Origin of the sequence: Kitasatospora kazusensis, from assembly GCF_039529945.1 — a bacterium.
Classification (GTDB): Bacteria; Actinomycetota; Actinomycetes; order Streptomycetales; family Streptomycetaceae; genus Kitasatospora; species Kitasatospora kazusensis.
Genome location: NZ_BAAANT010000020.1, coordinates 1 through 57671, shown reverse-complemented (window position 1 = coordinate 57671; position 57671 = coordinate 1). Strand labels below are relative to the sequence as shown.

Below are 57671 nucleotides of genomic sequence, written 5' to 3'. Positions count from 1 at the left end.
GGCCGGCGAGCACCTGATCTGCAACCTCGGCAACGGCAGCGGCTTCTCGGTCCGCGAGGTGATCGAGTCCGTCCGCCGGGTGACCGGCCGTGAGATCCCGGTCGTCACCACCGACCGCCGCCCCGGCGACCCCGCCACCCTGGTCGCCTCCGCCCAGCGCGCCCACGACGCGCTCGGCTGGCGCCCCAGCCGTCCCGAGCTCGACGACATCGTCGCCGACGCATGGAAGTTCACCCTCGCCCTCAGGGAGAAGCAAGTTGGCTGATTTCCAGTCCGTGTTCGGCGCCGCCCCGGCCGGGGTCTGGGCGGCGCCCGGCCGGGTGAACCTGATCGGCGAGCACACCGACTACAACGACGGTTTCGTGCTCCCGGTGGCCCTCCCGCACGCCGCCCGGGCCACCGCCCGACGGCGGGACGACGGCGTGCTGCGGCTCTTCAGCGAGCAGGGCGACGGCGGGGTCACCGAACTCCGGGTCGCCGACCTGGCCCCCGGCACGGTCGAGGGCTGGGCCGCGTACCCGGCCGCCGTGGTCTGGGCCCTGCGCGAGGCCGGTCACCAGGTCGGCGGCGCGGACCTGCACTTCGACAGCGACGTCCCCAGCGGAGCCGGGCTGTCCTCCTCCGCCGCGCTGGAGTGTGTGGTCGCCACCGCCTACCGCGACCTGTACGAGCTCCCGCTCACCGCGGCCGACCTGGCCCTGACCGCCCAGCGGGCCGAGAACGCCTTCGTCGGCGTGCCCTGCGGCGTGATGGACCAGATGGCGTCCATGTGCTGCGTCGACGGCTCCGCGCTCTTCCTGGACACCCGGGACCTCACGCAGCGCCAGGTCCCGCTCGACCTGGCCGGGCAGGGCCTGCGGCTGCTGGTCATCGACACCCGGGTTAAGCACGACCTCGGCGACGGCGCCTACGCCGAGCTGCGGGCCGGCTGCGAGCGCGCCGCGGCGCTGCTCGGGCTCCCGGCGCTGCGGGACCTTCCGCCGGTGGGGCTCGACTCCGCGCTCGACCGGCTCCCGGCGGAACTGCGGCCGCTGGTCCGGCACGTGGTCACCGAGGACGTCCGGGTCGAGCGGGCGGTCGCCCTGCTGGACGCGGGCGACCTGGCCGGCCTCGGCCCGATCCTGACCGCCGGACACGCCTCCCTCCGGGACGACTTCCGGGTCTCCTGCCCCGAGACCGACCTCGCGGTGGCCGTCGCCGTGGCGGCCGGCGCCCTCGGCGCGAGGATGACCGGCGGCGGCTTCGGCGGCTCCGTCCTCGCCCTGGTCCCCGCCCCGGCCCTCGACCACGTCGCGGCGGCCGTCACCACCGCGTTCACCGCCGAGGGCTGGGCCGCACCCCGCACCTTCGCGGCCGTTCCGGCGGCGGGAGCGCGGAGGCTCGGCTGAGGGCTTACGGGTCGGCACCTTGCGGCTCAGGGCAACCACAGCAGGGGCGCGGGACTGTACGGCTCAGGGCAACCACAGCAGGGGCGCGGGGAACTGCGCGATCAACCGTGCACGGACGTTGTGCCCTGGTCGCGCAGTTCCCCGCGCCCCTGTAGGAACCCCCTGCTTGAACGGTGAGCCCCCCGGAGGGGTTGGCGGGACTTGGCCAAACTCCCGCCGTGGCAACGGAATCCCCGTACGGTGGAGGGGAGTCTGAGCAGGGGAGGGGCGATGGGCCGGATTCGCGTCCTGGTGGTCGACGACCACCGCATCTTCGCCGAGGCGCTCGCCGCCGCCCTCGCAGCGGAGCCGGACATCGAGGTCGGTGCCGTCGGCAGTGCCGCCGCGACCGAGCGGGCGCTGGAGCGGGCGCTGGCCGAGGGCCGGGCCTTCGACGTGGTGCTGATCGATGCCGACCTCGCGCCCGGCGGGATGCCACCCCGCAGGCCGCCGCCGCGGCCGCCGCTGCACGTGCCCAGGCAGCCCGCCGGGCCGTCGGGAGCCCCGGTCGACGGTGTCGCGCTGCTGGCCCGGGTCTGCCGGACCCACCCGCAGTTGCGGGCCGTCGTGCTCGCCGCCGAGGACGACCCGCGCCGCGCCGTCCGGGCGCTCCAGGCGGGGGCGTGCGGCTGGGTGGCCAAGGACAGTTCGCTGTCCCGGCTGCTGACGGTGATCCGGGGGGTGCTGTCCGACGAGACCCATCTGCCGCCGGCCCTGCTCACCGGCGTGGTACGGGAGTTGACGGCGGCCCGGCGCGACCGGACGGAGAGCGAGCGGCTGGTCGAGACGCTCACCCCGCGCGAGGAGGAGGTGCTGCGCTGCATGGTCGCGGGCCTCGGGCGGCAGGCCGTCGCCGAGCGGCTCTACCTCTCGCCGCACACCGTCCGGACTCATATGCAGAACGTGCTGGGCAAGTTGGGCGTGCACTCCACCCTGGCCGCCGTCGCGGTGGCCCGCCGGGCGGGCGTGAACCCCTCGGAGGGGCACCCTCCGGCCGCCACCAGCCCCGTGCGGACTCCCTGACCTGCTGAGCCCCCGGGCGGGGCGCCGACGAGCCCCGGGCAGCGGTCAGCTGGCCTTGTCGAAGGGGGCGACCAGCTGGCGCAGCAGCCCGGCGAGCTCGTTCTGCTGGCCCGAGCTGAGTTCGGCGAGCAGGGCGCGTTCGTGCGTGAGCAGCCCGGCGAGTGCCTGGTCGGCGCGGTCCATGCCGTCGCCGGTGAGGCGGACGAGCACGCCGCGCCGGTCGTCCGGGTCGGGCAGCCGCTTGACCAGGCCCTTGCCGGTCAGCCGGTCGATCCGGTTGGTCATCGTCCCGGAGGTCACCAAGGTCTGGGTGAGCAGCTGGCCGGGGGAGAGCTGGTACGGGGCGCCGGCCCGGCGCAGGGCCGTCAGCACGTCGAACTCCCAGGGCTCCAGACCGTGCTCGGCGAAGGCGGTTCGGCGGGCACGGTCGAGGTGCCGGGCGAGCCTGCTGACCCGGCTGAGCACCTCAAGTGGTTCCACGTCGAGGTCGGGGCGCTCTCGGCGCCATGCTGCGACCAGGCGGTCGACCTCGTCCTCCATGTGGATCAGTGTATCGGGGGATGTGTCGATATGAAGCCTCTTGACGTCAAGAAAACCCAGGGTGAACGATCCACCCCGGGGGAGAGCCCTACTGCTGGCGGTCGCCGACCAGCTTGGGGTGGCGCTCCATGCCCTCCAGGCCGTGCCAGGCCAGGTTCACCAGGTGGGCCGCCACCTCGGCCTTGCCCGGCTTGCGCACCTCCAGCCACCACTGCCCGGTCAGCGCCACCATGCCCACCAGCATCTGCGAGTACATCGGGGCCAGCCGGGCGTCGAACCCCCGGGCCTTGAACTCCAGGCCGAGGATGTCCTCGACCTGGGTCGCGATGTCGCTGATCAGCGAGGCGAAGGTGCCGGTGGCCTGGGCCACCGGCGAATCGCGGACCAGGATCTTGAAACCGTCGGTGGAGGTGTCGATGTAGTCCATCAGCGCGAACGCGGCCTGCTCCAGCAGCTCCCGCGAGTGCCCGCCGGTCAGCGCCCCCGTCACCATGTCCAGCAGCAGCTGCATCTCGCGGTCCACCACCACCGCGTACAGCCCCTCCTTGCCCCCGAAGTGCTCGTACACCACCGGCTTGGAGACGCCCGCCCGCTCGGCGATCTCCTCGACCGAGGTGCCGTCGTAGCCGCGCTCGGCGAAGACCGACCGGCCGATCTCCAGCAGCTGCTCGCGGCGCTGCTTGCCGGTCATCCGGACCCGGCCGCCCTTCGTGGTGCGGGCCGGGGCAGCGGAGCGGGTACGGGGAGCGGGGCCGGCGGCGGCCCCCGCCCGCGAGGTCTGATGGCCGTCTGTGCTGTCTCCGCTGCTCCCGTTCACCCCTACATCATGCTGCAGGGAGGGGCCCGTACCCCAGCCGGATTCCACCGGCGGCGGCTTCGCCGCCCGTGGACCGGACCTGCCGCGTCCGCCGGTGGCGCTGGCGCGCTCGCTCATGCGGTGCGGCGGGCGGCGATCCGCTCCGCGTCCGGCCAGCGGGCGTCGGTCGCCCAGCCGGCCAGTTCGAACCAGCGGATCAGCCGTGCCGAGGAGTCGATCTGACCGCGCAGCACGCCGTGCCGGGCGGAGGTCGGGTCGGCGTGGTGCAGGTTGTGCCAGGACTCGCCGCAGGAGAGCACCGCGAGCCACCAGACGTTGCCGGAGCGGTCGCGGGACTTGAACGGGCGCTCGCCGATCGCGTGGCAGATCGAGTTGATCGACCAGGTCACGTGGTGCAGCAGCGCCACCCGGACCAGCGAGCCCCAGAAGAACGCGGTCAGCGCGCCCTGCCAGGACAGCGTGACCAGGCCGCCGACCAGCGGCGGGATCAGCATGGAGATCAGCGTCCAGAGCCAGAACAGCCGGGAGATCCGCCGCATCACCGGGTCCTTGACCAGGTCGGGGGCGTACTTCGCCTGGGAGGTCTGCTCCTCGTCGAAGAGCCACCCCATGTGCGCCCACCACAGGCCCTTGAGCAGCGCAGGCAGGGTCTCGCCGTAGCGCCACGGGGAGTGCGGGTCGCCCTCCTTGTCGCTGAACTGGTGGTGCTTGCGGTGGTCGGCGACCCAGCGGACCAGCGGGCCCTCGATCGCCAGGCTGCCCGCGACGGCCAGCGCGATCTCCAGCGGGCGGTTGGCCTTGAAGGAGCCGTGGGTGAAGAAGCGGTGGAAGCCGATGGTGATCCCGTGGCAGGCGACGAAGTACATCACCACCGCGATCGTCAGATCGAGCCAGCCGAGCCCCCAGCCCCAGGCCACCGGCACGGCGGCCGCCAGTGCCAGGAACGGCACGGCGATGAAGAGCCCCAGCGTGATCCGCTCGGCGGCCCCCTGTTTCTCCCCGCCACGGGTCGCGGAGACTGCCGAGGGGGGGAGTTCGGCGGCCTCGGGGCGCGCTTCGCTTGCCTGAATGGTCATGGAGGCGTTCCTTGAGGGGGAGAGGCAGTGCCTGCGGCGGTGGTACCTGCACGAGCAGTACCTACGTGTGCGTAACTTACGGCATCGTAAGTACTGCCGCACCGCAAGGGAAGACGCCGGGCCGTCCCGGGCTCGCCCAGGAGGGCGGGAATGGTGGTGGAGCTCGGGCGCCGCAACCCGTAGGCTGTGACCGGGCCGCTCGGGGTGTGCGCGTCGCGGCCGGTTTGATGGTCGATCCGCCGTGGTGTAATGGCAGCACTGGGCCCTTTGGAGGCCTCTGTCTGGGTTCGAATCCTAGCGGCGGAGCTCATGCGCGCGCGGCCGCGCGCGAGGGGTGCGGACACGCCGGCCCCGTTAGGCTTCCTCCCAGCTCGGCGGGCTGTGCGGAGGGCCACCGGCCTGGAGTTCGGCCGGGCGACTCCCTTACCGCGAACCGACCGAGGAGCCTCCCCAGTGAGTGCCAAGAACCCCGCCGCCGTGATCGTGCTCGCCGCTGGCGGCGGGACTCGGATGAAGTCGAAGAGCCTGCCCAAGGTGCTGCACGAGATCTGCGGCCGCTCGCTGGTGGGTCACGCGGTCGCCGCCGCCCAGGAGTTGGCTCCGGAGCAGCTGGTCGTGGTGATCGGGCACCTGCGCGAGCTGGTGCGGGAGCACCTGGCCGGGCAGTACCCCGGCGTGCGGACGGTGGACCAGCTGGAGCAGAACGGCACCGGGCACGCCGTCCGGACGGCGCTGACGGCGCTGGCGGCCGACGGCGTCGAGCTGGACGGCACGGTGGTGGTCACCACCGGTGACGCGCCGCTGCTGACCGGCGGGACGCTGGCCGCCCTGGTCGCGGCGCACGAGGAGCAGGGCAACGGCGTCACGGTGCTCACCGCCGTCGTCCCGGAGCCCTTCGGCTACGGCCGCATCCTGCGCGACGAGAGTGACGGCGCCGTCGCGGCGATCGTCGAGGAGAAGGACGCGAGCGAGGCCCAGCGGGCCGTCGCCGAGATCAACTCGGGGGTGTTCGCCTTCGACGCCAAGCTGCTCGCCGAGGCGCTGAGCCGCCTGAACACCGACAACGTGCAGGGCGAGGAGTACCTCACCGACACGCTGGCCATCCTGCGGACGGCCGGCCACCGGGTCGGCGCCGTGGTCGCGGCGGACTTCCGCGACATCGTCGGGATCAACGACCGCGTCCAGCTGGCCGAGGCCCGGCGGATGCTGAACGCCCGGCTGGTCACGCGCGCGATGCGCGAGGGCGTGACGGTCGTGGACCCGGCGACCACCTGGCTGGACGTCCAGGTCACGTACGAGCCGGACGCCGTGCTGCTGCCGGGTACCCAGCTGCACGGCGCCACCCATCTGGGCGAGGGCTGCGAGGTGGGCCCGAACTCCACCCTGACCGACACCCTGGTCGGCGCCGGCGCGCACGTGAGCAACACCACGGCGATCGGTGCGCAGATCGGCGAGCTGGCCTCGGTCGGCCCGTACGCGTACCTGCGCCCCGGGACGAAGCTGGGCCGCAAGGCGAAGGCCGGCACCTACGTGGAGATCAAGAACTCCGAGCTCGGCGAGGGCGCCAAGGTGCCGCACCTCTCGTACATCGGGGACGCCACGATCGGCGAGGGCACCAACATCGGTGCGGCGTCCGTCACGGTGAACTACGACGGCGTGAACAAGCACCGGACCACCATCGGGGCCCACTGCCGCACGGGATCCGACAACATGTTCATCGCCCCGGTGACGGTCGGGGACGGCGCCTACACGGCGGCCGGCTCGGTCATCATCAGCGACGTCCCGGCCGGGGCGCTGGGTGTCGCCCGGGCGCAGCAGCGCAACGTCGGGGGCTGGGTGCAGCGCAAGCGGCCGGGCTCGGAGTCGGCCCGGGTCGCCGCCGAGGCGAACCGTGCGGCGGCCGAGGCCGCTGGGGCCGACGGGGCCTGAACGGCGCAACGGGGATCTTGAGGGGTGGTCCCGGGGCGGACGGTTCCGGGCCGGGCGCGTAACCTGGTGTACATACGTGCGCCACTGGGCTGCAGTCCGTGTCTGGGCGTACCTCCAAATCCCCCGTTGAACACCGGCCTGGGCGCTGCCCGGGTGCGGCGCGGCGGGTTCATGTGCGTCAGCAATACGAGGAGACGGTGCAGTGAGCGGGATCACGACGTCGGGTGAGAAGAAACTCAAGCTCTTCTCCGGCCGTGCCCACCCCGAGCTGGCGAAGGAGGTTGCCGCTGCGCTCGGCACCGAACTCGTCCCGACCAAGGCGTACGACTTCGCGAACGGTGAGATCTACGTCCGCTTCCTGGACTCCGCGCGCGGTGCGGACTGCTTCGTGATGCAGAGCCACACGGCTCCCATCAACCAGTGGATCATGGAACAGCTGATCATGATCGATGCGCTGAAGCGTGCCTCGGCGCGCAGCATCACCGCGATCCTGCCGTTCTACGGGTACGCCCGCCAGGACAAGAAGCACCTGGGCCGCGAGCCGATCTCGGCCCGGCTGGTCGCCGACCTGCTGGCCCAGGCCGGTGCCGACCGGATCATGGCCGTGGACCTGCACACCGCGCAGATCCAGGGCTTCTTCGCCGGCCCGGTGGACCACCTGTTCGCGCTGCCGATGCTCTGCGACTACGTCGGCGAGCGGGTCGACCGCTCGAAGCTGACCATCGTCTCGCCGGACGCCGGCCGGGTGAAGGTGGCCGACCAGTGGTGCGACCGCCTCGACGCCCCGCTGGCGATCATCCACAAGCGCCGTGACACCAGCCAGGCCAACACCATCCTCTCCGCCGAGGTGGTCGGCGACGTCAAGGGCCGGGTCTGCGTCCTGGTCGACGACATGATCGACACCGCCGGCACCATCTGCGCCGCCGCCGACGCGCTGTTCGACAACGGCGCCGCGGACGTCATCGTGGCCGCCACCCACGGTGTGCTGTCCGGCCCGGCCGCGGACCGGCTGAAGAACTCGCGGGTCAGCGAGTTCGTCTTCACCAACACCCTGCCGACCCCCGCCGAGCTCCAGCTCGACAAGGTCACCACGCTCTCCATCGCCCCGTCGATCGCCGCCGCGATCCGCGAGGTGTTCGAGGAGGGCTCGGTCACCAGCCTCTTCGAGGGCGTGCACTGATCTTGCTCTAAGTCGGAACAGGGGCGTGGGGGACTGCGCGATGTCGAAGGCTGCGGGTCGTTGCCTTCCGGTTTCGCGCAGTTCCACGCGCCCCTGTTGTGCTTGCTCGATTGCCTGAGTGCTGGGCCGATTTCTCTGTTGACGCGGGGTGCGGTTAGACTCCTGAGACTGCTCGGCGAGGGATGCCGTGTGCCCGTAGGGGTGCCCGCTCCGTGATCGACGCGCTGCCGCTGCCGTAGTCCGGCTGTCAGCAGATTCGTCCGCCGCCGAGCGACCCCCCAAACGTACTTTGAGGGTGTGGTCCCGGCGGCTCTCGCTTGTTGCCTGCACCCCCGCGCCAGATTCTTACGAGGAGTGCAGTCGTGTCCGAGATCCGCCTTGCCGCTGAGACCCGCACCGAGTTCGGCAAGGGTGCCGCCCGTCGCGCCCGCGTCGCCGGCCTCGTCCCCGCCGTCGTCTACGGCCACGGTCACACCCCGGTGCACCTGAACCTCCCGGGCCACGCCCTGATGATGGCCCTCAAGACCCCGAACGCCCTGCTGGTCGTGCCGATCGAGGGCAAGGACGAGTACGTCCTCCCGAAGGCTGTCCAGCGTGCGGCCATCAAGCGCAACATCGAGCACGTCGACCTGCTGCTGGTGAAGCGCGGCGAGAAGGTCACCGTCGAGATCCCCGTCCTCACCGAGGGCGAGGTCGCCCCGGGCGGCAACCTGGTCGAGCACGTGCTGAACGCCCTCCCGGTCGAGGCCGAGGCCACCCACCTGCCCGAGTCGGTCACCGTCTCGATCCAGGGCCTGGAGGCCGGCGCCTCGATCCTCGCCAAGGACATCACCCTCCCGGCCGGCACCACCCTGGCCGTCGACGGCGACACCGTCGTCCTGCAGGTCATCGGCGCCCAGGCCTCGCAGGCCGACGCCGACGCCGAGGCTGCCGCCGAGGCCTCTGCCTGAGCTTCGCTCACAGCTTGACCACTGCCCCGACCCTTCCGCGTTCCGGAGGGGCCGGGGCAGCGGTGTGTCCGGGATGATGTGGTGATCGTGAGTGTCGTGAGGAGCGCATGATGAGCGGCGAAGAGTACACAGGGCCATGGCTGGTCGTCGGCCTGGGCAATCCGGGTGAGGGGTACGCCCGGAACCGGCACAACATCGGCTTCATGGTGGTCGACCTGCTGGCGCAGCGGATCGGCGCGAAGTTCAAGGCGCACAAGAGCCGCGCCCAGGTCGCCGAGGGCCGGCTGGCCGGGCAACGGGTGGTGCTGGCCAAACCGATGACTTTCATGAACCTCTCCGGCGGCCCGACCACCGGCCTGCGGGACTTCTACAAGACGCCGGCCGCGTCGATCGTCGCCGTCCACGACGAGCTGGACATCGACTACGCGACGCTGCGGCTCAAGCTCGGCGGCGGCGACAACGGGCACAACGGCCTGAAGTCGCTCACCAAGTCGCTGGGCCCGGACTACCACCGGGTGCGCTGCGGCGTGGGCCGTCCGCTGGGCCGGATGGAGGTCGCCGACTTCGTGCTCAAGGACTTCTCCTCGGTGGAGCGCAAGGAGCTCGACTGGTTCGTCGACCGGGCCGCCGACGCCGTCGAGGCACTGCTGTCCGAGGGGTTGGAACGCGCACAGAGTACTTACAACTCCTGAGCCGGATCTCCAACTTCTGACCACCCGTCAGCCCGCAGCGGCCCCGTGCGCAACAGTCGTACAACGCTTGGATGCTGACGCCTCGAACCGTATGGGAACGACCCGCCCGATCCGATACCGTCTTGCCCGTACGCGCAGGGTTGAGGGGTTGGATCTGGGGGTAGTAGCGGTGATTCGGTCACACCGTGTCCGGGCGGGACGTTTCGTCGGTGGAGCAGCGCTGCTGGCCTCCGCCGCCGTCACCGCGCTGGGCGCACCGGCGGCCCGGGCCGCCGAACCGACGGGCACCCCGGTGCGGGCGCCCGAGCCGGCCGCCGCACAGCTGGCACCACCGGTCACCGGCCAGGTCGGCGGCTCCGCCGGGCTCTACGCCGTCGGCGGCGGCCTGGTGGTGGTCGCGGGTGGTGCGGCGACCTGGCTGCGGCGCAAGCGCGCGGGGCGCGTCACCATTCACTGAGCGGTCACCAAGAGGGGCGCGGGGAGCTGCGCGATGCGGGAGGCCGCGGGCCGTTGCCTTCCGGTTTCGCGCAGTCTCCCCGCGCCCCTGCTGTGGCTGCTGTCAGCCGGTGTTGCGCAGGCCCGCCGCGATGCCGTTGACGGTGAGCAGCAGGGCACGGGCCCGCAGCGGGTCCTCCGGACGGCCCGCGGCGACCTGCTCGCGCTGGTGGCGGAGCAGGGCGACCTGGAGGTAGGAGATCGGGTCCAGGTAGGCGTCGCGGACCACGAAGGTCTGCTTCAGGACCGGGTTGGACTCCAGCAGCGAGCTCTCACCGGTGAGGCGGAGCACCTCCTTCACCGTGCGGTCGTGCTCGGCGGTGATCTGGTCGAACACGTGGTGCAGCTCGGCGGGCACCAGCTGCTCGACGTAGTGCCGGGCGATCCGCAGGTCCGTCTTGGCCAGCGTCATGGCGACGTTGGACAGGAAGTTCTGGAAGAAGTGCCAGTCGCCGTGCATCTCGTCCAGCACGTCGCCGAGGCCCGCCTCGCGGGCCGCCGCCAGGCCGGAGCCGACGCCGTACCAGCCGGGCACGATCTGGCGGGACTGCGTCCAGCCGAACACCCACGGGATGGCCCGCAGGCCGTCCAGGCCCGCGCCGGAGTCCGGGCGGCGGGACGGGCGGGAGCCCAGGTGCAGTGAGGCCAGCTGGTCGACCGGGGTGGCCGCGAAGAAGTACTTCGGCAGGTCCTCCTGCTCGACCAGCCTGCGGTACGCGGTGTGGGCGGCCTCGGAGACCTGGTCCATCGCCGCGTCCCAGCGGGCCAGCTCCTCGGGGGCCTGGCGCGGAGAGGTGTGCAGGGCGGAGGCGGCCAGCGTCGCCGAGACGGTGAGCTCCAGGTTCTCCCGGGCCAGCGAGGGGATCAGGTACTTGTCCGAGATCACCTCGCCCTGCTCGGTGACCTTGATCTCGCCCTCCAGGGTGCCCCACGGCTGGGCGAGGATCGCCTCGTGCGAGGGGCCGCCGCCGCGGCCGACGGTGCCGCCGCGCCCGTGGAACAGGCGCAGCCGGATGCCGTACCGGTGGGCGACGTCGCGCAGCCGGCGCTGGGCGCGGTGGATCTCCCACTGGGAGGTGGTGATGCCGCCGAACTTGGACGAGTCGGAGTAGCCCAGCATCACCTCCTGGACGTCGCCGCGGAGCGAGACCAGCAGCCGGTAGGACGGGTCCGAGAGCATCTCGTCGAGGATGCGGTCGGCCTGCTGGAGTTCGTCCGTGGTCTCCAGCAGCGGCACGATGCCGATCTTGGCGATGCCCGAGTGCAGGTCGATCAGGCCGGCCTCGCGGGCCAGCACGGTCGCGGCGAAGACGTCGTCGGCGCCCTGGCACATCGAGATGATGTAGCTCTCGACGATCTCGTCGCCGAAGCGCTCGAAGCCCTCCCGGATGGTGTTGAAGACGCCCAGCGTCTTCGTTCCGGCGGCGTCCAGCGGGGCCGGGGTGGGCGCGAGCGGGCGGCGCGAGCGGAGCTCCTTGGCGAGCAGCTTCTGCCGGTACTCGCGCGGCATGTCGGCGTAGCGCCAGGCCTCCTCGCCGAGCCGGTCGAAGAGCTGGCCGAGCGCGTGGTGGTGGGCCTCGGCGTGCTCGCGGACGTCCATGGTGGCGAGCTGGAGGCCGAACGCCTCGACGGTGCGGATCGCCCGGGCCAGCCGGCCGTCGGCGATCAGCTCGCCGCGGTGGCTGCGCAGCGAGTCCTGGATCAGCTTGAGGTCGGCGATCAGCTCGCGGGTGCCGAGGTAGTCGCGGCCGGGCACGTGCGGGGTGCCCGTGGCCAGCCGCTCGCGGGTGTTCTCCAGCTTCAGCCGCACGCAGGTGGCCTTGAGCCGGTACGGCTCCTCGGCGTTCATCCGCCGGTAGCGCGGGCTCAGCTCGGGCAGCAGCGCGAGGTCGGCGTCCAGCGACTCCAGCAGCTCGGCGGAGGCGCCGGCGAGGCGGACGGAGGTGGAGAGCGAGTTGCGCAGGTCGTCGACGGCGGCCAGCGCGTCCTTGATGCCGTACTCGTGCTGCAGGTTGAGGACGTCCCAGGTGACCTGCGGGGTGACGTTCGGGTTGCCGTCCCGGTCGCCGCCGATCCAGCTGCCGAAGGTCAGCGGCCGGACGCCGTCGGGGAGGGCGAGGCCGACCCGGGCGAGCTCCTCGTGCAGCTCCTCCAGGACCTCCGGGACGGCCTCCCGGTAGAGCTCGTCCAGGTAGTAGACGGCGTTGCGGGCCTCGTCGGTGGGCTCGGGGCGGGCGATCCGCAGCTCGTCGGTCTGCCAGAGCAGGTCGATCACCTCGGCGAGCCGGCGGTCCGCCTGGCGCTTGGCCGAGGAGTGCCTGACCGGGTCGGAGGTGGAGAGGCCGGAGGCTACGTGCTCGCGGTGGATCCGCTCCAGCAGCTCGCCGATCCGGCGGAGCTTGTTGAGCACGCTGCGGCGGGCCGCCTCGGTGGGGTGCGCGGTGAAGACCGGGCGGACGGCCAGGTTGGCCAGCGTGTTGGCGAGGTGCTTCGGGTCCGCCTCGGCGAGCTGGTCGGCGGTCTGCGCGAGCAGCGAGCCCTCGCGGGCCCGGCGGGTGGCGAACTCGCGTCCGCGGTGCACCTGTTCGGTGACGTTCGCCAGGTGGAAGTAGGTCGAGAAGGCGCGGACCAGCTTGGCGGCGGTGGCCAGGTCGATGCTGGAGAGCAGCTCGGCCGTCGCCTCGCCGTCGGTGCGGCTGAGCAGGCGGACCTGCTCGACCAGGCCCAGCAGTTCGGGGCCCTCCTGCCGTACCAGGGTCTCGCCGAGCAGATCGCCGAGGCGGCGGATGTCCGCGCGCAGGGCGGCGTTGTCGGCGGCGGGGTCGGGTGCGATCGGGCTGGGACTGTCCGCCGGGGTGGGGACCGGAGCGGTCACGGCTGGGCTCCCTGAGGTGGTGGGTTCGGCAACTCTCATCACCGAGCGTGTGGCGATGCGTGCGGACCGCGCTGTCCGACGCGAACAGCATAGGTGGCACCGGGTGCCGTACCCGTGAGGTGGCCGGATGGCGGACAGCCGCCGTGCATCTTTGCGGTAAGTCGGTGGGGGACGGGAAGTCCTCCGGCCTAGGCTGTGCGCCATGAGCGAGTCGCCTGAGGGGGGCGGGCCGACCCATTCGGTGTGGTGGTGGGAGCGGCGCCGCAGTGCGTTGCTGGACGTGAGCCTGGCCGGACTGGCCGGACTCGAATGCGCCGCGGGCGCGTACGCGATGGTCGGGGACCGGCTGCACTGGGCGTTCCCCGCCCAGGTGGCCGCCGCCGTACTGGGGGCGCTGGCGGGGGCCACGCTGCTGGTGCGGCGGCGCTGGCCGGCCGTGCCGGTGGTGGTGGCGCTGGTCTTCGTGCCGGGGCTGTTCGGGGTGGTGCTGCTGGTCGTCTCGCTGTACAGCCTGGCGGTGACCTGGAAGTGGCCGTCGCGGCGGCGCCGGGTGGTGTGGCTCTCCCTGGTCGCGTTCGTCGAGTCGCTGGGGATGGTGCTGTTCTCGTTCTTCAGCCCGACGAGCACCCAGGCGCCACCGGGCGAGACACCGCCGCCGACCTGGGTGCTGGTGATGATGGCGGTGCTGGTCGCCGTCGGCCTCACCGCGCCGCCGGTGGTCAGCGGCCTGTACATGGGCGCCCGGCGGCGCCTGATCGAGTCGCTCCAGGACCGCGCGCACGGCCTGGAGGCCGAGCTGGGCCTGCTCGCCGAGCAGGCCCAGGAGCGGGCCCGGCGGGCCCGGCTGGAGGAGCGCACCCGGATCGCCCGGGAGATGCACGACGTGGTGGCACACCGGGTGAGCCTGATGGTGGTGCACGCCGGTGCGGTGGAACGAATCCTCGACCGCGATCCGGAGAAGGCCCGGCAGAGCGCCAAGCTGATGGGCGAGGTGGGCCGGCAGGCGCTGAACGAGCTGCGCGAGATCCTCGGGGTGCTGCGGATGTCCGAGGAGGCGGTCGAGCCGACCGCCGGCCTCGGCGAACTGCCCGGGCTGGTGGAGCAGTCGGAGGCGGCCGGGATGCGGGTGCAGCTGACCGTCACCGGTCCCAGCCGGCCGTTCGCCGCGGAGGCGGAGCAGACCGCGTACCGGGTGGTGCAGGAGGGGCTGACCAACGCGCACAAGCACGCGGGCGGCGCCCGGGTCCGGGTGGTCCTGGCGTACGTGCCGAACGGCGTCCGGGTCGCGGTGGCCAACGACCGCCCGGGCCCGGGCACGGTGGTGGCACTGCCCAGCGGCGGGAACGGACTGCTCGGGATGCGGGAGCGCGTCCTCGCGCTGGGCGGGACGTTCTCGGCCGGGCCGGACCAGCGCGGGGGGTTCCGGGTGGAGGCGGTGCTGCCGTCGCGCCTTGCGCTTCGAGGTGACCCGCTGCGGTAGATCCTGCCGGGGCGGGGGAGCTGTTCGCGGAGGGCTCTGCGTGGTGGGTGGTTCTTCGCGCAGTTCCTCGCGCCCCTGGAAGGTGGCCCGGTGTGGGGGAGCCTGCCGGGGGTGGGGGTTGTTCGCGCGGTTCCTCGCGCCCCTGGAAGGAACTCGCGCCCCTGGAGGGAGGGGGGTCTAGGGGGCGGTCTGGAGGCGGTCGGGGGTGAGGCCGAGGACGAGGGTGGCGACGGCCTGGTCGATGGTGTGGCCGAGGAACCACTCGCCGGTGTGGTCCAGGCTGTAGACCCGGCCCTCCTCGTCGACGGCGAGCAGGGCCTGGCCGTACAGCTCCTCGCCGAGCGGGGCGATCCGGGTGCCGAGTGCGCGTCCGAGGTCGGCGAGCGTCCGGGGCTGGTGCAGCCCGCAGCGCGGGTCGAGCAGGAAGGGCGTCCTGGCGATCCGGCGGCCGGCGCCGGTGAGCCCGAAGGAGAGCCCGCCGAACTCGGCCCAGGCCTCGACGGCGGCGGGGAAGACCGTGTGCTGGACGCTCAGGGCGTCGCCGTGGGCGACCAGCTCGTCGGCCCACTCCTCGGCCTGGCGGATCTGCCAGCGGCCCGGGTGCCAGCCGGCCTGCTTGAGGGCGGCGGCGACGTCGGCGGGGAAGCGGGGCTGGGCGCGTGCGGCGGGCGCGGACGACGCGGCGGACACGGTGGACGGGTTCAGGACGTGCTCCGGTGGGTGGGGTGCAGGGCGGCGTGCTCAGTGCCGGGCGGTGGGCCCGACGGCGACGCTCGCGACGTTCAGGTGGTCGAGCAGCGGCGAGCAGGAGCGGCACGGCGGCGCGTGGGTGCCGTGCGCGGGGTCGCCCTCCTCGCGGATCCGGACGGTGGTCAGCCGGGCGCCCTTGAGCGCCTTGCGGGCCTCCTGCAGGCTCAGCGGTTTGCGGGTGGCGCGCTTGGAGCGCCCGGTGTCCACCGAGGTGAGGAACTGCGAGAGCAGCACCGCCTCGGGACACCGGCCGAGGAACCGCTCCCGGTGCTCGACCGGCAGGGCCGTCAGGAAGCCGTCGATCAGCGGGTGCAGCACCGGCTGCCCGTCCGGCTTGTCCCCCGCCAGGGTGCGCACCTCGCCGCCCTTGAGCGAGAGGGCCGCCGCGACGGCGGGCAGCAGGCTGTCCCGGTGGTGGCGCAGCACCGGCACCGCCGGGGCGGCGGGCGGCGGCTCCGGGTGGTCCATGGCTGCTCCTTCGGCGCGGGTGGGACGGGCCGGTGCTGCGGCGGCTCCGGGGACGTACTGACGGTAGGTGAAACCTGAGGTAGGGACAGGGTAGGTGCCAAGCCTGCCAAACGCCGCTGACACGCGCCGCGCCGGGGTGGCGGGGTTCCGCTGCGGGCGGTCGGGTTCTGTGGCCGAGTTGTGCGGCAGGTTTGCGGATTCGGGTCACGGGCAGTGGTGGCGGCCGGTAGCGTTCCAGCAGCAGGGCCAAGGGCGTTCGAACCGCGGGGGAGCGGGGCGGACGCGGCCCGGGGGTGTGGTGGGGCTGCGGGGGCGAGGGAGGCTCCGGCGCCGGCAAGGGGGGTCTTGCGACGACACATGTGCTGACGCATGTGCCGAAGAGCACGGCCCGGCCCGGGCGGCGGCGTGTCCTCCGGCGTTTCCGGGTGCCCTCGCGCGCGACCCCCGCACCGAACCGACCACCGCTCAGGAGAGGGCTACCGCCCGATGAACGCTGTCGCCATTGAGGGCTCCCGCTGCCTGGTCACGGGTGGGGCCGGCACCATCGGTTCCACCGTGGTGGACCAGCTGATCGAGGGCGGGGCCCGCGAGGTCGTCGTCCTGGACAACTTCGTCCGAGGCCGGATGGAGAACCTGGCCGACGCACAGGCCGCCGCCGCACCCGGGCAGCTCCGGATCGTCGACGGCGACATCCGGGACCGCGCCCTGCTGCGCGAGCTGCTCGACCCGGGTACGGACCTGCTGTTCCACCTCGCCGCGATCCGGATCACCCAGTGCGCCACCGAGCCCAGGCTGGCCCTGGAGATCATGGTGGACGGCACCTTCGACGTCGTCGAGGCGGCGGCCGAGAAGGGCGTGAAGAAGGTCATCGCCTCCTCCACCGCCTCGGTCTACGGGCTGGCCGACACCTTCCCGACCCCCGAGACCCAGCACCCCTACAACAACGACACCCTCTACGGCGCCGCCAAGGTCTTCAACGAGGGCCTGCTGCGCAGCTTCCACGCGATGTCCGGCCTGGACTACGTCGCGCTGCGCTACTTCAACGTGTACGGGCCCCGGATGGACGTGCACGGCCGGTACACCGAGGTGTTCATCCGCTGGATGGAGCGGATCGCCGCCGGACAGCCGCCGCTGATCTTCGGTGACGGCGAGCAGACCATGGACTTCGTCTACACCGAGGACATCGCCCGCGCCAACCTGCTGGCCGCCGCCGCACCCGTCACCGACCGGGTCTACAACATCGCCAGCTCCAGCGAGGTCTCGCTGCGCGGGCTCGCCGACGCGCTGCTCCACGCGATGGACCGCTCCGACCTCGACGTCGAGCACGGCCCGGCCCGGGGCACCGCCGGCGGGGTCGTCCGGCGCCTGGCCGACATCTCGGCCGCCCAACGCGACCTCGGCTGGAAGCCCGAACTCGGGCTCGACGACGGCCTGCGCAAGCTGGTCGCCTGGTGGCGCGAGCAGTAGCCCTGGCCGGCAGCGGTTGTGGGGATCACGTACGCACCTGGTCAACCACAGCAGGGGCGCGGGGAGCTGCGCGCGCAACCGTGCACCGTCGTAGAACCCTGGTCGCGCAGTTCCCCGCGCCCCTGGGTGGTGCGTGGCTGATCGGCGAGCGGACGTGCACGTACGTCGTGCCGATCTCGCGCAGTTCTCCCCCAGCCTTCGGCCGGGAGGTACCCCCACGCGCCCCTTTTGTGGTGACCCGATCACGTTTGGAGAGCTCTGTGTCCACGATTCCGGTAATGATCCCCTGGCTCGGCGAGGAGGAGGCGCAGGCCGCCGCCGAAGCCGTCCGGTCCGGCTGGGTCGCCCAGGGCCCCCGGGTCGCCGAGTTCGAGCGGGCCTTCGCCGAGCACCTCGGCGTGCCGCACGCCGTCGCCGTCTCCTCCTGCACCACCGCGCTGCACCTGGCCCTGATCGGGGCCGGGGTCGGCCCGGGCGACGAGGTCGTGGTGCCTTCGCTGTCCTTCGTGGCCACCGCCAACGCGGTGACGTACGTCGGCGCGACGCCGGTCTTCGCCGACGTCGACCCGGCCAGCGGCAACCTCACCGCCGGGACGGTCGGGCCGCTGCTCACCGACCGTACGAAGGCCGTGATCGCCGTCGACCAGGGCGGGGTGCCCGTCGACCTCGACGCGATCCGCGCGCTGGTCGAACCGCGCGGAGCCACCGTGGTCGAGGACGCCGCCTGCGCGGCCGGCGCCACGTACCGGGGCCGCCCGGCGGGCGCCACGGCGGCGCTCGCCGCGTACTCCTTCCACCCGCGCAAGCTGCTCACCACCGGCGAGGGCGGCATGCTGACCTGCCAGGACGGAGAACTCGCCGCCCGGCTGCGGCGGCTGCGCGAGCACGGGATGAGCGTCTCGGCCGCCGACCGGCACGCGGGCGGCGGGGCGCCCCTGCCGGAGACGTACGACGAGATCGGCTTCAACTACCGGATGACCGACATCCAGGCCGCGATCGGCCTGGTCCAGCTCGGCAAGCTGCCCGCGATGGTCCGCCGCCGCCGGGAGCTCGCCGCCCGCTACCGCGAGGCGCTCGGCCCGCTGGGCGAGCGGCTGGTCACGGACCCGGCGCACGGCACCGGCAACTTCCAGTCCTGCTGGCTGCTGCTCCCGGACGACGCGCCGGACCGGGCCGAGGTGCTGGCCCGGCTCGCCACCGCCGGCATCTCCGCCCGGCGCGGCATCATGGCCTCCCACCTGGAGCTCCCGTACAAGGGCACCGCCCGGGTGCCGCTGCCCGCGACCGAGCTGATCACCCACCGCTCGGTCATCCTGCCGCTCTACCACTCGCTGACCGACGAGCAGCAGGACCGGGTGATCGCGGCCCTCTCCGAGGCCGTCTCCCGGTAAGCCCGCCATGCACGGCCCGACCTACCAGCTGAGGGGCGTACCCGTATGACTTCCATTCCGCTCGTCGACCTGCAAGCCGCCCACGCCGAGGTGGCCGGGGAGGTCCGCGAGGGCTTCGACCGGGTGCTCGCCACCGGGGCGTACATCAAGGGCCCGGACGTCGGCGCCTTCGAGGCCGAGTACGCGGAGTTCTCCGGTGTGCGGCACGCCGTCGGTACCGCGAACGGCACGGACGCCCTGGAGATGGCGCTGCGCGCGCTCGAACTCCCGGACGGCGCGGGCGTGGTGCTGCCCGCCAACACCTTCGTGGCCACCGCGGAGGCGGTGGTCCGGGCCGGGCTGCGGCCCGTGCTGGTGGACGTCGACCCGGAGTACCTCCTGATCGACCCGGCGCTCGCCGCCGAGGCGCTGCCGGCCGCCGCCGCCCTGGTGCCCGTCCACCTGAACGGCCAGCTCGCCCCGATGGACGCCTTGCTGGAGATCGCCGGCGACCTCCCGGTGGTCGAGGACGGCGCGCAGTCCCAGGGCGCGCTGCGGCACGGGCGGGTCTCCGGCTCCTGGGGCCGGATCTCCGCCACCAGCTTCTACCCCGGCAAGAACCTCGGCGCGTACGGCGACGCGGGCGCGGTCGTCACCGACGACGAGCAGCTGGCCAAGGCCGTCCGGCTGATCGGCGACCACGGCTCCGGGCGCAAGTACATCCACGAGCGGTTCGGCTTCAACTCCCGGATGGACACCCTGCAGGCCGTGGTACTGCGCGCGAAGCTGCGCCGCCTGCCCGCCTGGAACACGGCCCGCCGGGCCGCTGCCGCCCGGTACGACGAGCTGCTCAAGGGCCTCGACGGTCTCACCCTGCCCGGCACCCTGCCCGGCAACGAGCACGTCTGGCACCTTTACGCGGTGCGGGTCGAGCGCGGCCGGGACGAGGTGCTCGCCGAGCTGCAGGCCGCCGGGATCGGCGCCGGCGTGCACTACCCGGTGCCCGTCCACCTGCAGCCGGCCTTCCGCGGGCTCGGGTACGACGAGGGCAGTTTCCCGGTCACCGAGCGGGCGGCGGGGCAGATCCTGACGCTGCCGCTCTTCCCACAGATCACGGAGGGTCAGCAGAGCCGGGTGGCGGAGACGCTGGCCAAGGCGCTGGCCAGGATCTGAGGCCCGCGGAACTCCCGGACCGGGTCGGCCGGGCCCGGCGTGTACCCCCTAGGCTGATGTCCAGCAGTCGCTGACGGACAGAATTGCAGCAGCCAGTGGGGGCACCCAGATGACGACAGGTCGGCCCGGCACCACCGCGGCGCCCAACGGGGCGTACGCGGGCCAGGTGGTGCGGTTTCCGGACCCGGTACGCGCCGAGAAGCACCCGGGCGGGGTGCTGATGGACCCGTACGGCTACCCGGACTTCAGCCCGTACGCGGCCGCCGTCGCCGAGGTCGCCGACCCGCCCGAGGGGCTGGGGGTGGACGAGCTGCGGCTGACCGACTACGTGTCGGCCAACGCCGCGCTCTTCACCCAGGGGCACGAGCTCTGGGCCGACCTGGAGACCGCCGTGGCCACCCCGTCCGGCTGGACGTGGCACCACGTCGCCGGGCGGGCGGCCCCCGGCTGGCGCCGGATGGAGCTGGTGCCCGTCGAGGTCAAGGCGCTGCTGCGGCACCACGGCGGGCTGGCCAGTTCGCAGGCCGACCACACCCGCCGGGGCACCCGGCCGCTCCAGGAGCACCGGCCCGTGCACTTCTCGCTGGCCAAGGACGGCGGCGAGCCGCTGAGCGTCACCGAGGACCTGGTGCAGCGGGCGGAGCAGCGGCTCGGCCACGAACTGCCGCCCGGCTACCGCAGCTTCCTCAAGCTGGCCGGCGGCCGCCTGCCGGTCGGCGTCGCGCTGGACACCGGCCTCGGGCTGCTGCTCGACCAGCCGTTCCTGACGCTGAGCGAGGAGTACGGCGTCCACGACCTGGTCTACGCGAACAAGTGCTTCCGCGACCACCTCACCAAGGACTACCTGGGCATCGCGTACGTCCAGGGCGGTCTGCTGGCGCTCAAGGTGCGGGGCGAGCGCACCGGCTCGGTCTGGTTCTGCCTCTACGACGACGCCCGGGACGACGCCGGGGCCGAGCACCCCGAGACGCCCGAGGAGCGGGTCGAGCGCCTGCTGCTGCCGTGCGGCGAGGACTTCGACGAGTTCCTGCTCCGGCTGGCGGGCAGCCCGCCGGAGCTTGAGGCCGTGGCGGGAATGATGGTGGACGGCGGGTTCGCCCGGGCCGTACCGGTGAGCTGATGCGCGGTCGTTCGCAGAGCCGTTCGCAGAGCTGTTCGCAGGCTCGTTCGCAGAGCCGTTCGTGCCGTCGTTCGTGCGGTCGTTGGGAAGATGGGGTGTACCGAGCGTGGTGACGTACGCGCAGGCACAGGAGCTTGCCGAGGACTGGATCAACGCGGGGGTGCCGCGCTCGCGGCAGCGCGGCGTACGGGTGCGGGAGTTCGACCTGGGCTTCGTCTGCTGGGCGGTGGAGCAGGGCGAGGGCCAGCCGGCCGAGGGCGGTGCCGTCGGCGGCCCCCGGCTGGTGATCGCCCGGGACAGCGGGGCCAGCACGCTCTGGCCGCCGCTGCCCGTCAACGACGTGGTCCGCCACTACGAGGAGACCTACGGCGGGCCGGTGGCGGCCGACCCGGCCGGCGCGGCGAAGGCCGTCCCGGGCGCCGTCGAGGCGACCTCGTTCCACCTCAGCCCGCCGAAGTGGGTCCAGGAGGCGGGCGAGGCCGCGCTGGTGGCGGAGGCCGCGCGGCTCGGCGAAGCCGAGGAGGCCGAGCCCGAGCCCGAGGCTGCTGGGGTGCCTGCTGCTGTGCCCGTGCCCGTGCCGATGCCTGCCCCGGTGCCCGCGCCCGCGCCTCCGGCCGAGCCGGACTACGCGCCGCCGGTGCGGCTCACCGCGCCGCCCGTCTCCGAGCGGCCGGCCGGCCAGTCGCCGACCATGCTCGCCCCGCCGCCGGGCTCCACCCCGCCGCCGTTCCCGCCTCCGCCCGTCCAGGCCCAGGTGCCCGCGCCCGCTCCGGTGCCGGCTCCCGCACCGGTTCCGGTCCCGGCGTCCGTGCCCGCCGCGGTGCCCGCGCCCCCGGTCGAGCACGCCCCCACCATGCTCTCCACCGACGGCCCGCCCGGGCTGGCGGGGCTGGCCGGTGCGCCGGGGCAGGTGCCGGGCCAGCCGGGACGCGGTCCGAGCGCGCCGCCGCCACCGCCGCCGGCGGAGCTGCGGCACACCCCGGGCGGTCACCCCGGCGCCGGTGCGGCCCCCCGGGCCGACCTGGGCGCACCGCCGCCCCCGCCGCCCGCCGCGCTGCTCGGCGGGACGCCGCCGGGCGGGGTCGCGTACGAGCCGACCCAGCTCGCGCCCGCCGTCCAGCTGCCGCAGGGCGGTCCCGGCCAGCCGCCGGCCGCTCCCGGCGGGTTCCCGCCCAACCCCTTCCCGCCCAACCCCTTCCCGCCGGGCGCCGTCCCGGTGCCGGGCGTGCCGCCGGTCGGGTACGGCTACCCGGGCGTCGCCTCGGCGGGGGCACCCGCGCCCGCCGTACCGGCCGGGCCGCCGCCGATGGCGCCGCTGCCGCCGGTCGCCCCGCTGCCGCCCGCCGTGCCGTCGATCGGTCCGGGCACCGTCGCGGTGGTCAGCTACCGGGGGCCCGACGGCTCGGAGCAGAAGCTGATCCACCGCAGCGAGCCCGGCACCCCGCACCCGGAGTGGAAGGCCCTGCAGGACCTGCGCCGGCTGAACGTCCCGCCGGACCAGGTGCTGGAGCTGCACACCGACCTGGAGTGCTGCGAGCTGCCCGGCGGCTACTGCGCCCGGATGGTCCGGGCCGCCTGGCCGAACGTCCGCGTCAGCCACACCGCGCCGTACGGGCGGGACCAGCAGGCCCGGCAGGCCGGTATGGCGCTGCTGCTCGACCACCTCGACCAGTTGCACCAGCTGGCCGCCGGCCCGCAGCGCCCGCGCCCGGTCCGGGTGCCGCTGCCCGCGCCCGGCACGGTCCCGATGCTGCCGCCGGTCGCACCGCAGCAGCTGGCGGCCGAACTGGGCCAGGTCTTCGGGCCCGGGGTGTTCCGCTTCGAGCAGCGCGCGGTCTCCCGGCAGGGCGTCCCCGAGGCGGTGGCGCAGACCCTGGTGTGGGCCGGACTGCCGCGCGACTTCGCGCCGTTCTTCTGGGCCCAGGCCCAGGAGGGCCGCCCGATCCCGACCCTGGCCGAACTGGCGGCCGAGCGCGGCCTGCCGGCCGGGCCGGACTTCGGCGGGTACCTGGTGCTCGGCAACGACTACGGCCGCCAGCTGTGCGTGCAGTACGGCACGGCGGCGGTGGTCGCGGTGGAGATGGAGAACGGCGGCGAGCCCCCGCGCTTCGTCAACAGCGGCGTACCGGAGTTCGTCCGCAGCATGGCCGTCCTCGGCCGGATGTGGCCGCTGCGCTACGGGCTCACCCCGGACCAGGCCGGACGCTGGACCACCGACTTCCAGGCCCAGCTGGCCGCCGTCGACCCGGCGGCGTTCCAGACGCCCGAGACCTGGTGGGCGGTGCTGCTGGAGCAGTTCTGGGACGGCGTGATGTGACGAGGGCGTGAGGCGCCGCCGGGGTGACGCCTCGTCGTCCCGGTGTGACGTCCCGGTGTGACGTCCTGATGTGCCGCCCTCGATGTGACGCGTGACGCTTCGCGGGGACACCGCGCTGTGACGCGTCGCATCGAAACCTCCGGGCCCGTTCCCGGCGTCGTACGACTGAGGTCTGCGGCGCGGGGGCGGGCCTTTCGGCTGTTCCTGGCCGGTGGACCGGCGCGCCTCGACCGCCGGTCACCTCGTCTTTTCGAGGTATCTGCGCAAAATGGGACAAGATAATGACCAGCTCTACATGCCCGCGACCTCGTGGACGCCCCAGACGACGACCCAGTCGATCCCGAAGCCAAGGAGAAGGTTCATGAGTGACGCCGCCGCTGTGTACGGCTTCACGGCAGCCCGCCGGGGCTACGCGCCCGAGCAGGTCGACCAGGCGCTCGCCGCCCTGACCGCCCAGCGGGACCATGCCTGGGAGCGGCTCAGCGTGCTCGGCTCGGGCCTGCGGGAGATGGAGAACCGGCTCGCCGACGTCCGGCAGGCCGCCGAGGACGCCCCCGAGCCCGAGTACGAGGTCCTCAGCGAGCAGGCCGCCCACCTGATGAAGATCGCCGAGGCCGAGGCGCTGGCCGTCCGGGAGAAGGCCGAACGCGCGGCCGAGGACGCCCGCGACCAGGCGTACGACACCGGCCAGGCCCTCACCGAGCGGACCGCGGAGTACGCCGCGGCCACCCGGGACGACGCCGACCAGGCCGCCCGCCGGACGGAGGAGCGCACCCGCGCCGAGGCCGAGAAGCTCCGGGCGGAGGCCGACGCCGACTCCCGCACCATCCGGGACACCGCGACGGCGGACGCCGCGAAGACCCGGGTCGCCGCCGCCGAGGCCGAGGAGCAGGCCGAGGCCAAGCTCGCGGAACTGCGCCGGCAGGCCGACGAGGCCTTCGCCGCCGAGGAGGCGAAGGCCGACGACGAGGACACCAAAATCGCGGCCATGGCCGAGCGCAGGCTCAAGGAGGCCGAGCAGCACCGCGAGACGGTACTCGGCCAGATCAAGCAGTCGGACGCCGAGGCCCAGGCCCGCGCCGACCAGCTGGTCGACCAGGCCCGCCGGGAGGCCGAGAAGGTCCGCGCGGCGAGCGAGGCCGAGCAGCGCGAGTTCGCCGTCCGGCAGGAGCTGGTGCAGCAGCACCTGGACCACATCAAGCAGACCCTGGCCGCGCTGACCGGCGCGGCGGTCGGCGCGATCGAGCCCGCGGAGGCGGTCGCGCCGGTCGGCTCTGCTGGCCCCGCTCCCGCCCCTGCTCCCGCGCTCCGGGCTGCGCCCGCCGTAACCGCTGAGCCCGCTGCACCCGCCGTGGCGGTCGAGGCTGCGCCGGGCGAGGCTGCGGAGGCGGCGCCGGGCGAGGCCGGGCCCGTTGCGTCGGCGGCGCCCGCCGAGGCGCTGACCACCGTGCTGCCGGCCCTCCCGCCGATGCCGGCGGCTCCGCCGCCCGCTCCGGCGGCGGTGCTTCCGCCGGAGGCCGAGACCCGGATCATCCCGAAGATCGTGATCGTCGACGACGGTTCCGGGTACGACACGCTCCCGAACCCGGTGGTCCGCCGCCGCAAGTAGGGTCCGCCCGGCCCCCCGCGGGTCCGCCCGAGCGCAGGGCCAGGTCTCAGTCCGGCGGGCTCGCGAGGAGTTTCGCGAACCGCTGGTGCTGGTCCTTGAGGGCCTGCTGGTGGGCCGTCAGCGCGGTGGTGTTCTGGGTGATCTGCTGCTGCTGGTAGCCCGCCAGGACGGCGAAGTAGACGCCGGCCAGGCCGCTCCGGCCGGTGCAGTCGGCGTCGGCCCGGGCGGTGGCCAGTTCCGTCGCGGAGGGGGCGCCGGCGCTGTCCCGGTAGTGCTGGGCCAGGGCCTCCGGGCTGGTCGCGGCGTACCCGGCCTTCAGCATGCAGGCGGCCCAGGCCCAGGTGGCGGTGGTGACCCGGTTGTCCTGGTCGGCGTCCTGGAGGGATTCGGCGGACAGGCGGTTGACCAGGTCGCTGCCGGGCTGGTCGACGGGTTTGAGCTGGTCGGCGACCTGCCGGTCGCAGTCCACCCGGGCGGTCACGTACGGCTCGGAGTCCTCGGGCGCGACCGGTGGGGTGCCGGCCGCCGTCGGCGATGTCGGCTGGTGGAAGCCCTGGGCGGCGGCCGTCCCGGCACCGAGGTAGCCCCAGGCACCGGCCGCGAGCGTGCCCGGCCCCTCGGCCCGGGCCGCGGTGGGGTAGTCGGCGGTGGTGAAGCCGGTGAAGCCCGCCTTGTGCATGCACGAGACCACCAGCGAGGCCTGCACCGTCACCTCCTGCCGGAGGTCCTGGTCGTCCGTCTGGTACGCGGTGAGCGGCATCCCGGCCAGCCCGGCGGCGCCGGACTCGGGCGGCGGCGGGGTGCCGGCCACCACGGGCGGGGTCGGTCTGGCGGACGACTGCCCCACGGGTGCCCCGGGCCCGCCGGAGGCGCAGCCCGCCGCGAAGGCCGACAGCGTGACGGCGAGCAGCAGGCCAGCCGGTCGGCGGCGACGGCCGGGGACATCCACGCTGGCGTTCCAATCCGCGCGGCGTGGGTGGGGTGGTGGTGTTGCCGCACCTGCTCGGACCCTAGTCCGGCGCTTGCACCGCAGCCACCGGTTCGTCGGCACGTCCGGGTGAGCTGCGTCACGGATCCCGGTGCCCGTGGGCCGCTCCGGGCCCGGTCGAATTGGCCAGGACTCGTGGCGCCCGTTGGAGAACGCCCCCCACGACTCCCGGCGACTGGGCGCGGGCGCCCCCACCCAGGGCCGCCCGGCCTCGCGCAGTTCCCGACCCCCATCGGGATGCGCCGGCACCGCTGCAGCCATCCCCCACGGTTGGGTGCGGCGGGCACGAACACCATCCTGCGCGACGACCATGGACGGACAGTGACAGGAGTGTGTCCACTTCATGTGATCTGTGCTTCGGGCGCCGCACCGGGCTTGACGTGCACATAAACAGAACGGGCGGCGCCGGTGCGGCGCGCCCGCCGCCCGCCCGGCCGCTCCGTCGGCGCCGCTGTCCGCGTGCGTGTCGGTCGTCCGGCGTAGGCTGGAGGCCCCCGGACGCAACGCGTGCCGGGCCGTTCGCGTTGCCCCCGCCGGTGTTTCGGCGCCCTGGGGCACACCAGCCACGGGACGAAGAAGAGACTCGATGAGCCTGTCCGGACTGCTCGATGTCGTCGTACGGGATGCCGCCCTCGCCGAGGCGATCGAGGCGGCGGCTGCCGGACGGAGGCAGCACCTCGACCTGGTCGGCCCGCCCGCCGCCCGGCCGTTCGCGCTCGCCGCGCTGGCCCGCTCGCTCGCCCGGGGCGGCGGTGAGCGGGGCAGGCCCGTGCTGGCCGTGACGGCGACCGGGCGGGAGGCCGAGGATCTGGCGGCCTCGCTCCGCTCGCTGCTGCCGCCGGACGCGGTGGCCGAGTTCCCGGCCTGGGAGACGCTGCCGCACGAGCGGCTCTCCCCGCGCTCGGACACCGTGGGCCGCCGGCTGGCCGTACTGCGCCGGATCGCGCACCCCAGCGCCGACGACCCGCAGGCCGGGCCCGTCCAGGTGATCGTGGCGCCCGTCCGCTCGGTGCTCCAGCCGCAGGTCAAGGGGCTTGCCGAGTTGGAGCCGGTGGCGCTCCAGCGCGGTGAGCAGCACGATCTGGAGACCGTCGCCCGCAGGCTCGCGGCCGCCGCCTACGCCCGGGTGGAACTGGTCGAGAAGCGCGGCGAGTTCGCGGTGCGCGGCGGCATCCTGGACGTCTTCCCGCCGACCGAGGAGCACCCGCTGCGGGTGGAGTTCTGGGGCGACGAGGTCGAGGAGGTCCGGTACTTCAAGATCGCCGACCAGCGCTCGCTGGAGATCGCCGAGCACGGGGTCTGGGCGCCGCCCTGCCGTGAGCTGCTGCTCACCGACGAGGTACGGGCCAGGGCCGCCGAGCTGGCCGTGAGCCACCCCGAGCTCGCCGAGATCCTCGACAAGATCGCCCAGGGCATCGCGGTCGAGGGCATGGAGTCGCTGGCGCCCGTCCTGGTGGACGACATGGAGCTGCTGCTCGACGTGCTCCCGGCCGGCTGCATCGCCGTGGTCTGCGACCCCGAGCGGGTCCGCACCCGGGCCGCCGACCTGGTCGCCACCAGCCAGGAGTTCCTGCACGCGTCCTGGGTGGCCGCCGCCTCGGGCGGGGACCGTCCGATCGACATCGAGATGATCGACGTCTCGGCCGCCTCGCTCTGGTCGCTCGCCGACGTCCGCGAGCACGCCGCCGAGATCGGGCTGCCCTGGTGGTCCGTCAGCCCGTTCGCGACCAGCGACTCGACCGTCTCCGAGGTGTTGGCCCGCGGCGAAGCCTCCCCCAGCCTTCGGCCGGGGGTGCCCCCAGATTGGCACAGCGATGCCAACACCTTGACGCTCGGCATGCACGCCGTAGAGGCGTACCGGGGGGACACCGCCCGTGCCATCGCCGACGCCAAGGAGCGGCTGGCCGCCGACTGGCGGGTCGTCATGGTGACGGAGGGCCACGGCCCGGCCACCCGGCTCGCCGAGGTGCTCGGCAACGAGGGCATCCCGGCCCGGCTGGTCCCGGACCTGACGGAGCCGCCGACCCGGGACGTGGTCCACGTCGCGACCGGCTCGATCGAGCACGGCTTCGTGGACGAGGCGCTGAAGCTCACCGTCGTCACCGAGACCGACCTCTCCGGGCAGAAGTCCTCCACCAAGGACATGCGCCGGATGCCGTCCCGCCGCCGCAACGCCATCGACCCGCTGGCGCTCAAGGCCGGCGACTACGTCGTGCACGAGGCGCACGGCGTCGGCCGGTACGTCGAGATGGTGCAGCGCACCGTCCAGGCCGCGACCCGCGAGTACCTGGTGCTGGAGTACGCCCCCGCGAAGAAGGGCCACCCCGGCGACCGGCTCTTCGTGCCGACCGACCAGCTCGACCAGGTCACCAAGTACGTCGGCGGCGAGGCCCCGACCCTGCACCGGCTCGGCGGCGCGGACTGGGCGAAGACCAAGCAGAAGGCCAAGAAGGCCGTCCGGGAGATCGCCGGCGACCTGATCAAGCTCTACTCGGCCCGGATGGCGGCCCCCGGCCACACCTTCGGCCCGGACACCCCGTGGCAGCGCGAGCTGGAGGACGCCTTCCCGTACGCGGAGACGCCCGACCAGCTGACCACCATCGCCGAGGTCAAGTCGGACATGGAGAAGTCCGTCCCGATGGACCGGCTGATCTGCGGCGACGTCGGCTACGGCAAGACCGAGATCGCTGTGCGGGCCGCCTTCAAGGCCGTCCAGGACGGCAAGCAGGTGGCCGTCCTGGTGCCGACCACGCTGCTGGTGCAGCAGCACTTCTCCACCTTCGCCGAGCGGTACGCCAACTTCCCGGTCGTGGTGAAGGCGCTGTCCCGCTTCCAGAGCGACTCGGAGGCCAAGGCCGTCCTGGAGGGGCTGACCGAGGGCTCGGTGGACGTCGTCATCGGCACCCACCGGCTGTTCTCCTCGGAGACCCGCTTCAAGGACCTCGGCCTGGTCATCGTCGACGAGGAGCAGCGCTTCGGCGTCGAGCACAAGGAGCAGCTGAAGAAGCTGCGGGCCAACGTGGACGTGCTGACGATGTCCGCGACGCCGATCCCGCGCACCCTGGAGATGGCCGTCACCGGCATCCGCGAGATGTCCACCATCACCACCCCGCCGGAGGAGCGGCACCCGGTGCTGACCTTCGTCGGCCCGTACGACGAGAAGCAGATCTCGGCGGCGATCCGGCGCGAACTCCTGCGCGAGGGCCAGGTCTTCTACATCCACAACCGGGTCGAGTCGATCGACAAGGCGGCGGCCCGGCTGAAGGAGCTCGTCCCGGAGGCCCGGATCGCCACCGCGCACGGGCAGATGGGCGAGAACCTGCTGGAGAAGGTGGTCGTCGACTTCTGGGAGAAGGAGTTCGACGTCCTGGTGTCCACCACGATCGTGGAGTCGGGCATCGACATCTCCAACGCCAACACGCTCATCGTCGAGCGCGGCGACACCTTCGGCCTCTCCCAGCTGCACCAGCTGCGCGGGCGGGTCGGGCGCGGCCGCGAGCGCGGGTACGCGTACATGCTCTACCCGCCGGAGAAGCCGCTCACCGAGACGGCGCACGAGCGGCTCGCGACCATCGCCCAGCACACCGAGATGGGCGCGGGCATGTACGTGGCGATGAAGGACCTGGAGATCCGAGGAGCCGGCAACCTGCTCGGCGGCGAGCAGTCCGGGCACATCGCCGGGGTCGGCTTCGACCTCTACATGCGGATGGTCGGCGAGGCGGTGGCCGAGTTCCGCGACTCGCTGGCGAGCGGTGGACAGGAGCCGGAGGAGGAGCCGCTGGAGGTGAAGATCGAGCTGCCGGTGGACGCCCACCTGCCGCACGACTACGCCCCCGGCGAGCGGCTGCGGCTCCAGGCGTACCGCTCGATCGCGGCGGTCAACTCCGAGGAGGACATCGTCCACGTCCGGGACGAGCTCAAGGACCGGTACGGGAAGCTGCCGGACCCGGTGGAGAACCTGCTCACGGTGGCCGGGCTGCGGCTCTACGCCCGGCGCTGCGGCATCGCCGACATCACCCTCGCGGGGGCGAACATCCGGTTCGGGCCGGTCGAGCTGCGGGAGTCGCAGGAGCTGCGGCTGAACCGGCTCTACCCGCGCAGCCAGGTGAAGGCGGCGGCCCACCAGCTGCTGGTACCCCGCCCGAGCACCGGCCGGATCGGCGGCAAGCCGCTGGTCGGACGCGAACTGCTCGCATGGTGCACCGAGTTCCTCGGCACGATGTTCGACGATCTCGCGGGAGCCAAGAAGTAGGAGGCTCCGCCAGTAGGCAGGCGACCAGCCACAGACAGGGGCGCGAGGAACTGCGCGAAGCCGGAAGAGTACAGGCCAGTGCCTTCCGCCTCGCGCAGTTCCTCGCGCCCCTGTCTGTGGCTGAGCGGCTGCCTTACCTGCCGGGAGGCGCGCCTCAGGCGAGCACCCACTGGCCGGTCTGCTGGGCGAAGCCGCTGTCCAGGGCGAACTGGGCCTTGGCGATCTTCGCGTCCTTGGGGACCTCGAAGGTGATGAAGCCGAGGGCGCTCTCGCCGGGGGCGATGTTGACCGGGACCTGGAAGCCGGGGCCGGCCTTGGTGTCGGAGAGTGACGTCCCGTAGGACTGGCCCTGGGCGTCCAGCAGCTTGGCGCTGTTCTGCGGGGCGTCGCTGTAGGCCTTGCTGCTGGTGTCCTTGATCCGGAACTGGACGGCGACGAAGCGCATGCCGTCGGCCGGCTTGGTGTACTCGTCGGCGCCGTCCGGGCTGTCGACCAGCTTGAGCACCGTGACGTCGGCGGTGTTGGACGGGTCCGAACCCTTGAGGGCGATGGTGTCGCCGAGCTTCGCGGCCCCCTTGGCGGCGGGGGCGGCCGAGGTCTTCCCGCCGGCGGCGGGAGCGGCGGCGGAGCTCTTGGCGGTGGTGGAGACCGAGGAGTCGGTCGGCCCGCAGGCGGTGGCGCCGAGGGCGACCAGCGTGGCGCCCAGCAGGAGGGCGGCGGTGCGGCGACGGGCGGTGGTGGCGATGGCCATGACGGAACTCCCATTCCAGGCGGTTCGGTTCGGTGCTGTCCGGTGCTGTTCTTCGCTCCGGCGGGCTGCCGTTCTTGCGATGGGTAGATCACACCATCAGATGTGAACGATGTCAACAGCGATTCGAGAAACCTCTCTGTTCACGTGTGAACCTCCGTCGTGACCCACCTGGCTATGCTGTGTGGCCACACCCCAGCCGAAGGAGCCCGCCAGATGCCGGACCGCCCCGAGGTGACCGCCGTCGAGATCGCCCGCCTGGCCGGGGTCGGCCGCGCCGCCGTCAGCAACTGGCGCCGCCGTCACCCCGACTTCCCCCGCCCGGCCGGCGGCACCGACAGCAGCCCGACCTTCCGGCTCGACCAGGTCGAGCAGTGGCTGCGGGGGCAGGGCAAGCTCGCCGAACTACCGCTGCTGGAGCGGACCTGGCAGCAACTGGAGAGCCTGCGCGACCCGGCCGGACCGCCCGCCGCCCCGCTGGTCGGCGCCGGCGCGTTCCTCCTGCTGCTGCACCGTGAGCCCGCCGCCTGGGCCGCACTCGCCGAGGAGTCCGACACCCGGCTCGCCACCGCCCTGCCCCGGGCGCTGGCCGCGCTGGCCGCCCGCACCCTCGGCCCCGGGGGCGCCGCCCTGCCGGCCCTGCCGGGCCTGCTCGGCAGCACCGACCTCGACCTCGCCCGCCTGCTCGCCGCGCTCGCCGCCGCGCACGGGCCGGTCGACGCGTACGAGCAGCTGCTCACCCGCCACGCCGAGGCCAACTCCCGCCAGCTCAGCCCCACTCCGCCCGAGGCGGCCGCGCTGCTCGCGGCCGTCGGCGGCCACGCCGGCTCGGTGCTGGACCCGGCCTGCGGGCTCGGCGGCCTGCTGCTCGCCGTCCCGCCGGCCGCCGTCCGGTACGGCCAGGACCTCGACCCGGCGCTCACCGCGCTCGCACTGCTCCGGCTCGCCCTGCACACCCCGGCCGACCACCCCGGACCGCTCGCGCTGGACCTGCGCCCCGGCGACGCCCTGCGCGCCGACGCCCACCCCGGGCTCGGCGCCGACGCGGTGCTCTGCCAGCCGCCGTACAACGAGCGGGACTGGGGCCACGACGAGCTCCAGTACGACTCCCGCTGGCTCGGCGGCCACGTCCCGCCGCGCGGCGAGTCCGAACTCGCCTGGGTCCTGCACTGCCTGGCGCACACCCGCCCCGGCGGCCTGGCCGCACTGCTGCTGCCGCCGACCGTGGCCTCCCGCCGCTCCGGCCGCCGCCTCCGGGCCGAGCTGCTGCGCTCCGGCGCGCTGCGCGCCGTGGTCGCCCTCCCGGCCGGCGCCGCGCCCCCGTACGGCGTCCCGCTGCACCTGTGGGTGCTGCGCCGCCCGCAGCCCGGCGACGACTTCCGCCAGGTGCTGCTGATGGACGCCGGCGGCGGCCACCCGGCGGGCGAGGGCGGCCGGGACCGGATCAACTGGCCCGAGCTGCACCGCACCGTGCTCGACGCCTGGCGGGCCTTCGACGCGGCCGCCTCGGCCGGTGACCCGCTGCCGGCCGACCGGGCCGGCGTGCACCGCGCCGTCGCCGCGATCGACCTGCTGGACGACGAGACCGACCTCTCGCCCGCCCGGCACCTGCCGCCGCCGGCGCTCTCCGGCGGCCTGGACGGCCTGACCCACCTGCGGAACCGCCTCACCGAGCTGCTCGCCGACCTCGGCGGACCGGCCGCCGCCCCGCCCGCCGCCGTCGCGGCCGAGACGGCGGAGCCCGTCCCCACCGTGACGGTGGGCGAGTTGGCCCGTGCCGGGGCGCTGGAACTGCACTCCTCCGGGCCCGGCGCGCCGTCGGGGGGCCCGTCCGACGGCGGGGCGGGCGTACCGCTGCTGACCGACCAGGACCTGATCGCCGGTACCGCCCCGAGCGCGCGGGCGGACGCCGCCGAAACCCCGTTCACCACCCGGCCCGGCGACGTCCTGGTACCGGCCCTCGGAGCCGCCGTCGCCCGGGTCGTCCAGGCCGGCGGTCCGCTGGACGGGGTCGCGCTCGGACGGCAGTTGCACCTGCTCCGCCCGAACCCGCAGTCGCTCGACCCCGAGTTCCTGGCCGGGCAGCTGCGCTCCACCGCGGTCGCCCGGCGGGCCGCCAGCCACGCGTCCACCACCACCCGCCTGGACATCCGCCGGGCCGAGCTGCCCCGGCTGCCGATCGACCGTCAGCGTGCGCTCGGTGCGGCCTTCCAGCGCGTCGCGGCCTTCGAGGCGGCCCTCCAGCAGGCCGCCGCCGTCGGGCGCGGCCTCGCCCAGGGCCTCACCGACGGGCTGGCGGCGGGCACCCTCACCGAGGACTGACCGCCCGGCAGTCGGGAAGACCCTGCTCGGAGTGGGTGGCGGACGGTACCGTTGGCGGGAAACGCACAGTTGTCCGCGTAACACCGTCACGGACCCACCCGCTCGGGGGCGCACATGGCAGGCCAGCAGTACGGGCAGTTCGGCCCCGCCCGGGGCGGACCGTACGGCTGGCGGGGCAAGTTGCTGTGCTGCCTGGTGTCACTGCTCTCGCTCGGGATGCTCGGGCTGGTGCCCTCGCTGCTGCTGGCGCTGCGGCGCAGGCGGGCGGTGGACGTGCTGGGTGCGGTGGTCTTCGGGCTGCTCACGCTCACGGTGTTCGTCGCCTTCGGCCTCCAGCCCAGGAGCAGCGCTTCGACGCCGTCCGACCCCCTGCTCGGTCTCGCGGTGATGGTGCTCTGGCTCGGCTCGCCGGTGCACTTCCTGGTGCTGGACTCCCCCCGGTTCTGGGGCATGCCCGGGCCGGTGCCCGCGCCCTTCGTGCCGAGGCAGGCGCAGGCCGCGCAGGCACAGGCACAGGCCGGGCCAGGGCAGGCCGGGCCGGGGCCGGTGACCGCCTGGGAGCCGCCGACGGTGGCGGACCCGCCCGCTCCGGACGACCTCCAGCAGCTCGGTGAGCTGCTCCGCCGTCAGGTCCGGGACGGCCGGCCGTGACCGCTTCCCGCCTCATCGACGGCCGGTACCGCCTCGCCGAGAAGATCGGCCACGGCGGTATGGGCCAGGTCTGGGCGGCGTACGACGAACGCCTCGACCGCCGGGTGGCCGTCAAGCTGCTCCGCACCGACCTGCTGCTGGCCGCGACGGCTGCCCCGGGCGCGGACGGCCGGGGCAGCCGGGGCGACGAGCTGCGCCGCCGCTTCCTGCGCGAGTGCCGGATCACCGCCGCGCTCGACCACCCCGGGCTGGTCGCCGTGCTGGACGCGGGGGAGGACTCCGGTGAGCTCTACCTGGTGATGCAGCGCATCCCGGGCCTGAGCCTCGCCGACCTGCTGGCCGAGCAGGACCCGTTCCCGATCGCCTCGGCGGTCGCCGTCGCCGCGCAGATCTGCGCCGCGCTGGCCGTCGTGCACGCCGTCCCGGTGGTGCACCGCGACCTCAAGCCGAGCAACGTGATGGTCCGGGACGACGGCCGGGTGGTGCTGCTCGACCTCGGGATCGCCACCGCGCTGGACGCCGACACCACCCGGCTCACCCTCACCGGCACCCCGGTCGGCAGCCCCACCTACATGGCCCCCGAACAGGCCCTCGCCACCACCGCCGACCCGCGCAGCGACCTCTACGCGCTGGGGTGCATGCTGCACGAGATGATCGCGGGCGAGGCGCCCTTCCGGGCCCCGACCGTGCTCGGCCTGCTGCACCGGCACATCGGCGAACCACCGCTCCCGCTGAGCGAGTTGCGCCCCGAGGTGCCGGAGGCGCTGGAGCGGTTGGTGCTCCACCTGCTGGCCAAGCAGCCCGCCGACCGCCCGTCCGACGTCCAGCGGGTGTACGAGCGGCTGCTCCCGCTGCTCCCGCCCTCGACCGGCGCCCCGCAGGCGCGCTTCGGCGCACTGCCCGACCCGACCCGCCCGTACCGCTACCCGCACCAGCCGCAGCCCGCCCCGCACGCGGCACCCGCCGAACCGGTCCGGCCGGCCGCCGCCGAGCCCCGGCTCGAACCGGCCGGGCCGGACCGGCTGGACCTGACCGCCGCCTGCGCCGAGTTGGCGGATCTGGTGGCATCCCGGCGGAACGCCGAGGTGATCGACCTGGCGGCCCGGCTGCTGCCGCTCGCCCAGGCCGAACTCGGCGAGGACGCACCGCCGGTACGGACGATCCGGGCCATCTACGCCCACACCCTGCTCCAGGAGCGGCAGTACCGGGCCGCACTCCCGGAGTACCGGTCGCTGGCGGCCGCCGCCGAGGCCGAGCACGGCCCACAGCACCCGGTGGTGCTCGACCACCGCCGGAACGCGGCGACCTGCCTGGAGCACCTGAGCCGGGGCCCGGAGGCGCTGGCCGAGTACCGGTCGCTGCTGGCCGGGTACGCGGCCCGGCTGGACTCCGGGTTGGACACCGATCCCGAGCGGGTCTTCGAACTCCGCGAGCGGATCGGCATGTTGACGGCCTCGACGGGTGACCTGGAGGGCGCCTGGCAGGGCCTGGTCCAGCTGCTCTTCGACCGCGAGCGGCGGCTCGGCCCGCACCACCCGGAGGTCCGGCGGCTGCGGCAGAGCCTCGACCAGCTGAACGCCCACCGCACCACCGGCGCGGCCCCCGTGGCGACGCCCGATCCGCGTGCCGCCGGCTGGCCCGTGCCCGGGCCGCTGCCCGGCAACCCGTACGCCACCGGCCGCTGACGCCGCGGCATCCCCGGGCGCCACCGGCCTCACCCGTTCGGCCCAAGGTCTGGGCAAGCCATGCCGTTGCTCCCTATTGTCAGTTCCCGTCAGGAGAACCACCTGTCACCACCGGACACCACCTGCCCACGACCCGGGAGGCCCCACGTGATCCGCACCAGCTCCGCCGTCCGCCACGCCCGCACCGCCGTAGGCGTGTTGATCGCCGCAGCCGCCTTGACCGCGTGCGGCGGGACGGCCCACCCGGGGGCGGCTGCCGTGGTCGGCGGCCACCGGATCCCGATCTCCGAGGTGGAGGCCAAGGTCGCGGAGCTGCGGACGGCCGTGGCGGCGCAACCGGGCGCTCCGGCCGCCGAGCCCGCCGGGCTGACCAAGCGAACGGTGGCCGAGCTGGTGCTCGACCAGGTCGTGACACAGGCCCTGAGCGACCGTCAGCTCTCGGTGTCGCAGGGCGACATCGCCCGTACCCGGTCCGCGGACGCCAAGCTGCTCGGCGGCGACGACGCGTTGGGCCGGGCGCTGCTGCTCAAGCAGGGCGTGCCCGCCGGGGACATCGACTCCTTCTACCGCCAGCAGCTCGGCATCCAGAAGATCGCGGCCGCCGAAGGCAAGGACGCCCGCACGGCCGACGGGGACGCCGCCGTCCGCGCGGCCCTGACCGCCGCCGGCGCCGAACTCAAGATCCAGGTCAACCCGCGCTACGGCCGCTGGGACGCCCAGCAGGTCTCCCTCACCGACGCCGCCGCGGACTGGCTGCCGCAGCCGACGGCCGCCGCCTGACGGGCTCCGCCTGGTGGGTTCCGCCCGGGTTCGGGAGCAACGCTCCGCTGGGTTCACCGGATGCTCACGGTTGACCCCATGGGGGCGCGGGGAACTGCGCGAATCGGGAGTGACGGACCGTTGCCTTCCGCCCTCGCGCAGTTCCTCGCGCCCCTGGGTAGTGCGGGTTCGGGCGAGCTGCGCAGCTGCCGGTCCGGTGACTTCCGTGTTTGCAGAAACGGTAGGTTCGGGGGGTGGACACTTCGAAGCTGATCCTGCTCACCACCACTCACCGGGTGGCCCCCGGCCTGCTCTCCTGGCCTGCCTGGGAGGCACTCCGGGGGGCGGCCCGGGTGCTCGCGGCCGATCCGGCGCATCCGCAGCTGCCCGCCGTCCGGCAGGCCGGGGTGACGGTGGAGCTGGTGGAGCGCGGCAGCGCCCCCGCGTTGGCGCGGCTGCTGACCGGGGCCGGGTCCGTGGTCTGGCTCGGCAGCCCGGACGGTGATCCGGGCCTGACCGACGCGCTGGCCCGGATCGCGGTGGAGGACGCCGGGCAGGTCCCCGAGATCGAGGTGCTGCCCGGCTCGTACGACCTGCCGGGGGCCCGGTTGCTCGACCTGGTCTCGGTGATGGACCGGCTCCGCTCGCCCGGCGGCTGCCCGTGGGACGCCGAGCAGACCCATGCCTCGCTGGTGAAGTACCTGGTCGAGGAGGCGTTCGAGCTGGTCGAGGCGATCGAGGAGGGGGACCGGGAGACGCTGCGCGAGGAGCTCGGCGACGTGCTGCTGCAGGTCTTCTTCCACTCCCGGATCGCCGAGGAGCACGCCGAGGACCCGTTCACCATCGACGACGTCGCGGGCGACATCGTCGAGAAGCTCATGTACCGGCATCCGCACGTCTTCGGCGACGTGGAGGCCGCCGGGACGGCCGAGGTCGAGGCCAACTGGGAGCAGTTGAAGGCGGCGGAGAAGCAGCGCGAGTCGGTGCTGGACGGCGTGCCGGCGGGGCTGCCCGCGCTGGCGTACGCGGCCAAGCTGGTCTCGCGGGTCCGCCGGGCCGGGTTCGAGGGCGTGCCCGACCAGGCGTACGAGCTGCCGAGGGAGCTGACGGCGCACTCCGCGGGCGCGCTGCTGCTCGCCGTGGTGCAGCGGGCGCACGACGCGGGGGTGGACGTGGACGCCGCGCTCCGGGCGGCCGCGCGGGACTACCGCACCGCGGTCCGGCTGGCCGAGGGGCTGGCCACGGGCTGACGCTGCGGCGGGACGACCTCGCTGATCGCGTCGCCGACCAGGGCGAGCAGTTCGGCGAGCGGGTCGAGGTGGTCGGGCAGCTCGTCCAGCGAGACGATCCGCTCGCCGTCCGGCCCGGTCACGCAGAACAGGTCGATCGGGCCGAGGTGTTCGACGGCGGTGTGCACCAGCGCGGCGACGTCGCTGGGCAGGTGGACGTCGCTGGAGACCCCGATCACCGGGCAGCCCGGCCGGTCCAGCTCGGCGGCCAGGTCCTCGGCGGCACCCGGGTTCTGGTCCGCGACGAGCACCCCCGCCGCACCGGCGGCGGTGAACCGTCGTGCCAGATCCGATCCCGAACCACCGCGGAGTACGGCGATCACCACCACTGCCCCGGCTACTCGCATGTCTGCTCCTCCCTGAGAGCGACTCGCCGCAGGCGGGCACCGCACGGCCCGCCCCACGGCTTCGGAGGATCGTAGACGCGCCGCGACCCTCCGCAACAGGGATTACCCGCCAGGTGACCAGGCTCACTCCTCCCGCCACCGGTTACCTTCATGGCATGCCCGAAACGCCCGAAACCAGTCAGCCGGAACTCTTCACCTGGGAGTTCGCCGCCGACCCCTACCCCGCGTACGCGTGGTTGCGCGAGCACTCGCCCGTCCACCGCACCACGCTGCCGAGCGGGGTGGACGCCTGGCTGGTGACCCGGTACGCGGACGCCCGGCAGGCGCTGGCCGATTCCCGGCTCTCCAAGAACCCCACGCACCACGGCCGCAGCAGCGGCCGCACCGGCATCCCGGGGGAGCGCCAGGCGGACCTGATGACGCACCTGCTCAACATCGACCCGCCGGACCACACCAGGCTGCGCCGGCTGGTCTCCAAGGCGTTCACCCCGCGCGGGGTGGCCGAGTTCGAGCCACGGGTGCGCCAGCTCACCGAACGGTTGATCGACGGCTTCGCGGAGCGGGGCTCGGCCGACCTGATCCACGAGTTCGCCTTCCCGCTGCCCATCTACGCGATCTGCGACCTGCTCGGCGTGCCGCCGGAGGACCAGGACGACTTCCGGGACTGGGCCGGGATGATGATCCGGCACGCCAAACCCGGGCAGAGCGGGGGCCCGCGCGGCGGTGTGGCCCGCGCGGTGAAGAAGATGCGGGCCTACCTGCTGGAGCTGATCCACCGCAAGCGTGCCGACCTCGGCGACGACCTGATCTCCGGGCTGATCCGGGCCAGTGACCACGGCGAGCACCTCACCGAGAACGAGGCGGCGGCGATGGCGTTCATCCTGCTGTTCGCCGGGTTCGAGACCACCGTGAACCTGATCGGCAACGGGACGTTCGCCCTGCTGCGCAACCCCGGACAGCGGGAGCTGCTGCAGGCGTCCGTCGCGCGCGGCGAGACCGGGCTGCTCACCACGGCGGTGGAGGAACTCCTGCGCTACGACGGTCCGGTGGAGCTGGCCACCTGGCGGTTCGCGACCCATCCGCTGACCATCGGCGGAGTCGACATCCCGGTCGGCGATCCGGTGCTGGTCGTACTCGCGGCGGCCGACCGCGACCCGGCCCGGTTCGCCCGCGAGAACACCCTCGACCTGGCCCGCAAGGACAATCCGCACCTGGGCTTCGGCCACGGCATCCACTACTGCATCGGCGCCCCGCTGGCCCGGCTGGAGGGGCAGGCGGCGCTGGGCGCCCTGCTGACCCGCCTGCCGGATCTCCGGCTGGACGCCGAGCCGGAGGACCTGCGCTGGCGCGGCGGCCTGATCATGCGCGGGCTGCGGGAGTTGCCGGTCGCGTTCACCCCGGCGGCCCTGGCGGTGCCGACGGTCCCGACAGGGCCGACGGTCCCGACAGCGCCGGTCGCGCCCGGAATGTCGTAAATGCCGCTCTGACGGCGTGTCGGGGGAGCCGGTGGCGGAACGGTATGAACACCCATCAAACCGGGCAATCCGGAACCGTTTGTAGGCAATCCATGACGGTCCGTGATTTCCGTGTGATGAGCGCGATATGAGCTTGTGATCTGACAGTCCATCTGCTTAATCTCGCTGGTGTTCGTAGCTGCGAACTCCGTGCGCGGAACGCCGAATCCTGCCCGCCGCGCTCACGGGACACCGACCAGACCCTTGGGCAGGGGCGGGGGACCCAGGTTTTGTCGCCGTCCCCCACGGCTTGGGGTGAAGCCGCCTCCGCGCGGCCGGGCCACCTCCCGGTCCGAACCCGACAGCTCACCTCGCAGGCGTGCGGAGAGGGACTTCTTCATGCTCTTCACCGGTTCGGGCCGTCACCGTCGCCCCACCCAGACCGAGAAGGCCATCGCCGTCGCCGGCGTGGCCGGCGTCGGTCTCGCACTGCCGCTGCTCACCGCCACCGGCGCGCACGCCGCTCCCGCCTCGACCTGGGACCGGGTCGCCGACTGCGAGAGCGGCGGGGACTGGAGCATCAACACCGGCAACGGCTTCTACGGTGGCCTGCAGTTCACCTCCGGCACCTGGAACGCGTTCGGCGGCGCCAAGTACGCCTCGCAGGCGGACCGGGCGACCAGGGGCCAGCAGATCGCGGTGGCCGAGCAGGTGCTCGCCTCGCAGGGTCCGGGCGCCTGGCCGGTCTGCTCGGTCGAGGCCGGTCTGGGGCGGGGTGGTCCGGCCGCCTCGGTCGACACCGGCGCCTCGTCCTCGACGGCCGCCGGCGCGAAGAAGGCCGCCACCCCGGCGCCGCGCACCGGCGCCCCGGCCGCCGCCACCCCGGGCTTCCCGGGCCGGGCCGGGTACGACGCCGGCTCGGGCAAGTACTGGTACCAGAAGGACGGTGGCTGGTACTGGACCGGCCACCAGGGCATCTACAACCAGTTCGCCGGCGCGGCCGAGCAGCGGACCGCCCCGGCCCGGGCCGCCGCCCCTGCCGTTCCCGCCGCTCCGGCCGCTCCCGCCGGGGCGAACGCGTTCACCCGGAGCTACACCGTCAAGCCCGGTGACACCCTGTCGGTCATCGCGCGGAGCCAGGGCGTCCCCGGCGGCTGGCAGTCGCTGTACGACGGCAACAGGTCGACCGTCGGCGGCAACCCGGATCTGATCCTCCCGGGTCAGCAGCTCCGGTTCGGCTGACCCGCCGTGAGGAGGCCGGTCCGGCGGCGCCCGGACCGGCCGGCCCCCGTCGTCCGGGTGAACTACCGGCGAGTAGGCAGGCCACACGGTGAGACGGGAGCTGGGGCAGCGCGGCCCCGGGCCCCGGTGCGGTTAGGCTCTGGTCGTAACGACTCCGCACTCGTCCGCAGGACCCGCTTCCGCATAGGAGATGCCTCGTGCCGTCCATTGATGTCGTCGTAGCCCGTGAGATTCTCGACTCGCGTGGCAACCCCACGGTCGAGGTCGAGGTCGGTCTCGACGACGGCAGCACCGGCCGTGCCGCTGTCCCGTCCGGTGCCTCCACCGGTGCCTTCGAGGCGCTTGAGCTGCGCGACGGCGACAAGAACCGCTACTTCGGCAAGGGCGTCGAGAAGGCCGTCCTCGCCGTCATCGAGCAGATCGGCCCGGAGCTCGTCGGCTACGACGCCACCGAGCAGCGGCTGATCGACCAGGCCATGCTGGACCTGGACGCCACCCCCGACAAGTCCTCGCTGGGCGCCAACGCGATCCTCGGCGTCTCGCTCGCCGTGGCGCACGCCGCCTCCGAGGCCAGCGACCTGCCGCTGTTCCGCTACCTCGGCGGCCCGAACGCGCACGTGCTGCCCGTCCCGATGATGAACATCCTCAACGGCGGTTCGCACGCGGACTCCAACGTGGACATCCAGGAGTTCATGATCGCTCCGATCGGCGCGGAGTCCTTCTCCGAGGCCGTCCGCTGGGGCGTCGAGGTCTACCACACCCTCAAGGGCGTGCTGAAGGAGCGCGGCCTCTCCACCGGTCTCGGCGACGAGGGCGGCTTCGCCCCGAACCTGGACAGCAACCGCGAGGCGCTGGACCTCATCACCGAGGCCATCAAGAAGGCCGGCTACACCCCGGGCAAGGACGTCGCGCTGGCGCTGGACGTCGCCGCGTCCGAGTTCTACAAGGACGGCGCCTACCAGTTCGAGGGCAAGGCGCTCACCGCCGCCGAGCTCATCGACTACTACGCCGACCTGGTCGCCTCGTACCCGCTGGTCTCGATCGAGGACCCGCTGGACGAGTCGGACTGGGACGGCTGGAAGGCCATGACCGACAAGCTCGGCGACAAGGTCCAGCTGGTCGGTGACGACCTGTTCGTGACCAACCCGGCCCGCCTGGCCCGTGGCATCGAGACCGGCACCGCCAACGCGCTGCTGGTCAAGGTGAACCAGATCGGTTCGCTGACCGAGACCCTGGACGCCGTCGAGCTGGCCCAGCGCAACGGCTACCGCTGCATGATGTCGCACCGCTCCGGCGAGACCGAGGACGTCACCATCGCCGACCTCGCCGTCGCCACCAACTGCGGCCAGATCAAGACCGGCGCCCCGGCCCGCTCCGAGCGCGTCGCCAAGTACAACCAGCTGCTGCGCATCGAGGAGATCCTCGACGACGCCGCGGAGTACGCCGGCCGCGGCGCGTTCCCCCGCTTCAAGGCCGCGGAGTAACTCGGGCAACCTAGTGCAGCCGGCCAACCACTAGGGGCGCGGGGAACTGCGCGACGTCGGAAGGTGCGGACCGTTGCCTTCCGATCTCGCGCAGTTCTCCCCCAGCCTTCGGCCGGGAGGTACCCCCACGCGCCCCTTGGGCGCGTGCCGCGTGGGCCTGACCGGTGCCCCGGTGTTCACCCCGTAGGGTGGGTGCCGGGGCACCGGTGCGATCAGGAGGGGTGGCGGAGACATGGCCAAGTGGAGGATCCCTGGCCTGGCGGCGCGTCCGCGCTTCACCAGCCGGGCGACCGTCCTGGTCCTGGTGCTCTGCTCGCTCGTCGCGATCCTCGCCTACCCCACCCGGCAGTTCATCTCGCAGCGGTCGGAGATCGCCGCCCAGCGCGCCAAGGCCGACAACGCCCGTCGGCAGGTGGAGCAGCTCGGCAAGGAACGCGCCCGCTGGGAGGACCCGGCGTTCGTGAAGGCGCAGGCCCGCGTGCGGCTGCACTACGCGATGCCCGGTGAGACGCCGTTCGTCTCGGTCGACCCGTCGCCGCCCGCCACCGCCCGGCCGTCCGCGGCCGGCTCCGCCCCGGCCGCGAAGGCCGCCGCCGCCCGGCCCTGGTACACCAGCGTCTGGGACTCGGTCGACCTGGCCGACTCCGCCGCTACCCCCGCCCCCGCCCCTCGCTAGAGACAGCACCCCCATGACCCTTGAGAACCCCGAAGTTTCCGACACCGACGTCGCCGCCATCGCGGCCCAGCTCGGCCGCGTCCCGCGTGGCCTGCGCGGGGTGGCGCACCGCTGCCCGTGCGGCAACCCGGACGTCGTCGAGACGGCGCCCCGGCTGCCGGACGGTACGCCGTTCCCGACCCTGTACTACCTGACCTGCCCCAAGGCCGCCTCGCTGATCGGCACCCTGGAGGCGGCGGGTGTGATGAAGGACCAGACCGCCCGGCTGGCCGAGGATCCCGAGCTCGCCGCCGCGTACGAGAAGGCGCACGAGGACTACATCGCCCGCCGGGACGCCATCGAGGTGCTGGAGGGCTTCCCCAGCGCCGGCGGCATGCCGGACCGGGTGAAGTGCCTGCACGTGCTGGTCGGCCACTCGCTGGCGGCCGGGCCCGGCGTCAACCCGCTGGGCGACGAGGCGATCGGCATGCTGGAGGACTGGTGGGCCAAGGGCCCCTGTGTCAGCCCGGAGGCCGTCCAGGAGAGCGCCGCCGTGGTGGCCGAGCAGCGTGAACAGGCCGAGGACCACGCCGCGGTGATCGCGGCGAAGGAGCAGCTGGCCGCCGAGCGCGCCGAGAAGAAGCGCCAGGCCGAGGAGGAGGCGCGGTGACGACCACCCGGGTGGGCGCGATCGACTGCGGCACCAACTCGATCCGGCTGCTGATCGCCGACCTCGACCCCGAGACCGGCGCGATCGGCGACCTCGACCGCCGGATGGTCATCAACCGGCTCGGCCAGGGCGTGGACCGCACCGGCCGGCTCGCCCCGGAGGCGCTGGAGCGCACCTTCGCGGCCTGCCGCGAGTACGCCGCCGTGCTCGCCGAGCACGGCGTCGGCCCGGACCGGCTGCGGATGGTCGCCACCTCCGCCTCGCGGGACGCGGAGAACGCCGAGGAGTTCACCAAGGGCGTCAAGGAGATCCTCGGCGTCGAGCCCGAGGTGGTCAGCGGCGACGAGGAGGCCCGGCTCTCCTTCACCGGCGCCACCAAGGAGCTCACCGGCGAGGCCGTCGAGTCCCCGTACCTGGTCTTCGACCTCGGCGGCGGCTCCACCGAGTTCGTGCTCGGTACGGGTGAGGTCGAGGCCGCCAGGTCGGTGGACATCGGCTGCGTCCGGCTGACCGAGCGGCACTTCGCCGGGGTCGAGTTGCCGACCCCCGATCAGATCTCGGCCGCCAGGGCGGACATCCGGGCGGCGCTGGACCTGGCCGCCGAGAGCGTCCCGCTGACCGGGGCGGCCACCCTGGTCGGGCTCGCGGGTACGGTCACCACGGTGGCCGGCATCGCGCTGGGCCTGCCCGCGTACGACTCCGTGGCCATCCACCACTCCCGGATTCCGCTCGGGCGGGTCCGCGAGGTGGTCGGGATGCTGCTGACCTCCACGCACGAGCAGCGCGCCGCCATCCCGGTGATGCACCCGGGCCGGGTCGACGTGATCGCCGCCGGGGCACTCGTCCTGCTGGAGATCATGGAGCGGACCGGCGCCGCCGAGCTGGTCGTCAGCGAGCACGACATCCTCGACGGCATCGCCTGGAGCGTCGTCTGACCTGTCCGGCGTCCAGGGGCCTGACGCCCCTTACCGAATCGGCCCCGGAGCGCTCCGAAGCGCCCGGGGCCGAGGTCCTTTCGGCGCGCCGCGAGAAAGTTCGTGAATTTCTTCACATGGCGATCCCGTCATTCGTGTCACTTGGGGTGCCCGCTCCGTCCGGTATGCGGGACCGAAGGTCCACTTGGACGCCCGCCCGTTGGATCGCAGGTGGGGCTCGCGGAGGATGATGGAATCGAAATGGCCGACGGGAACCCAGGCGGCACATGGATCGTTGCTGCTCAGCGAGGCCGTGTGTACTCCGGCGCCCCGAAGGCCCGTCCGGCGGGTCCGATGCGGTCCCGTGACCCCGGATCTGTGGCCGCGTAGTGTAGCAGGTGGTGTCCAGAGTTCTGTGACGGGCCTCACGCAAGGGCCGCCGGACGGTACTGGATACTTTCGGATATGAGCACCACGGAGCGTCCTCGCATCCTCATTGTCGGCGGTGGTTACGTCGGCCTGTATGCCGCGATGCGCATCCTCAAGAAGATGCGCTACGGAGAGGCGACTGTCACAGTCGTCGACCCGCGGTCGTACATGACGTACCTGCCCTTCCTCCCCGAGGCGGCCGGCGGCAACGTCGCGCCTCGCAACCTCGTCGCGCCCCTGCGCAGCGCCCTCAAGAAGGCGGAGGTGCTCACCGGTCACGTGACCGCTGTGGACCACGCCCGCAAGGTCGCCACCATCGCGCCGCCGGCCGGCGGTTCGTACGAGCTGCCCTTCGACTACCTCGTCGTCGCGACCGGCTCGGTCTCCCGTACCTTCCCGATCCCCGGCCTGGCCGAGCACGGCATCGGCATGAAGACGGTTGAAGAGGCGATCAGCCTCCGCAACCACGTCATGGCGCAGCTGGACAAGGCCGAGTCCACGGCGGACCCCGAGGTCCGCCGCAAGGCCCTCACCTTCGTGGTCATCGGCGGCGGCTTCGCCGGCGTCGAGACCATCGCCGAGGTCGAGGACATGGCCCGGGACGCGGCGAAGATCTACAAGACCGTCAGCCGTGACGACATGCGCTTCATCCTGGTGGAGGCGGCCAACCGCATCCTCCCGGAGATGGGCCCGGACCTCGGTCTGTGGACCAAGGAGAAGCTCGAAGAGCGCAACATCGAGATCTACATCGAGACCTCGATGGACTCCTGCGTCGACCAGCACGTCGTGCTGAAGAACGGTGTCGAGGCCGACGCCTCGACCATCGTGTGGACGGCCGGCGTCAAGCCCAACCCGATCCTGAGCAACTTCGGCCTCCCGCTGGGCCCGCGCGGCCACGTGGACACCGCCCCGACCCTCCAGGTCCAGGGCTTCGACTACGTCTGGTCCGCCGGCGACAACGCCCAGGTGCCCGACCTCGCCGTCGGCGAGGGCGCCTGGTGCCCGCCGAACGCCCAGCACGCCGTCCGCCAGGCCGTCCAGCTCGGCGACAACGTCATCTCCGGCATGCGGGGCTTCCCGCAGAAGGAGTACAAGCACAAGAACCTCGGTGCGGTCGCCGGTCTCGGCCTGCACAAGGGCGTGGCGATCCTCTTCGGCAAGTACAAGCTGAAGGGCCGTCCGGCCTGGTGGTTCCACCGCCTGTACCACGGCAGCCGCGTGCCGACCATGAACCGCAAGGTCCGGGTCTTCACCGACTGGACTCTCGCGATGTTCCTCAAGCGCGAGACGGTCGGCCTCTCCGAGATGGAGAAGCCGTTCGGAGCGTTCCAGGAGGCCACGGCGCCGACGCCGAAGCCGGTTGCCGCCGCCGAACCCGCCAAGGAGCTCGCGAGCAAGTAAGTACGACGACCTGGCCTCGGCGTGGGAGCGCCGGGGTATGAGTCGGAGGCTCTCCGCCCGGCAGCGTTGCCGGACCACGACCTCCGTGGTGCTCAGCCGGTTGTGCGACCGGGCGGAGTACAAGAAGTACTGACGAGCACGTAGCAGCAACCACCAAGGCCCTTGCCGGGCCCCCTACCCTCAGGGAGCCCGGCAAGGGCCTTCGTCATCCCCCGGTGCGCCCTCCCGGCGGGGTCGGGTCACCCGGCGGGTCGGAGCCCCCAAGGGGGCGCGGGGAACTGCGCGAAGCGGGAGTGACGGTGCCGTACCTTCCGCTTCGCGCAGTTCCCCGCGCCCCTGGACAGTGCATGGCGGGCGAGCTGCAAGCTGCTCCGCGTCAGTCGGTCTTGATGCTGTCCAGGATGTCCAGCTTCGAGGCCCGGCGGGCGGGCCACATCGCCGCGACCAGGCCGACCAGGCCGGCGAGGGCCAGGAAGAGCAGCATCTTGCCGTACGGGACCAGCGTGGTGAGCCCGGAGATGCTGGACTCCAGGGTGCCGTTGACCGCCCAGGCGACGAAGCAGCCGAGCAGGACGCCGATCGTCGCGCCGAAGAGCGAGATCACCACCGACTCCAGCCGGACCATCCGCTTGATGCCGCCCCGGTCCAGGCCGATCGCCCGCAGCATGCCGATCTCGCGCTTCCGCTCGAACACCGACATCGCCAGGGTGTTGATCACGCCGAGGACCGCGACCAGTACGGACATCGCCAGCAGGCCGTACATCATGTTCAGCGCGAAGGTGATGATCTTGTTGAACTCGTCGCGCATGTCCTGCTTGGTCTTGACCTCGATCACCGGGTTGCTGTCGGTGGCGTCCTTGATGGACTGCTGGAGAGCGCCGGTCGGGCCGTCGTGACCCTTGACCAGGACGTCATGGACGTTCGCGGCAGGATCGTGCTTGGCGATGTCGGCGTTGGACATCAGCACCGGCGAGAGCATCTGGTTGGGCTCGAAGACGCCGCCGACCGTCATACTGCCGATCGCCGTGCTGCCGTTGCCGCCGCCGTTGCCCGTGTCGTCGCCGGTCCCCAGGGTGCTCACCTTGACCGTGGAGCCGACCGACAGGTTCGCCTCCTTGGCGACCTCGCCGCTGACCAGGATCTGACCCTTGGCCAGGGCGGCCGTCGAGCCGCTCGTCATCACGGGCTGGAGCAGCTGGTCCACGCTGCCGGCGTCGATCCCGCTGACCGAGCGGCCGGTGCCGTCGAAGTTCCAGTAGGTGTTGGTCAGCGGGCTGGAGGCGCTGATCCCGGGAGCCTTGGCGATCTGGGCGACGACCTCGGGGCTCAGGTCCGTCCGGCTGGCCGTGCTGACGTCGAAGTCGGCCTTCATGGAGCTGGTGACGGCCTTGTCGACGGCCCCGCCGACCGAGGCGCCGAGCACCGTGAGGGCGCTGACCAGCGTCAGACCGATGGTCAGGGCCGCGGCGGTGGCGGCCGTCCGGCGCGGGTTGCGGACGGCGTTCAGCCGGGCCAGCTTGCCGGGGGTGCCGGCCAGCCCGCTCAGCAGCGGGCCCACCAGGGCGATCACCGGGCGGGAGAGCAGCGGCAGCAGGACGAAGATGCCGATCAGCGCGAGCGCCGCGCCGAAGCCGACCGGGAGCCGGCCCGCGCTGCTGCCCGTCGCGGCGCCCATGGCGACCAGGGCGAGGCCGCCGCCGGCGACCACCGAGCCGATGATGTTGCGGATCAGCAGGCTCTTCTGGGTGGCCGGCTGGTCCCCGCCGCTCATCGCGGCGACCGGGGCGATCCGGGAGGCCCGGACGGCGGGGAGCACGGCGGAGAGCACCGTGACCACGATCCCGACCGCGGGTGCGACCAGCAGGGCGGCGGGCGAGATGACGAGCGGGCCGGTGGGCATGCCCGAGTTGAGCGAGCCGACCAGCGCCTGCATCCCGGCGCCGATGCCGATGCCGGCGACCACACCGGCGATCGAGGCGATGGCACCGATCAGCAGGGCCTCGACCAGCACCGATTCGGTGACCTGGCGGCGGCTGGCACCGACGGCCCGGAGCAGCGCCAGCTCCTTCGTCCGCTGGGCGATCAGCATGGTGAAGGTGTTGGCGATGATGAAGATGCCGACGAAGAGTGAGATGGCGGCGAAGACCAGCAGCATGGTCTTCATCGCGCTGGTGCTGTCGGAGATCATCTTGCTCTGCTCGTCGGTCAGCTGCTGACCGGTCTCGGTGGTGAAGTGGTTGCCGCCCGGCAGCTTGGCGGTGATCTCGCCGAGCAGCGCGTCCTCGGAGGTGCCGGGCTTGGCCGACACCGTGATGCTGCTGAACTGACCGGGCGTCAGCATCATCTTCTGCGCGCTGGCGGTGTCCAGCAGGGTGAGCGTGCCGCCGGAGCCGACCTGCGGGTCGTCGGTGGTGAAGATGCCGGTCAGGGTGGTGTTGAGGGCCGGACCGTTGGCCGCGATCCGGACGGTGTCGCCGACCTTGTAGCCGCCCTTGTCGGCGGTGCTCCGGTCGAGCGCGATCTCACCGGACTTCTGCGGCCCGCGGCCGTCGGCCATCGGGTAGCGGGAGTCCTTGCCGGAGGCGTCGGGGGCGTAGTTGGCCCCGCGAGCCGTCCAGGCCTCGCCGATCAGCTTGCCCTTGTGGTCGGCGACGGCGGTGAAGCCGGACACCACACCCTGGGTCCTGTCGGCACCGGGCAGGGCGGCTATCTGCCGGACGGTGGCGTCATCGAGCCGGGAGGAGGCGCGCTCGCCCTTCTGCGAGGTGCGGGCACCCGAGCCGGCCGAGTAGTCGGTGACCTGGACGGCGATGTCGGAGTAGCTCTTGGAGTAGCTGTTCTTCATGGCCTGGCCGAGCGTGTCGGAGAAGACCATGGTGCCGGCCACGAAGGCCGTGCCGAGCATGATGGCGAGGGCCGTCATCAGCAGACGGCCCTTGTGGGCCAGCACATTGCGCAGTGCGGTGCGGAACATGGGTGCGTCCTGGGGGAGTCGGGGCGGGCGGCGGCTGTCGAGGCGTCAGCTCGTCCGCCCCTTGGCGTCGAAGCGGCGCATCCGGTCCAGGACGCTGTCGGCCGTCGGGCCCTCCAGCTCGTCCACGATCCGGCCGTCGGCGAGGAAGACCACGCGGTCCGCGTAGGAGGCGGCGACCGGGTCGTGGGTGACCATCACGACCGTCTGCCCCAGCTCGCGGACGGAGTTGCGGAGGAAGGAGAGGATCTCGGCGCCGGAGCGGGAGTCGAGGTTACCGGTGGGCTCGTCGGCGAACACGATGTCGGGCTTGCTCGCCAGGGCCCGGGCGCAGGCCACCCGCTGCTGCTGGCCGCCGGAGAGCTGGCTCGGGCGGTGCGAGAGCCGGCCGGACAGGCCGACGGTCTCCACCACCGTGTCCAGCCACCGCTGGTCGACCTTGCGGCCCGCGATGTCCATCGGGAGCGTGATGTTCTCCAGTGCCGTCAGTGTCGGCAGCAGGTTGAACGCCTGGAAGACGAAGCCGATGTGCTCCCGGCGCAGTTTGGTCAGCTGCTTGTCCCGCAGCCCGACGAGCTCGGTCTCGCCGATCATCGAGGAGCCGGAGGAGACCGTGTCGAGCCCGGCCATGCAGTGCATCAGGGTGGACTTGCCGGAGCCGGACGGGCCCATGATCGCGGTGTACTGGCCCTGCGGGAAGACCACGCTCACGTTGTCCAGGGCGACGACTCGTGTCTCGCCCTCGCCGTAGACCTTGTTGAGGCCGGTGGCGCGGGCGGCCGCCTGGCCGGTACGGACGGCGGTTGCGGTCGTCGAGGTCACGTGAAGCTCCTGTCGAAGTGGTCGGGCGTGATCGGACATGATCGGAAGTGATCGAGCACGGTCGGGCGTGGTCGGGCGTTCGAGTGGGTCGAGTACCGACCGCTACTCAATGGTCCTTTGCCCGACCTTGGGTTTTCGTCGCTCCGGGGGACGGTTGCCCGGACCGCCCCTGGGCGTATGCGGGGCGTGAAGGTCTCCTCCTCCGGTATGACACCGACCCTGAGGGACGCTTTCCGGACTCGTCCCTGGCCGGTTCGGGCGGGTGGCCGTCCGGATCACGGACTGTTCGTCAGATGGCAAGGAAACATGACAACTTCCTGGCCGGGAACATGCGCGAGGGGTAGTCGGGCGACTAGTCTCAGGGGTATCCCGTACAGCGGCGGAGCACCTTCCGGCCACTGGCCGGGGCGATGTCGCAGTACGCCCGGGTGGTGGAACGCAGACACGGGCAGCTTAAAACTGCTTGGCCGCGAGGCCGTGCCGGTTCGAGTCCGGCCCCGGGCACCAACCTCCTTTCGTTCGGTCGCAGGTGAGTCATCCTCGCGGCGTAGGCCCGCCCCTTTGCCAAGGCATTACCCTTGGAAATGTGGGCGGTGCCGTGCCGCCCCGGAGGGAATGAGCATGAGAAGCAGCAACCCGGTCTTCTCGCGGGAGGGATCCTTCACCCGCGGGTCGGGATACGCGGCCCCCGGAAACAACCAGCGGGGCGGGGCGGAGTACCAGGGCGACCCGTACGGCAACAACCCGTACGCGAGGTCGCCGCAGTCCGGGCAGTTGACGGACCAGCAGCTGGCCGCGATGTACGAGGCGCCGGCCGCGGGCCCGCTCCGCACCGGCCGGATGACCATGGACGACGTGGTCGCCAGGACGGCGCTGACGCTGCTGACCCTGGTGGCCGCCGGCGCGGTCGCCTGGTTCGCGCTCCCGGTGGCCAACTACGGCATCGCCGTGGCGGCGGCCCTGGCGGCGTTCGTGGTCGGCATGGTGATCAGCTTCAAGCGGAGCGTCAGCCCGCCGCTGATCCTGGTCTACGCGGGGCTGGAGGGCTTCTTCCTCGGGGCCGTCACCAACGCGCTCAACACGGCCCTGCCGGGGATCGCGATCCAGGCGGTGCTGGGCACGGCGGCGGTCTTCGCGGCGATGCTGATCGCCTACAAGAGCGGCCGGATTAGGGTCACCCCGCGCTACACCCGGATCGGTCTGACGGTGGCGATGGGCTTCGTGCTCCTGCTGCTGGTCAACGCGGTCGCCTCGATCTTCGGCGCGAGCATGGGCCTGAACTCCGGCCCACTGGGCATCCTGGTCGGCGTGGTCGGCATCGGCCTCGGCGCGTTCTTCCTCTCGCTCGACTTCGCCGAGATCGAGGAGGCCATCCGCCGGGGCGCTCCCCAGCAGGAGTCATGGCGGGCCGCCTTCGGGCTGACGCTCTCGCTGGTCTGGATCTACCTGGAGATGCTCCGCCTGATCGCGATCCTGCGCGGCGACGACTGACCGGCTCCGACGACTGACCGGCTCCGCCGGACGAACGGCCTTCGCGACATCGGCGGGTACGACTCCGTACCCGCCGATGTCGCGCGTTTTCCGGCCCTCCGAACCTCCGGGCCGGCTCGCCGGCCGCCACCGCCACCCGCCACCCGCCACCGCCACCGGTGCCGTCCCGGCCGGCTGCCGCGCCACCGGCCGGGCGCTGCGGCGATACCCTCGGTCCATGTCTGAAGCGAAGACCCTGCTGGACGCAGTCGACCGCCTGGCGGACCGTTTCCGCGCGATGCCGCAGAGCCGGCTGCGCGGACCGGTGCCCGGGTACCCGTCGCGGGCCGACGCCGGGCTGGCGCTGGCCCGGCGGCTGGCCGGGACGGCGCTGGTGGCGGGCGGCGAGCCGGTGCGGCCGTTCCCGGACGCCGGACCGTTCGCGGTGGGCGACCAGCTTGCGGTGGCCGGGCACGAGCTGGCCCTGGTGGGCGACGCGTTCGTGCTGGAGGAGGCGGTCGCCGCAGTCCGCGCGGTGACCGACCTGACGGAGTGACCCCAAGGTTGCCGACCTGACGGGCCGACCCCAGGGTCGCCGACCTGACGGAGTGAGCCCGGCTGCGGCCGGAACGGCGGAAGGCCGGCCGAGTCCGTAACCCCAGGACTCGGCCGGCCTTCCGCCGTCGCCGCGGTCAGATGCTGGCGACCACCCGGTCGGCCAGGACGTACACCGCGTCCTCGTCGGTCGAGAAGGTCAGCGAGTACGAACCGGAGAAGCGCGAGCCGCCGAGCAGCCGGACGTCCTCGCCGGCCCGGACGGCGTCGATCAGGCGGTAGGCCGCCTCGCGGTCGCCCGGGGCCACGCAGAGCGTGGTGCCGTCGGCGAAGGCGTACACGTCGAGGGTGCCCAGCGGGCCGGGACGGACGTCCGTGAGGGCGATCCGCTCGTCGGCGAGGGTGGCCAGCCGGGTGTCGGTCCACTCCCGGGACGGGGTCTGGCTCGGGACGAAGTCCGGGTGCGAGGGGTGCCGGCGGGGGTCGGGAGCGGACACCGGCTCGGTGTCCGCCGCCGGGTCGGCGTCCAGCAGACCGGCCTCCAGGCCGGTGGCGAGCAGGTCGGCCTCGCGGCGGGCCTTGGCCTCGCCGGCCGCCTCGGTGCCGCCGGACGCGGGGTGGCCGAAGGCGGGGTGGCCCGGGCGGCTGACGCCGCCGGTGGAGCCGTCGCCGTCGTTGATCAGCTCCTCCAGCGCCGAGCGCAGCGCCTCGCCGAACTCCGGGTCCATGGTGCCGGCGCTGTCCACCGCGTCCTGCGGGCCGGTCGGGCGCGGGAAGAACAGCGGCCACTCCTCGGCGGCGGTCAGCCCGGTGCTGGTGAACGGGGTGGTGCCGGCGAAGGGCGAGTCGAAGAGCGGGGCGTCCTCCACCGCGCGGGACTCCTGGTCGGCCCAGAACGCCCGGGCCTCGGCGATCTCCCGCTCGCGGTCGACCGCGAGGGCCTCGACGACGGCCCGGCGTATGACCGCTTCGTCGACGGTGGCCGGGACGGGGGCGACGGTGGCCGACCGCTGCTCCTCCAGGTGGCGGGAGAGCCCGCGCAGGTGGAGCAGGACGGTGGTGCACAGGGCGATCAGGACCAGCAGCAGAATGGTGTAGACGACGCTCACGGAACGTACTCCTAGCGAGGAGTGGAACGGGGTTACGTCTCCACACTGCCGCATCGGACCCCGATACCGCAGGGCTAGATGTCCGATTTGTCTGTGACTTACCTCCTTGTCCTCAAATTGTTAGCTAGCACCGTTATACGCTGCGGAGTTGTCCGACTTCGGGGCGTCGACGAAAACGCGTTTCGGGGACGAAAAGAGGACCGGATCACGAATGGAATGTGATCCGGCCCTCAATTACGTACTGTCACCCCAAACGGGTGGTGCCGGCTGTCGGCCCGGCGCCGGGTCTCAGCTCAGTCGCTCGATGACCATCGCCATGCCCTGCCCGCCGCCGACGCACATGGTCTCCAGGCCGAACTGCTTGTCGTGCCACTGCAGCGAGTTGATCAGCGTGCCGGTGATCCGGGCGCCGGTCATGCCGAAGGGGTGGCCGACGGCGATCGCGCCGCCGTTGACGTTCAGCTTGTCGATGTCGACGCCCAGGTCGCGGTAGGACGGGATGACCTGGGCCGCGAAGGCCTCGTTCATCTCCACCAGGTCGATGTCGTCGATGGTCAGCCCGGCGCGCTTGAGCGCCTGGCGGGAGGCCTCGACCGGGCCGTAGCCCATGATCTCGGGGGAGAGGGCGCTGACGCCGGTGGAGACCACCCGGGCGAGCGGCGTGATGCCCAGCTCCCGGGCCTTGGTGTCGGACATGATCACCAGGGCGGCGGCGCCGTCGTTGAGCGGGCAGCAGTTGCCGGCGGTAACGGTGCCGTCCGGGCGGAACACCGGCTTGAGGCCCGAGACGGCCTCCAGCGTGACGCCCGCGCGCGGGCCGTCGTCCTGCGACACCACGGTGCCGTCGGGGGTGGTGACCGGCGTGATCTCGCGCTGCCAGAAGCCGGCCTTGATGGCCGCCTCGGCGAGGTTCTGCGAGCGGACGCCGAACTCGTCCTGGTCGGCCCGGGTGACGCCCTTGAGCGCCGCCAGGTTCTCCGCGGTCTGGCCCATCGCGATGTACGCGTCCGGGACGAGCCCGTCCTCGCGCGGGTCGTGCCACTCGCCGCCGCCCTCCGCGGCGCGCTTGGCCGTCCGGGCCAGCGCGTCGTCGAAGAACGGGTTCAGGGTGCCCGGCATGGCGTCCGAGGTGCCCTTGACCGAGCGCGACACGGTCTCGACGCCGGCCGAGATGAAGATGTCGCCCTCGCCCGCCTTGATCGCGTGCAGTGCCATCCGGGTGGTCTGCAGCGAGGAGGCGCAGTACCGGGTGAGGGTGGTGCCGGGCAGGTAGTCCATGCCCATCTGGACCGCGACGATACGGGCCAGGTTGTGCCCCTGCTCGCCGCCGGGCAGGCCGCAGCCGAGCATCAGGTCGTCGATCTGGCGCGGGTCGAGCTCGGGCACCTTGGCGAGCGCGGTCGCGATGATCTGCGCCGTCAGGTCGTCCGGGCGGACGTCCTTGAGCGAGCCCTTGAAGGCCCGGCCGATCGGCGAACGGGCGGCGCTGACGATGACGGCTTCGGGCATGGGGGCTCCTCGCTGGGTGACCTTGCTGGCTACTGACCATTCACTTAGCAGTATGGCTCGACCAAGTGTGATGCTCGTGAGGAAAGTTACCGTTAAGTAGCTCGAACGTCACCTGTGCCCGCGTGTGAGTTCGCCGACGCCCCGCCCGCCGGGTCCGCCGCGCTCGCCGCGCCGGGCTCGCCCGGCAGCCCGAGCCGCAACCGGTGCCTCAGCTGCGCCCAGTGCCAGACCCCGGCCTCCGGGTCGGCCGCCGCCACCTCGGTGCCGGACTGCCCGGCCGCCGCCGCGGCCGCCACCGCGACCGGCAGGACCACGCCGTCGCGGGCCGGGGCCTCGGGGGCCAGGTCCGACGGCCAGAGGTCCAGGACGGCGCAGAGCGAGGGCAGCAGGGCCATCGCCGCCGTGGCGTACCCCTGTGCGGACGGGTGGTAGCGGTCCGAGGCGAACATCTCCGGGCGGGCCGCGAACTCCGGACCGAGCAGCGAGCCGAGCGAGACGGTACGGCCGCCGTTGCCCACCACCGCGATGGTCTGCGCGGCCGCCAGCTGGCGGCTCAGCCGCCGCGCCACCCAGCGCAGCGGCGGCCGGACGGGCTTGATGGTGCCCAGGTCCGGGCAGGTGCCGACCACCACCTCGCACCCCGCCGCCCGCAGGGCCCGGACGGCCTCGCCGAGCTGCCGGACGGACTGGGCGGCCGGGGTGTGCCGGGTGACGTCGTTGGCCCCGATCATCACCACCGCCAGATCGGGCCGCTGCGCCACCGCCAGCTCGACCTGCCGGGCCAGGTCGGCGGAGCGGGCGCCCGACTTCGCCACGTTGAGCAGCCGCACCCGGCGCTCGGCGACGGCCGCGAGCCCGGCGGCCAGCAGTGCGCCCGGCGTCTCCTGCCCGCGTGCCACGCCCAGCCCGGCCGCCGTGGAGTCGCCCAGGAAGGCGAGCAGGATCGGCGGTTCCGGGGCGCTGCCGCCCGCCACCGGATCGGTGAAGCCGTCCCCGTACACCCCGTCCGCCCTGGGCGGCTCGCCCGCCAGCCGGCCCACCGCCCGGACGGCGAGCCTGCTCTCGGTGACCAGCAGCCCGACCAGGCCGACGCCCAGCAGACCGAGCCCGCCACCCCCGTACGCGGCCGCCGTGGCGATCCGCCGGGCCACCCGGGCCCTCGACTCCTGTGCCCCGGACACGCTGGACCCCCTTCAGTCGGCCCTCGCCGGGCTGCCGCCGTGCCTCTCCACACCTTGGTACCCGTCCGCGCGGCGCGCTAGCGGTGAGCATCGGCCATCCGTGGCCATAGGCTTTGGGGCACCCTTAGTAGTAGAGCGCCCCAGACCGGGAGGATCCCCGTGCGGTACAGCAATTCGATCATCGAGCTGGTCGGCAACACGCCTCTGTTGAAGCTGAACAAGGTCACCGAAGGCATCAGCGCGACCGTGCTGGCGAAGGTCGAGTACTTCAACCCGGGCGGCTCGGTCAAGGACCGCATCGCGATGCGCATGATCGAGGCCGCCGAGGCGTCCGGTGCGCTCAAGCCCGGTGGCACGATCGTCGAGCCGACCTCCGGCAACACCGGCGTCGGCCTGGCCATCGTGGCGCAGCAGAAGGGTTACCACTGCATCTTCGTCTGTCCGGACAAGGTCTCGACCGACAAGATCAACACCCTTCGTGCGTACGGCGCCGAGGTCGTGGTCTGCCCGACCGCCGTCGCCCCGGAGCACCCGGACTCGTACTACAACGTCTCGGACCGCCTCGTCCGGGAGACCCCGAACGCCTGGAAGCCGGACCAGTACTCCAACCCGGAGAACCCGGCCTCCCACTACCACTCCACCGGCCCGGAGCTGTGGGAGCAGACCGACGGGAAGATCACCCACTTCGTCGCGGGCGTGGGCACCGGCGGCACCATCTCCGGCACCGGCCGGTACCTGAAGGACGCCTCGGGCGGCAAGGTCCAGGTCATCGGCGCCGACCCCGAGGGCTCGGTCTACTCGGGCGGCACCGGCCGTCCGTACCTGGTCGAGGGCGTCGGCGAGGACTTCTGGCCGACCGCCTACGACCGTGAGGTCGCGGACGAGATCGTCGCCGTGTCCGACAAGGACTCGTTCCAGATGACCCGCCGCCTGGCCAAGGAGGAGGGCCTGCTCGTCGGCGGCTCCTGCGGCATGGCCGTGGTGGCCGCGCTGGAGGTCGCCAAGCGGCTCGGCCCGGACGACGTCGTCGTGGTGCTGCTGCCGGACGGCGGCCGCGGCTACCTCTCGAAGATCTTCAACGACGACTGGATGGCCGACTACGGCTTCCTGCCGTCCGCCACCGACGAGGCGCACATCTCCGAGGTGCTGGCCCGCAAGGACGCCATCGAGCACGAGGGCATCCCGCAGTTCGTCCACATGCACCCGACCGAGACGGTCGCCGAGGCCGTCCGCGTGCTGCGCGACTTCGGCGTCTCCCAGATGCCGGTCGTCTCGGCGGGCGCCGCCCACCCGGACGTCATGGCGGGCGAGGTGATCGGCTCGGTGGTCGAGCGCGAGGTGCTGGACGGCCTGTTCGCGCAGCGCATCCAGCTCACCGACACGCTGGACAAGGTGATGTCCAAGCCGCTGCCGGTGGTCGGCTCGGGCGAGACCGTGACCAGCCTGATGAACGTCCTGGAGAAGGCGGACGCGGCCGTGGTGCTGGTGGAGGGCAAGCCGCAGGGCATCGTCACCCGCCAGGACCTGCTGGCCTTCCTGGCCGGCCGCGCGGGGCACTGACTCCGTCAGTAGCACCAGGACCAGGGGTGCGGGGAACTGCGCGACGTCGGGAGGCGAGGACCGTTGCCTACCGCTTCGCGCAGTGCCCCGCGCCCCTGCCAGTGCTCCGGTCACCCGGTGAGCATCCGTCGGGCGCCCCACGCGAAGTGGTACGCAGACGACATGTCCACGCATCACGCGGTTAACAACCGTCCGGCAATGTGGTGGTCACGGCAAGACGCCGAGCACGGCGGCAGCGCAGGACGGGAGCGGCTCCCCGGCCTCGCCGCCGCCACGGACACGTCGGTCGGCCCTGACCGGCCCTCCGTGTCCTCCCTCCCGGCCCGCCACGGGCCGGAGGGGACCTTCGTGGGGGCTGCCGTCGTCCCGCCCCTGTGGCCGGCTCCGGTCGGCGCACAGGGTGCGGCGGCCCCCGCGGCACCCACCGCGCCGCAAGGCGCGGGACT

General features: G+C 73.0%; 45 protein-coding genes, 2 tRNA genes and 1 riboswitch (1 of these 48 running past the window's edge). Of the genes, 33 read left to right on the top strand and 14 right to left on the bottom strand.

The window, feature by feature from the left end:
- The 3 genes from galE to ABD330_RS18380 form a co-directional block, all read left to right on the top strand.
- On the top strand, positions 1-265 hold the end of the coding sequence (gene galE / locus ABD330_RS18390) for a UDP-glucose 4-epimerase GalE (RefSeq protein ID WP_344466351.1). 707 nt of this gene lie to the left of the window's left edge; the window shows 265 of its 972 coding nt (coding positions 708-972); its start codon lies off the left edge, out of view; it ends in the stop codon at positions 263-265.
- Positions 258-1388, top strand: a complete 1131-nt coding sequence (gene galK / locus ABD330_RS18385) for a galactokinase (protein ID WP_344466349.1) — start codon at positions 258-260, stop codon at positions 1386-1388. The genes galE and galK overlap by 8 nt, the downstream gene beginning before the upstream one ends.
- Before the next feature lie 270 nt (positions 1389-1658).
- Positions 1659-2450 carry a LuxR C-terminal-related transcriptional regulator gene (locus ABD330_RS18380; protein WP_344466347.1) on the top strand — a complete coding sequence of 264 codons (792 nt, stop codon included), beginning with the start codon at positions 1659-1661 and terminating at the stop codon, positions 2448-2450.
- Between the two features lie 45 nt (positions 2451-2495).
- Here the strand turns inward: ABD330_RS18380 and ABD330_RS18375 are convergent, their stop codons facing one another.
- From ABD330_RS18375 to ABD330_RS18365, 3 genes are all read right to left on the bottom strand, one after another.
- The gene (locus ABD330_RS18375) at positions 2496-2990 is read right to left on the bottom strand and encodes a MarR family winged helix-turn-helix transcriptional regulator (protein WP_344466345.1); all 495 of its coding nucleotides are present in this window, start codon (positions 2988-2990) and stop codon (positions 2496-2498) included.
- 88 nt (positions 2991-3078) lie between these two features.
- Positions 3079-3681 carry a TetR family transcriptional regulator gene (locus ABD330_RS18370; protein ID WP_344466440.1) on the bottom strand — a complete coding sequence of 201 codons (603 nt, stop codon included), beginning with the start codon at positions 3679-3681 and terminating at the stop codon, positions 3079-3081.
- 239 nt (positions 3682-3920) lie between these two features.
- Positions 3921-4883 carry an acyl-CoA desaturase gene (locus ABD330_RS18365; protein WP_344466343.1) on the bottom strand — a complete coding sequence of 321 codons (963 nt, stop codon included), beginning with the start codon at positions 4881-4883 and terminating at the stop codon, positions 3921-3923.
- A gap of 235 nt (positions 4884-5118) precedes the next feature.
- On the opposite strand from ABD330_RS18365, the gene ABD330_RS18360 reads away from it, so the two are divergent.
- The 6 genes from ABD330_RS18360 to ABD330_RS18335 all read left to right on the top strand — a co-directional run bounded on the left by ABD330_RS18360 (position 5119) and on the right by ABD330_RS18335 (position 10091).
- Positions 5119-5189, top strand: a tRNA-Gln gene (locus ABD330_RS18360).
- A 147-nt stretch (positions 5190-5336) separates the two neighbouring features.
- The gene (gene glmU / locus ABD330_RS18355; protein ID WP_344466341.1) at positions 5337-6812 is read left to right on the top strand and encodes a bifunctional UDP-N-acetylglucosamine diphosphorylase/glucosamine-1-phosphate N-acetyltransferase GlmU; all 1476 of its coding nucleotides are present in this window, start codon (positions 5337-5339) and stop codon (positions 6810-6812) included.
- 202 nt (positions 6813-7014) lie between these two features.
- The gene (locus tag ABD330_RS18350; protein WP_344466339.1) at positions 7015-7992 is read left to right on the top strand and encodes a ribose-phosphate diphosphokinase; all 978 of its coding nucleotides are present in this window, start codon (positions 7015-7017) and stop codon (positions 7990-7992) included.
- Between the two features lie 362 nt (positions 7993-8354).
- Positions 8355-8942 carry a 50S ribosomal protein L25/general stress protein Ctc gene (locus tag ABD330_RS18345; protein ID WP_344466337.1) on the top strand — a complete coding sequence of 196 codons (588 nt, stop codon included), beginning with the start codon at positions 8355-8357 and terminating at the stop codon, positions 8940-8942.
- Positions 8943-9049: 107 nt separating this feature from the next.
- Positions 9050-9634 (top strand): aminoacyl-tRNA hydrolase, encoded by a 585-nt coding sequence (gene pth / locus ABD330_RS18340; RefSeq protein WP_344466335.1) that lies wholly within the window; start codon positions 9050-9052, stop codon positions 9632-9634.
- Between the two features lie 169 nt (positions 9635-9803).
- A complete protein-coding gene (locus ABD330_RS18335; RefSeq protein ID WP_344466333.1) occupies positions 9804-10091 on the top strand; it encodes a hypothetical protein in 288 nt (95 codons plus the stop codon).
- Positions 10092-10193: 102 nt separating this feature from the next.
- Here ABD330_RS18335 and ppc read toward each other — a convergent pair whose 3' ends face one another.
- On the bottom strand, positions 10194-13043 hold the full coding sequence (gene ppc / locus ABD330_RS18330) for a phosphoenolpyruvate carboxylase (protein ID WP_425555568.1): 2850 nt from the start codon (positions 13041-13043) through the stop codon (positions 10194-10196).
- 163 nt (positions 13044-13206) lie between these two features.
- Between ppc and ABD330_RS18325 the strand changes: the two genes are divergently transcribed.
- Positions 13207-14484, top strand: coding sequence for a sensor histidine kinase (locus ABD330_RS18325; RefSeq protein ID WP_344466329.1), 1278 nt, complete (start codon positions 13207-13209; stop codon positions 14482-14484).
- 177 nt (positions 14485-14661) lie between these two features.
- Here ABD330_RS18325 and ABD330_RS18320 read toward each other — a convergent pair whose 3' ends face one another.
- Complete coding sequence (locus ABD330_RS18320) at positions 14662-15174, bottom strand: SUKH-3 domain-containing protein (RefSeq protein WP_344466327.1); 513 nt, start codon at positions 15172-15174, stop codon at positions 14662-14664.
- Between the two features lie 51 nt (positions 15175-15225).
- The gene (locus tag ABD330_RS18315) at positions 15226-15702 is read right to left on the bottom strand and encodes a YwqJ-related putative deaminase (protein WP_344466325.1); all 477 of its coding nucleotides are present in this window, start codon (positions 15700-15702) and stop codon (positions 15226-15228) included.
- A gap of 486 nt (positions 15703-16188) precedes the next feature.
- Between ABD330_RS18315 and ABD330_RS18310 the strand changes: the two genes are divergently transcribed.
- The 6 genes from ABD330_RS18310 to ABD330_RS18285 all read left to right on the top strand — a co-directional run bounded on the left by ABD330_RS18310 (position 16189) and on the right by ABD330_RS18285 (position 24758).
- Positions 16189-17169 carry an NAD-dependent epimerase/dehydratase family protein gene (locus ABD330_RS18310; protein WP_344466323.1) on the top strand — a complete coding sequence of 327 codons (981 nt, stop codon included), beginning with the start codon at positions 16189-16191 and terminating at the stop codon, positions 17167-17169.
- Between the two features lie 278 nt (positions 17170-17447).
- Complete coding sequence (locus tag ABD330_RS18305; protein WP_344466321.1) at positions 17448-18560, top strand: DegT/DnrJ/EryC1/StrS family aminotransferase; 1113 nt, start codon at positions 17448-17450, stop codon at positions 18558-18560.
- Positions 18561-18605: 45 nt separating this feature from the next.
- Positions 18606-19712 carry a DegT/DnrJ/EryC1/StrS family aminotransferase gene (locus tag ABD330_RS18300; protein ID WP_344466319.1) on the top strand — a complete coding sequence of 369 codons (1107 nt, stop codon included), beginning with the start codon at positions 18606-18608 and terminating at the stop codon, positions 19710-19712.
- A gap of 109 nt (positions 19713-19821) precedes the next feature.
- Positions 19822-20832 (top strand): SMI1/KNR4 family protein, encoded by a 1011-nt coding sequence (locus ABD330_RS18295; protein ID WP_344466317.1) that lies wholly within the window; start codon positions 19822-19824, stop codon positions 20830-20832.
- Positions 20833-20938: 106 nt separating this feature from the next.
- Complete coding sequence (locus ABD330_RS18290) at positions 20939-23149, top strand: SUKH-4 family immunity protein (RefSeq protein WP_344466314.1); 2211 nt, start codon at positions 20939-20941, stop codon at positions 23147-23149.
- Positions 23150-23510: 361 nt separating this feature from the next.
- Positions 23511-24758 (top strand): hypothetical protein, encoded by a 1248-nt coding sequence (locus ABD330_RS18285; RefSeq protein WP_344466312.1) that lies wholly within the window; start codon positions 23511-23513, stop codon positions 24756-24758.
- A gap of 46 nt (positions 24759-24804) precedes the next feature.
- On the opposite strand, the gene ABD330_RS18280 is transcribed toward ABD330_RS18285, so the two are convergent.
- Positions 24805-25707, bottom strand: coding sequence for a hypothetical protein (locus ABD330_RS18280; protein WP_344466310.1), 903 nt, complete (start codon positions 25705-25707; stop codon positions 24805-24807).
- Between the two features lie 625 nt (positions 25708-26332).
- Between ABD330_RS18280 and mfd the strand changes: the two genes are divergently transcribed.
- On the top strand, positions 26333-29998 hold the full coding sequence (gene mfd, locus ABD330_RS18275) for a transcription-repair coupling factor (protein WP_344466308.1): 3666 nt from the start codon (positions 26333-26335) through the stop codon (positions 29996-29998).
- Between the two features lie 154 nt (positions 29999-30152).
- Here the strand turns inward: mfd and ABD330_RS18270 are convergent, their stop codons facing one another.
- The gene (locus ABD330_RS18270; RefSeq protein ID WP_344466306.1) at positions 30153-30749 is read right to left on the bottom strand and encodes a DUF4352 domain-containing protein; all 597 of its coding nucleotides are present in this window, start codon (positions 30747-30749) and stop codon (positions 30153-30155) included.
- Positions 30750-30962: 213 nt separating this feature from the next.
- On the opposite strand from ABD330_RS18270, the gene ABD330_RS18265 reads away from it, so the two are divergent.
- The 5 genes from ABD330_RS18265 (at position 30963) to ABD330_RS18245 (ending at position 37413) form a co-directional block, all read left to right on the top strand.
- Positions 30963-33068 carry an N-6 DNA methylase gene (locus ABD330_RS18265; protein ID WP_344466304.1) on the top strand — a complete coding sequence of 702 codons (2106 nt, stop codon included), beginning with the start codon at positions 30963-30965 and terminating at the stop codon, positions 33066-33068.
- Positions 33069-33182: 114 nt separating this feature from the next.
- Positions 33183-33719 carry a hypothetical protein gene (locus ABD330_RS18260; protein WP_344466302.1) on the top strand — a complete coding sequence of 179 codons (537 nt, stop codon included), beginning with the start codon at positions 33183-33185 and terminating at the stop codon, positions 33717-33719.
- Positions 33716-35404 (top strand): serine/threonine-protein kinase, encoded by a 1689-nt coding sequence (locus tag ABD330_RS18255; RefSeq protein WP_344466300.1) that lies wholly within the window; start codon positions 33716-33718, stop codon positions 35402-35404. Before ABD330_RS18260 ends, ABD330_RS18255 begins: the two co-directional genes overlap by 4 nt.
- A 147-nt stretch (positions 35405-35551) precedes the next feature.
- A complete protein-coding gene (locus tag ABD330_RS18250; protein ID WP_344466298.1) occupies positions 35552-36184 on the top strand; it encodes a SurA N-terminal domain-containing protein in 633 nt (210 codons plus the stop codon).
- Positions 36185-36417: 233 nt separating this feature from the next.
- Positions 36418-37413 (top strand): nucleoside triphosphate pyrophosphohydrolase, encoded by a 996-nt coding sequence (locus ABD330_RS18245; RefSeq protein ID WP_344466296.1) that lies wholly within the window; start codon positions 36418-36420, stop codon positions 37411-37413.
- On the opposite strand, the gene ABD330_RS18240 is transcribed toward ABD330_RS18245, so the two are convergent.
- Complete coding sequence (locus tag ABD330_RS18240) at positions 37368-37799, bottom strand: SDR family NAD(P)-dependent oxidoreductase (RefSeq protein WP_344466294.1); 432 nt, start codon at positions 37797-37799, stop codon at positions 37368-37370. The two genes, ABD330_RS18245 and ABD330_RS18240, sit on opposite strands and share 46 nt — an antisense overlap.
- Positions 37800-37954: 155 nt before the next feature.
- Here ABD330_RS18240 and ABD330_RS18235 point away from each other — a divergent pair, with 155 nt between their 5' ends.
- The 7 genes from ABD330_RS18235 (at position 37955) to ABD330_RS18205 (ending at position 46048) form a co-directional block, all read left to right on the top strand.
- On the top strand, positions 37955-39274 hold the full coding sequence (locus ABD330_RS18235; protein ID WP_344466292.1) for a cytochrome P450 family protein: 1320 nt from the start codon (positions 37955-37957) through the stop codon (positions 39272-39274).
- Positions 39275-39497: 223 nt separating this feature from the next.
- Positions 39498-39647, top strand: a riboswitch (cyclic di-AMP (ydaO/yuaA leader).
- Positions 39648-39652: 5 nt separating this feature from the next.
- Positions 39653-40495 carry a transglycosylase family protein gene (locus ABD330_RS18230; RefSeq protein WP_344466290.1) on the top strand — a complete coding sequence of 281 codons (843 nt, stop codon included), beginning with the start codon at positions 39653-39655 and terminating at the stop codon, positions 40493-40495.
- A gap of 197 nt (positions 40496-40692) precedes the next feature.
- Positions 40693-41979 carry a phosphopyruvate hydratase gene (gene eno, locus ABD330_RS18225; RefSeq protein ID WP_344466288.1) on the top strand — a complete coding sequence of 429 codons (1287 nt, stop codon included), beginning with the start codon at positions 40693-40695 and terminating at the stop codon, positions 41977-41979.
- 232 nt (positions 41980-42211) lie between these two features.
- On the top strand, positions 42212-42655 hold the full coding sequence (locus tag ABD330_RS18220) for an FtsB family cell division protein (RefSeq protein WP_344466286.1): 444 nt from the start codon (positions 42212-42214) through the stop codon (positions 42653-42655).
- 13 nt (positions 42656-42668) lie between these two features.
- Positions 42669-43304, top strand: coding sequence for a DUF501 domain-containing protein (locus ABD330_RS18215; protein WP_344466284.1), 636 nt, complete (start codon positions 42669-42671; stop codon positions 43302-43304).
- On the top strand, positions 43301-44239 hold the full coding sequence (locus ABD330_RS18210) for a Ppx/GppA phosphatase family protein (RefSeq protein WP_344466281.1): 939 nt from the start codon (positions 43301-43303) through the stop codon (positions 44237-44239). The genes ABD330_RS18215 and ABD330_RS18210 overlap by 4 nt, the downstream gene beginning before the upstream one ends.
- A 444-nt stretch (positions 44240-44683) precedes the next feature.
- Positions 44684-46048 carry an NAD(P)/FAD-dependent oxidoreductase gene (locus tag ABD330_RS18205; protein ID WP_344466278.1) on the top strand — a complete coding sequence of 455 codons (1365 nt, stop codon included), beginning with the start codon at positions 44684-44686 and terminating at the stop codon, positions 46046-46048.
- 376 nt (positions 46049-46424) lie between these two features.
- On the opposite strand, the gene ABD330_RS18200 is transcribed toward ABD330_RS18205, so the two are convergent.
- On the bottom strand, positions 46425-49022 hold the full coding sequence (locus ABD330_RS18200; RefSeq protein WP_344466276.1) for an ABC transporter permease: 2598 nt from the start codon (positions 49020-49022) through the stop codon (positions 46425-46427).
- Positions 49023-49067: 45 nt separating this feature from the next.
- Positions 49068-49880: an ABC transporter ATP-binding protein gene (locus ABD330_RS18195; RefSeq protein ID WP_344466273.1), complete on the bottom strand. Its 813-nt coding sequence runs from the start codon at positions 49878-49880 to the stop codon at positions 49068-49070.
- Between the two features lie 383 nt (positions 49881-50263).
- On the opposite strand from ABD330_RS18195, the gene ABD330_RS18190 reads away from it, so the two are divergent.
- The 3 genes from ABD330_RS18190 (at position 50264) to ABD330_RS18180 (ending at position 51867) form a co-directional block, all read left to right on the top strand.
- A tRNA-Leu gene (locus tag ABD330_RS18190) sits at positions 50264-50348 on the top strand.
- 114 nt (positions 50349-50462) lie between these two features.
- Positions 50463-51332, top strand: coding sequence for a Bax inhibitor-1/YccA family protein (locus ABD330_RS18185; RefSeq protein WP_344466271.1), 870 nt, complete (start codon positions 50463-50465; stop codon positions 51330-51332).
- Positions 51333-51549: 217 nt separating this feature from the next.
- Entirely contained in the window at positions 51550-51867 is a 318-nt protein-coding gene (locus ABD330_RS18180; protein ID WP_344466269.1) for a hypothetical protein, read from the top strand.
- 136 nt (positions 51868-52003) lie between these two features.
- Here ABD330_RS18180 and ABD330_RS18175 read toward each other — a convergent pair whose 3' ends face one another.
- From ABD330_RS18175 to ABD330_RS18165, 3 genes are all read right to left on the bottom strand, one after another.
- Complete coding sequence (locus ABD330_RS18175; protein ID WP_344466266.1) at positions 52004-52975, bottom strand: serine/threonine-protein kinase; 972 nt, start codon at positions 52973-52975, stop codon at positions 52004-52006.
- A gap of 288 nt (positions 52976-53263) precedes the next feature.
- The gene (locus ABD330_RS18170) at positions 53264-54484 is read right to left on the bottom strand and encodes an acetyl-CoA C-acetyltransferase (protein ID WP_344466264.1); all 1221 of its coding nucleotides are present in this window, start codon (positions 54482-54484) and stop codon (positions 53264-53266) included.
- 92 nt (positions 54485-54576) lie between these two features.
- Positions 54577-55665, bottom strand: a complete 1089-nt coding sequence (locus ABD330_RS18165; protein WP_344466262.1) for an SGNH/GDSL hydrolase family protein — start codon at positions 55663-55665, stop codon at positions 54577-54579.
- Between the two features lie 159 nt (positions 55666-55824).
- Here ABD330_RS18165 and ABD330_RS18160 point away from each other — a divergent pair, with 159 nt between their 5' ends.
- Positions 55825-57225, top strand: a complete 1401-nt coding sequence (locus tag ABD330_RS18160) for a cystathionine beta-synthase (RefSeq protein WP_344466260.1) — start codon at positions 55825-55827, stop codon at positions 57223-57225.
- Positions 57226-57671: the final 446 nt, after the last annotated feature.

What these genes read in the sequence shown, in the direction of transcription:
- ABD330_RS18270 (WP_344466306.1), bottom strand. Translation starts at nt 30,749, where the DNA reads ATGGCCATCGCCACCACCGCCCGTCGCCGCACCGCCGCCCTCCTGCTG.
- ABD330_RS18180 (WP_344466269.1), top strand. Translation starts at nt 51,550, where the DNA reads ATGTCTGAAGCGAAGACCCTGCTGGACGCAGTCGACCGCCTGGCGGAC.
- ABD330_RS18365 (WP_344466343.1), bottom strand. Translation starts at nt 4,883, where the DNA reads ATGACCATTCAGGCAAGCGAAGCGCGCCCCGAGGCCGCCGAACTCCCC.
- ABD330_RS18260 (WP_344466302.1), top strand. Translation starts at nt 33,183, where the DNA reads ATGGCAGGCCAGCAGTACGGGCAGTTCGGCCCCGCCCGGGGCGGACCG.
- ABD330_RS18215 (WP_344466284.1), top strand. Translation starts at nt 42,669, where the DNA reads ATGACCCTTGAGAACCCCGAAGTTTCCGACACCGACGTCGCCGCCATC.
- ABD330_RS18295 (WP_344466317.1), top strand. Translation starts at nt 19,822, where the DNA reads ATGACGACAGGTCGGCCCGGCACCACCGCGGCGCCCAACGGGGCGTAC.
- ABD330_RS18235 (WP_344466292.1), top strand. Translation starts at nt 37,955, where the DNA reads ATGCCCGAAACGCCCGAAACCAGTCAGCCGGAACTCTTCACCTGGGAG.
- ABD330_RS18300 (WP_344466319.1), top strand. Translation starts at nt 18,606, where the DNA reads ATGACTTCCATTCCGCTCGTCGACCTGCAAGCCGCCCACGCCGAGGTG.
- ABD330_RS18325 (WP_344466329.1), top strand. Translation starts at nt 13,207, where the DNA reads ATGAGCGAGTCGCCTGAGGGGGGCGGGCCGACCCATTCGGTGTGGTGG.
- ABD330_RS18315 (WP_344466325.1), bottom strand. Translation starts at nt 15,702, where the DNA reads ATGGACCACCCGGAGCCGCCGCCCGCCGCCCCGGCGGTGCCGGTGCTG.
- ABD330_RS18185 (WP_344466271.1), top strand. Translation starts at nt 50,463, where the DNA reads ATGAGAAGCAGCAACCCGGTCTTCTCGCGGGAGGGATCCTTCACCCGC.
- ABD330_RS18265 (WP_344466304.1), top strand. Translation starts at nt 30,963, where the DNA reads ATGCCGGACCGCCCCGAGGTGACCGCCGTCGAGATCGCCCGCCTGGCC.
- ABD330_RS18230 (WP_344466290.1), top strand. Translation starts at nt 39,653, where the DNA reads ATGCTCTTCACCGGTTCGGGCCGTCACCGTCGCCCCACCCAGACCGAG.
- mfd (WP_344466308.1), top strand. Translation starts at nt 26,333, where the DNA reads ATGAGCCTGTCCGGACTGCTCGATGTCGTCGTACGGGATGCCGCCCTC.
- ABD330_RS18220 (WP_344466286.1), top strand. Translation starts at nt 42,212, where the DNA reads ATGGCCAAGTGGAGGATCCCTGGCCTGGCGGCGCGTCCGCGCTTCACC.
- ABD330_RS18380 (WP_344466347.1), top strand. Translation starts at nt 1,659, where the DNA reads ATGGGCCGGATTCGCGTCCTGGTGGTCGACGACCACCGCATCTTCGCC.
- ABD330_RS18305 (WP_344466321.1), top strand. Translation starts at nt 17,448, where the DNA reads ATGATCCCCTGGCTCGGCGAGGAGGAGGCGCAGGCCGCCGCCGAAGCC.
- ABD330_RS18200 (WP_344466276.1), bottom strand. Translation starts at nt 49,022, where the DNA reads ATGTTCCGCACCGCACTGCGCAATGTGCTGGCCCACAAGGGCCGTCTG.
- ABD330_RS18195 (WP_344466273.1), bottom strand. Translation starts at nt 49,880, where the DNA reads ATGTCCGATCACGCCCGACCACTTCGACAGGAGCTTCACGTGACCTCG.
- ABD330_RS18370 (WP_344466440.1), bottom strand. Translation starts at nt 3,681, where the DNA reads ATGACCGGCAAGCAGCGCCGCGAGCAGCTGCTGGAGATCGGCCGGTCG.
- ABD330_RS18205 (WP_344466278.1), top strand. Translation starts at nt 44,684, where the DNA reads ATGAGCACCACGGAGCGTCCTCGCATCCTCATTGTCGGCGGTGGTTAC.
- ABD330_RS18285 (WP_344466312.1), top strand. Translation starts at nt 23,511, where the DNA reads ATGAGTGACGCCGCCGCTGTGTACGGCTTCACGGCAGCCCGCCGGGGC.
- ABD330_RS18170 (WP_344466264.1), bottom strand. Translation starts at nt 54,484, where the DNA reads ATGCCCGAAGCCGTCATCGTCAGCGCCGCCCGTTCGCCGATCGGCCGG.
- ABD330_RS18375 (WP_344466345.1), bottom strand. Translation starts at nt 2,990, where the DNA reads ATGGAGGACGAGGTCGACCGCCTGGTCGCAGCATGGCGCCGAGAGCGC.
- ppc (WP_425555568.1), bottom strand. Translation starts at nt 13,043, where the DNA reads ATGAGAGTTGCCGAACCCACCACCTCAGGGAGCCCAGCCGTGACCGCT.
- pth (WP_344466335.1), top strand. Translation starts at nt 9,050, where the DNA reads ATGATGAGCGGCGAAGAGTACACAGGGCCATGGCTGGTCGTCGGCCTG.
- ABD330_RS18240 (WP_344466294.1), bottom strand. Translation starts at nt 37,799, where the DNA reads ATGCGAGTAGCCGGGGCAGTGGTGGTGATCGCCGTACTCCGCGGTGGT.
- ABD330_RS18310 (WP_344466323.1), top strand. Translation starts at nt 16,189, where the DNA reads ATGAACGCTGTCGCCATTGAGGGCTCCCGCTGCCTGGTCACGGGTGGG.